This window comes from Pseudoalteromonas sp. NZS71_1 (assembly GCF_015864305.1).
GTDB classification, from domain to species: domain Bacteria; phylum Pseudomonadota; class Gammaproteobacteria; order Enterobacterales; family Alteromonadaceae; genus Pseudoalteromonas; species Pseudoalteromonas arctica.
Map to the genome: position 1 here is coordinate 1 of NZ_JADYXM010000012.1, position 57,671 is coordinate 57,671.

A 57,671-nucleotide genomic window follows, 5' to 3' on the forward strand; every position below is an offset into this window, starting at 1 on the left:
GGATTACATCAAGGTCAGAAGTAATAATCTTCACTAAAAGACCGTATATATGACAGCAAACCTGTCCCTGCTATCGTTGAATGACACCTTGCAATACTGGAGGAGACCATATATGAACTCTAGATAATAAATCTATCTCAAGTAGAGTTCAGGTTAACTAATAGATAGCCTAGTTAAACTGGGTTATCTATATCTATAAATGTCACATCAAAACCATGCTCTTGAGCAAGTAACTCACCCAGAGCTTTTACACCATAGCGCTCTGTTGCATGATGCCCTGCGGCAAAAAAATCAATGTTTTGCTCACGAGAACTATGAATTGTTTGCTCCGATGCCTCACCCGTTAAATAAGCATCAATACCTTGCTCTGCAGCTAAATCAATATACCCTTGCCCACCACCGGTGCACAGTGCAATGGTTTCAATTTTTGTTGAACGCACTAAACTTGTGAGTGGGGTTCGATTTAGCACTTTTGCAATTTTATCGGCAAAATCTTCACCACTTAATGGTGTTTTTAAACGCCCTTTCATTGCTACGCTATTTGAAGTTGGCTCTAGCCCTGTTTCAATTTCAATATCCAATAACTTTGCAAGTTGCGCGTTATTGCCAACTGCTGGATGAATATCGAGTGGTAAGTGATAGCCAAATAAATTAATATCGTGTGCTAATAACGCACCTATACGACGCTTTTTCATTCCCGTTATTGGTTGGGATTCCCCTTTCCAAAAAAACCCATGGTGAACTAAAATAGCATCTGCTTGTTGCTCAATGGCAGCATCTATTAAAGCTTGACTTGCGGTTACACCCGTCACAATTTTTTTAATTTCGTTTTTACCTTCGACCTGTAAGCCATTTGGGCAAAAATCTTTAATTAATTGAGGTTTTAAAATGTCATTTAGGAGTTGGTTAAATTCTCTACGTTGCATATAACTTACCTTACTTAGCACTGAATTTTGTGCAAATTTTGGCGTTTATAGCCTTAAAATGGAAGGAAAATCGCAAAAAATTGAAAAACTGTTTTAAAATAGGTATAAATACCTCTTCTTTATCTGTGTTCACAACGTATAGGGTCTCTGATGAGCAAACTAGACAAAACAGAAGTGTTATCTGCCTTTGAAGCAGCGTACGAAACTGCCAATGGTAAAAAACCTGAAATCACAACTAAACCTGGTTGGTACAGCATTGATGGCGGTAAAAATTTACGCCTAGCTGACGTAGCAGAGCTTACTAAAAAGTTAAACTCTGGTAAAACAACTAAAACGAAAAAACCAAAAGCAGCTGCGCCTGTTAAAGCACAGAAAAAAGCGCCATTCACTGTTGTTACCGAAAACGAAGAAGGTTACACAGCGGAAGAACTTTGGATTGTAATTTTAGCTCGTAAAGATCATGACTGTCGCTTACCGCGCGGTGTTGTTTAATCAACATTTATGATTTTTAAAAGAAACCGCGTTAAGCGGTTTTTTTATGTGCGCGATTTGCTAAAAAATATCTAAAAATTATATTAATTATCGTCTTCCAACCTTAATTGCACCATTTAATCAAAAAAATAGAGCCTTATAAGTTGAGTAAGACTAAAAAAAGCGGCTATGTAGCCGCTTTCAAAAGATCAAAATAAATTATAACTTTTCGAAGTAAAGTGGTTCGCGCTCTTTTTTACCCACTTCACTCATTGTCTCTGCATTGAATAATCGACCATTGATCATGGTGTAATCTACTTTATCCGAATCTCGAATATTTTTAAGCGGATCGCCATCTATAACCATTAAATCTGCCAGTTTGCCCACTTCAAGGGAGCCTACGTTTTTATCAAGCCCTAAATACTTAGCCGGATCGAGTGTTGAAGCACGTATAGCCTCAAGCGGTGTCATTCCGCCTTGTGCAAACATCCACATCTCCCAGTGTGCACCTAAGCCTTCACGCTGACCGTGAGCACCTAAGTTAACTAATACACCTAGGTCTTGTAGCTCAGCAGCAACGCGTGCGTTATTAAAGTGATTATAGTGATGATCGGGCGCTTTAATGCGGCGCATAGAGCGTGGTAATAATTGATTTTTTGGCACAAATTTACTTAAACGCGGGTGATTCCACACATCAGTTTTATCGTACCAGTAGTTCTCACCCCAAATGCCACCATAAGCCACTACAAGTGTTGGTGTGTAACCTACATCACTTTGCGACCATAACTGCTTTATATCGTCATATATGTGCTCTACGGGGATTGAATGCTCAATACCTGTGTGTCCATCTACAATCATACTTAAGTTATGTTGTAATAATGAGCCGCCTTCAGGGACAACCATCATTTCAAGCATCCGGCCTGCTTCAATAACTTGTTGGCGCTGCTCTCGGCGTGGCTGGTTATACGATTTAACACTAAACGCCCCTACTTTTTTAAGGCGCTCTAAATGAAATTTAGCATCGTCTAACGAGTCAATATGCGACGTATAACCTGGCATATTTGCGCCATATAAAATAGTACCCGTTGAGAAAATACGCGGGCCAACAATCATGCCTGCCTTTTGCATTTCGCTTGCGGTAAATATTTCTGAGGTATCGTTTGATGGATCGTGAATTGTAGTTACACCCAGCGCTAAACCTGCAAAGTTTTTCCAGTTTTGCTGAGGTATAATTTCGTCACTTGCTTGCGAGCCATGTGCATGAGCATCAACAATACCAGGCATAATAGTTTTACCTGTTACATCAATAACCTCAGCACCTTTAGGAATGCTTATATCGCTGGCTGTACCAATTGCTTTAATATGCTTGCCATCAGTGATAATTACACCATTTTCAATAACCTTTTCGCCGTCCATAGTTATAATTTTTGCACCAGTGAGCGCAATCATACCTTTAGGCTCTGCCATTTTTTTACTGAAACCGATATTATCGCCACTTTTCACTTTAAAGTCGGCATCTTCGGCTTTGTTAATGGCAAACATCCCCTCAAGGCTTGCATGATAAAGCTCAGGCCCTAATGTCCAATAAAGTTTGTTGCTCTTAGCACTCCAGCTAATGTTTTCACCAGCACGTACCGATAACTGCTCTATTGGAAATTGACTGTCTTTAGGCCCAATATTAATTGTTTTACCACTTTGAACAAACGGCGTTACAAATACTTTAAATCGCTCAGCAAAAGCCAGATATTGCCCATCTGGTGATACTCTAAATTCAGTCGCATGCTCTGACTCGTATAGTTTGCGAACTTTTTTACTTTCAAGCTCAACTACACTAAGCGTTGGTTTTGGCCAAGGACTCATTATAAAAACGCGATCGTTTGCATCTCCAAATTGTGGTTGATAACCACTTTTTGAAATAAGCTCACTTTTACCGCCTTTTGCGCTTACGCTATAAACCCCCGGATTAAGTGACCACTTAGGGTTTAAAATACTGCCCCCCGTGGCTTTTCGATAAACAACCGTTTTCCCATCTGGACTAAACGTAGGCTCTACGTACTTGCCAGGCTCTTTAGTTATTGTATCGCCACGACCACTGCGCACAGACACAACCCTTACAGACCCTTGTTTGTTGTCATCCCATGTGGTGTAAACTATTTTTTTACCATCGCGAGAGTACTGTGGAAATAATTCGTAATGATCAGTTTGCTTTGTTAAACGCTTAATTTTACCCGACTCTAAATCGCGTTTATAAATATGCCCAAGCGCTTCAAAAATTGCCGTTTCGCCATCGGGGCTTACTTGCACATTACGCAGCATTTTTACATCAAACTCATCAGTATCTAAGTTTTGTGTAAAGCGCACCGCTTTTTGAATTTTTTTAGTAGTTTGCACTTTAAAAGGAATGGTTTTAACGGATTTGTCTGCAACATCTAGCTTGTGAATTGTACCACCAGCCCAAAATACTAACTCTTCGTTATCGGGTGTCCATGCAATAGTTGGGTATACACCATGAATAGCCCATGTTTCTTGCATATCTCGCTCAAGCTTATCGTAAAGCTTAGTGTGCTCACCGCTAGTTAAGTCATATAAATACAAGCTAGTTTGAAAGTCATCACGCTTTATATAAGCAAGTTTTTTACCATCTGATGATGGTGTAGGCCTAATAGCACCGCCCATCGTATCGATTATGGTTTCAATTTCACCCGTTTCACGGTCGTAGCGCTTAATTTTATAAATGCCCGCTACAGAATCCTTTGAATAATGAAAGGTTTTACCGGGTGTTGCATCATGCGAAAAGTATACATAACGACCATCAGGTGAAAACATTGGCTCACCTAAATCTTTTTGATCGTTCTCGCGTTTTGTAAGCTGTACGCCCTTACCACCCGCTTTGTGATACAACCACACTTCACCTGCTCCCAATGAGCGGCTAGCTGTAAAGTGTTTACGCGCAACTAAGTAGTCGCCATCAGGACTCCATGCAGGACTATTTAGTAATCTAAAGGTTTCATCGGTAACAGCGTGTTGATTTTCACCATTTAAGTCCATTATCCAAATGTTATCGCCACCACCTTGATCGGAGGTAAACGCAATACTTTTGCCGTTAGGACTAAAGCGTGGTTGCATTTGCCATGCAATATCAGAGGTGAGCTTTGTGGCTGTACCACCACTCATTGGCATAGTATAAATATCGCCAAGTAAGTCAAACACCACGGTTTTACCATCAGGGCTAATATCTATATTCATCCATGTGCCCTGATCAACGCTAATTGCAGCGTCAACAAATTGCCCCTTAGGTGAATCTACTTGCCATTTTTGTTCGTCTTTTTCAGCGGCATTTACCTGCCCTATCGCTAATGACACCGACAGCGCCAATACTGTATGAAGCATTTTTTTCATGCGTTTCTCGCTTGTTATTGTTGCAGTAAAAACTATTTCACATGATTGCAACAAAAACAAACGCAACTTGCCAGCGTTATATGATAAAGCGCGGTTTATGTAGGTTTAATGCCAAACAATAGGGTCAAATTGATAGTAATTAACTAGCATACTGTAAATTTCAGGATCGTATCGGCGAAGCTCTGCAGGTTTTTCGAGGAAGGTTTCGGTGAGTACAGCAAAAAACTCAGCTTCGTTAGTCGCACCATAGCTGTGAATAACATGCGGCATGCTATAGGCAACATGGCTTTTTAACTGGGTGAAAGCACGGCTAAATACTCGGCCCCACTCTTTGTAATCTGCTGAGCTTTTTAAAATGGGTGTGCCCGTTGTTTTACCTGTTTCTTGATCGAGTTGATGCGCAAACTCATGAAATACCAAGTTATGTCCATCGCTTGGTAAACGATTACCCTCAAGTACATCATGCCAGCTTAAAACGAGCGTGCCGCCAGGCCATGACTCGCCTAGTCTTACCGTATTATGGTAACTCACAAGTCCTGCACTATCGCGAGTTGATTGCGGAGCATAATAAGCACTTGGATATAATAAAATTTCTTTTACATTTCTATATAACGGCCACGGTTTATTAAGTACTAATACACACGCATCGGCGGCAACAATTAACTTCATTGCAGACGTTAGCCTTAAGCCATCACAACCGACAAAGCGTTTTTCGTTTAAAAACCACGTAATATGTCGCTCTAATTTTTCTCTGTCGGCGTCGGTCATTTTTTTATAGATGGGCATGCAACGCAGTAAAATATCTTTTTGCTGCGAATTTAAAGCAAAGTCTTTATATTTACTGCGCCATAATCGGTTTTGAATTGATGGCCAACGCCAGAAAATCACCACAAAAAGAATTAAAACAACAATTAACAGTCCATTTATCATGGGGATTTCCTGAGCTAAGGTATGGTATATAAATATGTCCAGCACACGTGCTTTTCAAGCATACAAGGTTATGTATTTGAATATAAAGTAATTCACATCGCATTGCTTATAGATTACTTATAGATTACTTATAGATTACTTATAAATTATTTACTGCTTTGCACTGCCGTTACTGATGTGTTTAAAGTTAATTTTTGCAAAAGGTATCAAATGTACCCTGCAATGTGTTTATAAATTTCGCTACGTGCAAACCATCCATTAATGAATGGTGTACATCGATAGCTAAAGGCATTGTGCCTGTGTGTTTATCAAACTGACCAAATACAAATTTAGGAATGCCTAAACTCTGCCCTTCACTAAATGCATGCGAAAACGCACTAAAATTCAGCCACGGCAAAACAGATATATGAATTAAATCTGCCTGCCCTTCTGTTTGAGCAAATGCATCAGAAAATAACGGCTGTAATTTCGCTTTTTTGCTTACGTCACTTGCATGATTTGTAAACTCTTTAAACTCGCCTGTGCTGTTAAAATAACTAAAAACAAACGTATCGTTTTCAGACAACTCAACCACACTTGCGCGAACACTGTTAAGTAGCCATGGCTTACTGTCTATTATACGTAGCATTATTGAATCGTACTCATGGCACGCTTTTAAGGTGCAATATACATACGCTTGAAAAAAAGAAAATTGATTGGTTTTGCAATAGTCGTAAAGTGCTTGAGCATCTAAACGCACACACACATTAAAATAAGGCTGAGAAAAGTGTTTAAATAATTCAAAGTGTTGCTTTCTAGGCCAATTATCTAAATCGATAGGCTGCATGAGAGAAGTTGAGGGAGTCATAATTTGCCGCACAAAATTAAAAATAAAGTGTACCGCTGTTCAGTAATAATTGCATTAGGGTCTGTTGATCTTTCAAGGTTAAATCCGCAAAGATCAACACCCCTTAACTTACAGATAAACAAAGGGTGTGCACTTGCACACCCTTATATAAATTAGAACTTAGATCACAGACCGTTTTTAATGATCTCTTGCGCTAATTCGTCAGCAATTAAATGCGTTGATTTTTGCTCTTTTTCGCTACGGGCAAAGATTTCCGTTAACGTATTAAAAATACCTTCAACATGTTTATTAGACGCTGCTGCACTGTAACCTTCTGGCGCTGTTTCGTAATAAACATTAATAATACCACCAGCGTTAATTACGTAATCTGGTGCATATAAAATGCCTTTTTCACGAATAACTTCACCGTGGCGAGACTCTGCCAGCTGATTATTAGCACAGCCTGCAATAATAGTCGCTTTTAAACGCGGTATCGTTAAATCGTTAATAGTTGCACCTAATGCACAAGGTGCATAAACATCAACATCTAAGTCGTAAATTTCATCAATGCCAACCGCAGTCGCGCCAAAATCATTAACTACGCGATCAATTGCAACTTGGTTAATATCTGTTACAAACAACTCAGCGCCCGCATCGGCTAAATGCTTACATAAACCATATGCAACAGCACCTAAACCTTGAACAGCCACTTTCACACCTGCAAAATCTTGATGACCACGTTGATGCTGTAGCGCTGCTTTAATTCCTAAAAACGTACCGTATGCTGTAAATGGCGATGGGTTACCACTTTTACCTTCAAGACCCAGTACGTAATTAGTTTCTTTATTCATAATAGCTACATCAGCACATGTGATGTTTACATCTTCTGCTGAGTAATAGCTGCCATTTAATCGCTCTAACTGGCGGCCAAATGCACGGAATAATTGCTCAGATTTAATTTCTTTCGCGTTACCTATAATTACAGATTTACCACCACCAAATGGTAAGCGCGCAACTGCATTTTTATAAGTCATGCCCTTTGATAAACGTAGCACGTCGTAAACAGCATCTTCGTCGTTCGCATAATCCCACATTCTACATCCGCCAACAGCAGGACCTAGGTTGGTATTATGTACAGCAATAATTGCTTTTAAACCCGACTCTTCATCAGAACAAAAAACCACTTGTTCATGGTTATCAAATTCAACTCGATTAAACACAGCCACTTAAAATACTCCGAAATAGTTAACCCGTGAGAGGGTATGCGCGCTGGAAATTGCCGAGACTTTATCACTTCATATTCGAGTTCGCTATACTCGCAGAAGATAAAACCAATGAAAACATCAAGCTTAAATTAAATAACCGGATTAAAACTATTGTATAGATAAAAAATTCACAAAATCGTCATTTGTAAGTTTTAAAAACTATAAATAGAACAACCACACCAACTTACGTTTACGTGAACGTAACACAAATATTGCGTGTAAAGTTTAATATACAAGTGCTGCTTGCCCGCCACGTACTGCTGCCTATGGGTTTCCAGTAAAAAGTGAGCTTTCTCGCAAACTGGTCAGAGCTGTAAACTTGGTAATGACTCTATTTAAAAAAACAAAAAAGCGAGCACTAGGCTCGCTTTTTAAAAATACAAAACGTACGTTATTTTAGCTTGCTATCAAGCTCTTCTATTTTAGCTTTCCAGATTGCAGGGCCTTGTGTATGCGCATTGGCGCCTTCACTGTCTACTGCAACGGTCACTGGCATATCTTCTACTTCAAATTCATAAATAGCTTCCATACCTAAATCTTCAAAAGCAACTACGCGTGCTTTTTTAATCGCTTTAGATACTAAGTAAGCTGCGCCGCCTACAGCCATCAAATAAACAGATTTATGCTCTTTAATAGACTCAACAGTTGCAGGGCCACGTTCAGCTTTACCAATCATGCCTACAATGCCTGTTTTTTCTAGCATCATATCGGTAAATTTATCCATGCGAGTTGCCGTTGTAGGGCCAGCAGGACCAACTGCTTCATCGCGTACCGCATCAACAGGACCAACGTAATAAATAAATTTATTATCAAAGTCTACGCCTTTTGGTAAACCTTCACCTGAATTGATCATATCTTGCAGACGTTTATGCGCTGCATCACGACCTGTTAAAATAGTGCCCGAAAGTAAAACAGTTTCGCCCATTTTCCATTCTTGAACATCTTTTTTAGTCAGTGTATTTAAGTCAACACGACGTGTTCCTTCGCCCACTTCAAATGTTACTTGTGGCCAATCTTCTAGCTTAGGTGCTTTTAAATTAGCAGGGCCAGAACCGTCGAGTGTAAAATGTACATGGCGAGTTGCCGCACAGTTAGGGATCATTACTACAGGTTTTGAAGCCGCATGCGTTGGTGCTGTTTTAATTTTAACATCAACAACCGTTGTTAAACCGCCTAAGCCTTGTGCGCCAATACCTAATTTATTAGCACGGTCAAAAATTTCTAAACGTAGCTTTTCTTCAGTCGTTTCTGCGCCACGTTCCATTAGTTCATGGATATCAACCGGGTCCATTAACGACTCTTTAGCCATTACTGCCGCTTTTTCAGCCGTACCACCAATACCTATTCCTAGCATGCCTGGCGGACACCAACCAGCACCCATTGTTGGTAGTGTTTTTTCTACCCATTCAGCAACATCATCTGACGGGTTTAACATAACCATTTTACTTTTGTTTTCAGAGCCGCCACCTTTAGCCGCAACCATTACTTCTACTTTACCACCCGCTACTAAATCGATATGTACAACCGAAGGCGTATTATCTTTCGTGTTTTTACGCGTGCCAGCAGGGTCTGTAACAATAGATGCACGTAAAGGGTTATCTGGATTCAAATATGCACGACGAGTACCTTCATCAACCATTTGTTGAACGGTTAAATCTGTTTTATCCCACTTAACATCCATACCTACTTTAACAAAACAGGTAATAATACCGGTATCTTGGCAAAGTGGACGCTTGCCTTCAGCCGACATGCGTGAGTTAATTAAAATTTGTGCAATGGCGTCTTTAGCCGCTTTACTTTGTTCTTTGTTGTAAGCTTTCTCGAGAGCTTGAACAAAATCAAGTGGGTGATAGAACGAAATATATTGCAATGCATCTTCAATGCTATCAATAAAGTCTTGCTGACAAATTGTACTCATAGTGGTTCCTTAAGTTACCGTTACGCGTTGTCGCGTAATCTAAATCAAACCGGTGACGGTGGTTTGCACTGTTTTTTACAGCTTAGTGCTGCCAAAAAATTTGACTTATGATACCCTCCCAGCCCGTTTCGAGCCAGTTCTTAAAGGGGCAGTAAATGCTAAACAATAAAAAAAATTGTATTAAATTAGGCATAACACAAAACTGCATTGACGTTTTTGCGCATTTTTCACATTTGCCTTATGCAATTCTATTAGATTCTGCAAATAGTAATCATATAAACAGCCGTTTTGATATTATTGCCATTGAGCCGCAAAGTACCCTTGAAGTAAAAAATAATAAAAGCTTTTTAAATAATATAGAAAGTAGTGATAACTGCTTTGAAATTATGAATAATGAGCTTTCGCATCTTGATAAAACAAAAGCCGGTTACGATTTACCCTTTAACGGCGGCTGGCTTGGCTACTTTGGCTACGACCTAGGCCGTACAATTGAAAACATCCCCACTCGTGCTATCGAAGACATTAACCTTCCCCAAATGGCTATTGGCCTTTACTTAGATGCCCTTATTTACGACAAGCAGCAACAAAGCTGGTTTTATGTATCGCAGCCAAACACCGATCGATTAGCGCTTTATCAACAATATTTAAATACACACGTTAACTCCCAAGTTAATACACAGTCCTTTGCCCTAAATAGCGACTGGCAATCAAATATGAGCGAAACGGAATACGCTGCAAAGTTTGCCCAAATTGAGGAGTATTTAAAAAGTGGCGATTGTTACCAAATTAATTTAGCGCAGCGCTTTAACGCTCAGTTTGAAGGCTCCCCTTGGGCAGCTTATATTAAACTGCGTGAGGCAAATAAAGCGCCGTTTTCAAGCTTTATAAATCACCCTCAAGGGGCTATTTTATCAATTTCTCCTGAGCGCTTTATATCTGTAAACAATAACGTTGTAGAAACCAAGCCAATTAAAGGCACACTGCCGCGAAAAGCAGATGCACTAGAGGATCAACGCCAAGCGAAAATACTCGCAGCATCAGCTAAAGATCGCGCTGAAAATGTAATGATTGTTGATTTACTGCGTAACGACTTAGGCAAAGTGGCAAAACCTGGCAGCGTTCACGTCCCTTCCCTTTTTGCTATTGAAAGCTTTCCGGCAGTGCATCATTTAGTAAGCACGGTAACCTCAGAACTTGATGAAGGTAAAACAGCGGTCGATCAGCTAAAAGCGGCTTTTCCGGGTGGCTCAATCACCGGTGCGCCCAAAATTAGAGCGATGGAAATAATTGAAGAATTAGAGCCGCATCGCCGCAGCATTTATTGTGGCTCAATTGGTTATTTAAGTGCCTGTGGCAATATGGATACGAGTATTACGATTCGCACTTTGGTATGTCACCAACAACAAATTTACTGTTGGGCAGGTGGCGGAATCGTAGCTGATTCTAAAGTCGAATTGGAATATCAAGAAACATACGATAAAGTAAATAAAATTCTTCCTTTACTAAAACAGTAGGTCGCTTTGAATAGTGAGCACATTATGGCGCGTTTTCTGTTAAGCCCTACAGCTGCGCCAAATCAATTAAAAGACACACGTAAAAAACGCGCTAGCGCGGTTATGCTGCCAATTATTGATATAGATAACCATGCACATATTTTACTGTGTAAACGCCCTACTTATTTACACCATCACCCCGGGGAGATTTGTTTGCCCGGAGGTAAGTTTGAAGTAAGCGACATTACCCTTCGCACCACAGCCCTTCGCGAACTAAAAGAAGAGCTAAATATTGCCCAAAGCAACGTTAATGTATTAGGTCACTTACCTGAGTATTCAACCTTAACGGGTTTTAGTATTAGCCCCTATGTAGGTTTACTCAAAAAAGACACCACCTGGGAAAATGACTATAATGAAGTACAAGCGAGCTTTTTGCTCTCTGTCACTGAGTTAAATAACGAAGCTAACTGGCAACCCTTACCTTTTCAACGATTTGGGAAAACGGTTATTTTGCAAGGTTTTAAAACGCCGCATGGTTTACTTTGGGGTGCGACTGCAAGCATTATAAAAAACTTTACAAAACAACTCGCCTTACCAGTTTAAATCTTCGTTATTAGTAGTTACACAATCACAATTCCACGTTATCATGCTCGACCGTTCAAAGAGCAGCTTCGTGCTGATAAAACAAAGTAGAGACACACACATTATGATCAGTGCATTTGATATGTTTAGCATTGGTATTGGCCCTTCGTCATCACACACCGTTGGCCCAATGCGCGCATCACGCTTATTTGTTAATGACCTACAAGAACAACAATTATTAGCAAATGTTACCGATATTAAAGTAGAGCTTTATGGCTCTCTTGGTCAAACAGGTGTTGGCCATGGCTCGGGTAAAGCCGTAATTCTTGGTTTAGCCGGTTACGATCCTGAAACAATTGATGCCGATTTAGTCGACGACATTTTAGCAACCATCGAAAAAGATCAGGTTATTTATCTAAACAAAACACACAAAGCTAAGTTTCCAAAACAAGGTGCTATTGTTTTTCATCGTCGTAAAACACTGCCTAAGCATTCTAATGCAATGGAAATTATCGCCTCAAACAACGGCGAAAAAGTTTACAGCAAAGTATATTACTCTATTGGCGGTGGCTTCATTGTTACCGACGAAGAGTTTGAAAACGAAAAACAGGCAGCCCTCGATATTAGAGAAGAAAATCCAGCCCCCTTCCCATTTGGTAGCGCAAAAGAACTACTAGAGATGTGTAAAGAGTCTGGGTTTAGTGTTTCTACCTTGATGATGAAAAACGAAAAAACACTGCGCACTGAAGACGAAGTAAAAGACACATTGTTCCATATTTGGAAAGTAATGATGGCTTGTATTGACCGTGGTATGCGCACCGAAGGTATTTTACCTGGCGGCTTAAAAGTAAAACGCCGTGCGCCCAGCTTATACTTAAAACTAAATATAGAGGTCAGTAACGACCCGCTTCGTGCAATGGACTGGGTTGATTTATTTGCCCTTGCCGTAAACGAAGAAAACGCTGCAGGTGGCCGTGTAGTTACCGCACCAACTAATGGTGCTGCGGGTATTTTACCGGCTGTGCTTATGTACTATCACACATTTGTGAAAGAAGTAGACCGCGATATAGCCACGCGTTATTTATTAACCGCTGCTGCTATTGGTATTTTATATAAAAAGAATGCCTCTATATCGGGTGCCGAAGTAGGTTGCCAAGGTGAAGTCGGCGTTGCGTGCTCTATGGCTGCAGGCGCATTAACAGAAATTGTTGGTGGCAATGTTGTGCAAGTAGAAAACGCAGCAGAAATTGGTATGGAACATAATTTAGGCCTAACGTGCGACCCTGTTGGTGGCTTAGTACAAGTACCGTGTATCGAACGTAATGCAATGGGCGCTATTAAAGCAATTAACGCTTCACGTTTAGCTATACGTGGCAGTGGCGAGCAAAAGGTATCGCTTGATAAAGTGATTAAAACCATGCTTGAAACTGGTAACGATATGAAAACTAAATATAAAGAAACCGCTCGCGGTGGATTGGCTGTTAATATTATCGAATGTTAATCAGCTCGCTATAAAAAGAAAAAGCCGCCTATTTTTAAAATAGGCGGCTTTTTTATTATTCGTTTAATGTAGTGACATTATTTAACGGGTAACTCTATATCTGCAAATAACTTATCTACGTCATCTTGGTTACGTAATAAGCTTGCTCGCTCTACTCGCTCTTTAGTTAAGTGCGGTGCAAAACGTTCGATAAAATCATACATATAAGTACGCAAAAAGCTGCCCTTTCTAAAACCAATTTTGGTCGTACTAGCTTCAAATAAGTGGCTTGCATCAATACACACTAAATCGGTATCGCTTACTTGATCTATCGCCATTGAAGCAACAACACCAACTCCTAAACCCAGTCGTACGTATGTTTTTATAACATCAGCATCGGTTGCGGTAAATACAATGTGTGGTTCAAGCCCGTGTGCGCTAAACGCTTTATCTAACTCTGAGCGGCCCGTAAAACCAAATACATATGTAATGAGTGGATATTGAGCAATATCAGCAACGGTTAAACTATTTGCCTTTTTAGCCAACGGATGGTCTTTAGCGACAACAATACTGCGATTCCAATGGTAGCAAGGCAGCATAACTAAATCTGAATACAAATGCAGTGCTTCTGTTGCAATAGCAAAATCGGCATCACCGCGTGCTGCAGCATCCGATATTTGCTGTGGAGTACCTTGGTGCATATGAAGCGATACCGCAGGGTATTTTTTCATAAACCCTTGAATTACGTTAGGCAAAGCATAACGAGCTTGGGTATGTGTTGTAGCAATATTTAGCTTACCTTGATCAGGTAGCGTATGCTCATTAGCAACGGCTTTAATACCTTCTACCTTAGAGAGTATTTCACGAGAAATATTAATAATATCTTCGCCGGCACCGGTTACATGCGTTAAATGCTTACCACTGCGACCAAAAATTTGCACACCCAACTCATCTTCTAACATGCGTACTTGTTTAGAAATTCCTGGCTGCGAGGTAAATAAACTCTCAGCAGTCGCTGAAACATTTAATTTATGATTTTGTACTTCTACGATGTATCTGAGTTGTTGTAATTTCATGGCTGCAAATTTTAACGTTATTATTCATATTATTTATAAAGGCAATACCGCTTAAAACCAAGTGTTATTTACGTAAAATAGCACTTTAGGTCTTTAGGTGTGCAATTATCTGATTAGAGCTCAAGGCTAGCATAATAAATATGCTTCAGGTAGCGATGATTATTCAGCTTTAGTTTATAAGCCCTTAGGCTTACTGCAGTTTATAAAGAGCTCAACCTATCAATTTTTTGGTATATTTTTTAAGTTAATCGGCGCAAAGCTACCCTGTTAACGTATATTTAATGTAAGATTAAATAATTAGGTTATATATCCGAGAATTACACCATGATCGTTTCTATTATAATAGTGCTTATAGTTGCATTGATTGTGATTGCACTTTGGGTAAGTGCTGTACAACAACACAAAGAAAAACAAGAGGCAGAACGCCGAAAAGAGCTTACAAAACAAAAAGCTATAATAGAAGAAACAGAAGAGGCACTAATGAATAGTGCTAACATCCCCCTTTCTGAAAATCTAATTCGTACATTACAGCGCCGTATTTACGAAGCCTTAAATACAATGGTTACTAACTCGCAAACATCTAAAGCACTTAAAAGCCGCTTAAGTGAAGCAAAAACGCACTTATCTAATCCAGTTCAAGATAATAGCAGTGAAGCTTTAACGCTACCGAGTAATGACAAACAACTTGTAGGCCTAATTCAAGGCATTAAAAAATTACGCTCAATTTTACGCTCTGAACACAGCAAAGGTCGTATTGATAGCCAAGTTTTTGTTCTTGAAGATAAACGTCTCGAAAAACTACAACTGCGTATTAATATTGAAAGCCAAATAAAACGGGGCCTATCTGCCCGCTCAGCCAGTATGGTTGGTTCTGCAAGACAGTATTTTGAAAAAGCGCAGGCAACACTCAGCGCAGTTACCTACTCTGACGAATATGTAACAACAAAACGGCTAGAAGTTGAGGGTTACTTAGAGGCAATTAGTGTTGAACTGCGAGCTTCTAATGCAAGCGCACTTAAAAAGAAAACAGAAGAAGAGCAAGACGACTTAGATATACTGTTTGCTCCTAAAAAGAAATGGTAGTGCTTTTATAAAAGCATTAAAAAAGCCTGCACAAATTAAAATTTGTGCAGGCTTTTTTGTGTTTTTTATTAGCTATTAAGACAAAAATGCAAACTTGAAAACAAACAAGGCTGTTAATATCCAAACACTAATACTGACTTGATCTTGCTTACCGCACAAGACTTTAACCGCCGTATAAGATATAAAACCAAGTGCAATACCGTGCGCAATCGAAAACGTTAATGGTGTCATTAGTAATACCACAGTAACAGGAATTGCATCGGTCATATCATCCCAGTTTACAAACTTTAAATTTTGCAGCATCAGAACAGCGACATATAAAATAGCGCCTGCCGTAGCATAAGCCGGTACCATTTGTGCAAGCGGTGCAAAAAACATCATTAGTAAAAAGCAAATGCCTACAACTACAGCTGTTAAGCCAGTACGTCCGCCAACAGATACACCAGCAACCGATTCTATATACGATGTAGTCGTAGACGTACCTAGCATCGCACCTGCAATTGTTGCTGAGCTGTCAGCACTTAATGCGCGCCCTAAACGAGGCATGTTACCTTTTTCATCAGCTAAACCTGCTTTTTGAGTTACCGCAACTAATGTACCCGAAGTATCAAAAAGATCGACAAACAAGAAAGCAAAAATAACACTCATCATTGATATATCAAAAGCGGCTGCAAAATCTAGCTGCATAAAAGTAGGCATTATTGATGGTGGCATAGCCATAACACCGTGATATTCAACAAGCCCCAAACTTAAAGCAATGCCAGTCACTAATAAGATACTAATAAGCACGCCACTTTTAAAATCGCGGTATAAAAGCGCTGCAATTACAAAAAAGCTTAATATAGCCAATAACGGCCCTGGAGAAGTAATGTCGCCCAACTGTACTAATGTTGCCGGGCTTGAGACAATAATGCCTGCATTTTTAAGGGCAATTAATGCTAAAAAAGCACCTATACCCGTTGCGATTGCTCGCTTGAGCACCAGAGGTATGGCATTAATAATCCACTCTCTGACTTTAAATAAGCTTAAAAACAAAAATATACAACCCGACATAAATACAGCCCCTAACGCGGCTTGCCAGGTATAACCCATTCCTAATACGACACCATACGTAAAAAAGGCATTTAGTCCCATACCAGGCGCTAATGCTAATGGATAGTTAGCCCATAAACCCATTATAAAACAGCCTATCGCAGCTGCTATACATGTCGCTACAAATGCAGCCCCTTGATCCATCCCAGCCTCTGCGAGCATAGCCGGGTTTACAAATACAATGTATACCATAGTTATAAAGGTAGTTAGGCCAGCAACGCATTCGCGTTTAACTGTTGAATTATTTTCGCTCAGTTTAAATAAGGCTTCGAACATAATAAACTTGTGATAGTAAAAAGTGGCGAGATTTTAACATAAAAATTATCTTTTACAGGACATTTTACCTTGCTATATACTAAACTGTTAAAGTAGTTAAAATAATAAATGAACCAATATGCTTAAAACAACACCTTGTGAGCAAGACTTAGAGCAACAGCTAGATAATATTTTAGGTTTTGTTACTCAACCCGAAAATACCTCTGTGCCCGTTGATAATAAAAAAGATGAGCAAAGTACGTTAAATAAAGCCCTATATTATTTAAAAAATAATCAAGCTCCATTGGCTGCAAAATGGATGCGACTTGCTGCAATGGCGGGAAACCATAGAGCACAGTTTTATTTAGGTTTATTTTTTGTGAAAGGTGAAGGCGTGCCACAAAGTGTATTTCATGCTGTAGCTTGGTTAAGCTTAGCAAGTAGCCAAGGGTACGCCCCTGCCACTGCAGCGGTTACAGATATACGCAAACATATCGAAACTAAGCGATTTAAAGATGCTCAATGTTATGCGGCAAGTTTGTACGAACAAATCCACCAACTCCAGTTTTCTCATATGATCCCTCGCACGAGTGAAAACACATAAGCTAGCTATAGCAGAAGTACTGTATGCAGTGTAAAAAATACTGTATATGGTTACAAAGATAATCCTATACAGTATAAAACCCCAAAATGAAGACACTGCTCAAAAATTTATTTTTAGAATACCTTCTCAAAAATAATTCCATAACAATCTGATTAATAAAGAATTATAAATTCAAAAAGTAAAAACAATGATCAAAAGCTGAATAACTGTACAAATAAATAGCATAAAAGGCTTGCACGAAAGCACTGTATAAACTACTGTATATGAATACTGTATAAAAACCCAGTGAGTGAAATTATGTTACAGCCTATTACCGTAAGAACAGTTAAAAGTTACCAACAAGATGAGCAAAGCGATTGCGTGAATTTGATTCAAATTGAAGATGAAATTTCAGCGACCTTTGAGCTTTTAAAAGTATTACACCAATACAATAGCTCTAATGCGTGGACGTTACTAATTGCTCCAGATCACGTACCTAGCAAAGCTTTACTTGACTCATGCTCTATTGATACAAGTAAATTACTTGTTATTAGACAGAAGCACCTAGTAAATTTAGAGTATGTATTAAATTCTGCATTACATAACGGAAACTTTGCAGCGGTAATTACCTGGACCGATATAGTTAATAACCAACTACTTACGAATCTATCGTTCGATTTAAGTAAAACGAATACAAAACTATACTGTTTTACTAAAAAGTCTCAAACAACAGAGATATCACTCGCCCAATAAGCTTGTTAAACTAATGTTTTAGACTTTGTATTATTATTATGACTTCACTCAATACCACATTATGTTTTTGCAGCAGTGGGCACAATTATGCCGATTGCTGCGAGCCGCTTCACTTATCTGTTAAGCAAGCTGACTCTCCTGAACAACTTATGCGCTCACGATTCAGTGCTTATGTTATTAAAAATGCAGAATATGTTTATCAAACCTACGCAAAAGAAAAACAAGCTGAAAATCCGGTTAAAGAAATCAATGATTTTGCTAACAGCTGTCGATTTATAAATCTTGATGTAATTGGGTCAAGCCATGATGGCGATACCGGCACTGTAGAATTTAAAGCCCAATATTTTTATCAAAACTTATTTTGTGAGCTTCACGAAAAATCGCAGTTTATTAAAGAAAACACTCAATGGCGTTATTTAGATGGCACTATATATCCTGTTGAAGATATTAAAGTGGGCAGAAATGATGACTGCCCATGTGGTAGCAATAAAAAGTACAAAAAATGTCATAGCGTGTAATAAATAATCTTATTTAATATTTATCACCTACAAGGTGTTTTTAAGTGGCAAAGTGATTTATTAGCTAGCTAAACTTAAAAACACACTTGGTTACGACCTTGCATTTTGGACTCATACATTTTTTCATCTGCGATCTGCAAGGTGTTTTTGTTATTTACATACGGTTGTAGGGTTGCACCGCCAATACTAATAGTAACAAAGTCATATTCTGAATATCTGTGTAATATTCCTAAATCGACCACATTTTGTTTAATTTTATCAGCAACACAAATTGCACCTTCAGTGCTTGTATGCGGTAGAACAACTACAAACTCTTCGCCGCCGTAACGCGCAACAAAATCGGTTGGCCTTTGCAAACTATTAGTAATAGTTTGTGCAACAAGGTTTAAAACCGTATCGCCTTGCACATGACCATAAAGATCGTTGTATTGCTTAAAGTAGTCTATATCGATGAGTAATAGTGCATAGTCGACTTTTTCTCGTAAGGCGCTTCGTTCCATTTTAGAAAAATGCGCATCAAAATAACGACGATTGAATACCTTTGTTAAATCATCTAGAAATACTTTTTGATTGAGTAAGTCATGTTGAAGTTTCATCGTAATATGGGCGCGCACTCTTCTATATAAAGTTTCCGAGTTAGTTGGTTTCTTTATAAAATCTACAGCTCCGGCTTCCCAGCACTCTTCTTCTTGATTTTCAGATGAGGTTACAAAAATAACGGGGATATCTTGTGTTTCAGATATATTTTTTAATTTTAGACATGTTTCAATACCACTCATTCCTTCCATATTAATATCGAGTAGTATTATATCTGGCGGATTATGTTTACAAATTTCAATCGCATCCTCACCACAGCTCGTTGTTGTTACACTAAAATGCTCTGATAATATTTTTTTAATACAATTAAGCTTAATAGCTGATCGTCAACGACAAGTACCTTAGAGCTCTTTAAGCTTAATTTCAATTGGTGGTCAGAGTAATTTATAGGCATGGTACAACTGTTTTGTTTTTTTAATTAAACACACCCTATATCACTATATTTTGTTATGCAAATGTTAATAAATTAAAATTCTACTTATTAGTTACTAATAAAAATGATTTATGGTGAATCTTTAATGCATAAAAACAAAAAATGAGCCACTTGGGCTCATTTTAAAACTTCGAACACTTAATTAAATTAAGTGTTATTCGTCATCATCTAAATCTAACTGTTGACGTTGAGCAGGTCGAGCTAAAATCTCTACATAGAAAGAGGTCAAACCTTGCTTTTCAATTTCGCCAATTTGGTTACTTAATTCAGCAACATGCACAACTTGCGCATCTTCAGCTGTGTTACCAAACTTACAGTCAAATGCCCAATAGTCAGCATCTTCAGGTAGCGTTTTATTACGCTCTCTTTTCAAATATTTTTTCACTTCGTGCTTTGCAGCATCAACCATACGAGGGTATTTGATTTTCTCGTGATTTAGCGTGAATGTTTTCTTCATTACGTTCCTAATTACCTTGGTTTAATGATAATGGCATTTCATGTCATACCATTTGACGCCATTATAGCAATTGCATTTAATTTTTGGATGCTTTTTTTTCATTAAATCAATTATTAGCAAATATATAAAGCAGACCCGTTATAAAGCATATATTAACTGGTGATTATTACAATCATATATCACACCGCAATGAGCTGAAGTGGTTGATGTATTGCATCATTATTAAGGCTGTCGTAAAAAGCAGCTGCATCTATAGGGGGATTGGCTAGTTGGGTTTGTTCGCTTTTAATTCTTCTTCTGACGGCAAGCTCACAGTTATCTATTATATTAAGTGGAATATGCTTATCATCATTTCTAATCGCAAGTGGTTCAGGGCTTAAGCATTGTCTTAACTTAATACTTGTCATACCACAGCGCGCTCCTTCTTGAGATATTAATGATGCATTAAATTGTCCAACCAACATATTATATTCATCAGGAGCTAAAAGTTGCTTTGGACCTGCGCCAAATTGCTTTCTTAACGCCTCTTCTTCTATAACTAAATTATCTATTTCAGTTTTTGGTAAATGAAATTGACTAAAGTCGAGTGCGTCATGTGACAGCATCGCTAATAATAGTGCAAATTCGCCACGGCGATTTTCATGCACACTATTATTGAGTCTACTGTTTAACTGACTCTCTGTGATTAACAAATCATCTATTTGCATAGTCTTTAGCCGATTGTGGTAACTGATAGATATTTATCGGCTTTATTTCAATTTTCTTTAGCTTTTTTCTTTACTTAAATACGCAATTTGCTATTATCAGCGCCGTTGCATTGGAGGGGTTCCCGAGCGGCCAAAGGGATCAGACTGTAAATCTGACGGCTCAGCCTTCGCTGGTTCGAATCCAGCTCCCTCCACCACTTTTCTTACCGCTAAGTTAAGTGGGGCCAAATGCAATAAAATTAGTGTGGAGGGGTTCCCGAGCGGCCAAAGGGATCAGACTGTAAATCTGACGGCTCAGCCTTCGCTGGTTCGAATCCAGCTCCCTCCACCACTTCTCTACTATTCCTATATTCCTATATTCCTATATTCCTATATTCCTATATTTCTATATTCCTATATTCCTATATTCCTATATTCCTATATTCCTATATTCCTATATTCCTATATTCCTATATTCCTATATTCCTATATTCCTATATTCCTATATTCCTATATTCCTATATTCCTATATTCCTATATTCCTATATTCCTATATTCCTATATTCCTATATTCAGTAACATCAAAACACCCACTGTAAACTCATACCATTTTGTTTTAACCAATTAGATGATGTTTTGTAATCGGGGAAAAACGCCTCTACTCGCTGCCAAAAAGCTTTGCTATGATTTAAATACTTTAAGTGGGCAAGCTCATGAACAATCACATAATCTATAGCGTGGTAAGGAGCACCTATAAGATGTAAATTAAAAGTGAGTTCTCGCTTGCTATTACAACTCCCCCACTTTCGTTTATAAACACCTATTTTTAAATCATTTGGCAACTCTTCACCCATTTGAGTACAGAAATACGCTAAACGCATCTCTATGTATGCAATAAGCTGCTCTTTTAAATAAGTCTCTAATAGCTGTCGATACTTTTGATAAGTGTTTTTAACTCGAGGAGATATTGTAATAAGTAAGTGGTCATCATACGGGGTTACTTTGGAATCTTGGCCTGAGTCCAGTTTCAAATAAATAGTTTCTGAAAAAACACTGATTTTTTTAGATTCAAAGGGGTACTGCTTAGTGTCATCAATTGACGATTGTTTTTTTAATTGTTCTGCAACCCACTCTTGTTTGTCAAATAACCAAGTATCAATGTGTTTTTTTGCGACAAAATGTGGCGCATACACAGTTACCTTTTGACTATGCACTTTTATTGCGACTGTTTTGCGTCTAGTACTCTTTTTTAGTTGATATTCAAACACGACTTAAACTCTAAATATAGCATCCGTTTATATAATCCATATTACCATCAATTTTAAACTCTTAGGCATACAGTCGCACCTAACTCCTAATCCACTTTATTATAATAAGCTATAGATTGATCCGTCTGTTTTATTTGAATTGAAAGTTAAAATATTTTATTTACTTCAATAACAAAAAATAAATAAACTTGGTTAAAATTCGTCACTTTATAGCGCGATTAGAAATAACGGTTCATTTATTAGTAAATTAGATTAAACTTGTAAAATAAAGATTATATTTCGAGCCGTTATGCTATCAGCTTTCTTCATTACAGACCAAGATCCAAGCCTAATACTTAATGGGGTTTACGACCCTCTTCTAGTCTCAATGTCTGTATTAATAGCCATTTTTGCTGCTTTTTTTACTACTAAGCTCATTGATTTAGCAAAAGAGACTAAATTCCCTCGTTATCAACGTTTAGCAAATATAACCGCAGCAACTGTATTTTCTTCTGGTATTTGGAGTATGCACTTTATAGGTATGTTAGCTTTTTCGCTATGTACTAATATAAGCTACGATCCAACAATCACACTACTCTCTTTTCTTCCTGCTTTATTAGCATGTCAGTATGCGGTATCAATACTTGTAAATAGTGATGGAAACTTTAGAGTGCTCAGCATTTGCTCGATCTTACTAGGGGCTGGTATTGGTACAATGCATTACAGCGGTATGGCTGCAATGGAGCTTTCCCCAATGTTGCGCTATGACCCACTGACCTTTGGTCTTTCAATTTTAGTTGCCGTCGCTCTTTCGTTTATAGCGTTATATAGCCGCTTTAATCTTGAAAAATTTTTTCCAAAACTATCATACCTACAAAATAGAGCCATCAGCGCTATAATATTAGGCTTTGCTGTTGCTGCTATGCATTATATGGGCATGGCATCTACACGCTTTGTTGCAACATCTCCTCTTTTATATGACGACGCAAATGCTTCTGCTGGGCTCACTTTTGTAGCCATCGCGGTTGCAACTGCAACGATTGCCATTACAAGCGTAGTAGCGGTACTTAATGGCATGGTCAGATATAAAATGTTACTTGAAGAAAAGTCAGCCGACGAGTCTCGCTTAAACGCAATTTTAGGCACAGCCATTGATGGAATCGTGACAATAGATCACACCGGCATTATTTTGAGCTTTAATGAGTCAGCTAGCAAAATTTTTGGTTGGCATGAAAATGAAGTACAAAATCATAATATTAAAATGCTAATGGATGATGCTATCGCGATGCATCACGACAGCTATCTTTTACATGCTAAAAATGTTGATTTAGGTAAAGTAATTGGTGTTAACCGTGAAATTTTTGCTAAACACAAAAACGGCCACTTATTTCCAATTCGATTAGGCGTCGGTGAAGTTAATCAGCCAGGGCAAAATCCTCTATACGTAGGCTTCATAACAGACTTATCAGAGCAACGAGCTTTACAAAAAAGCCTTGAAGAAAAAGAGCAAAAGTATCGCTCTTTAATGGATAACATGCCAGGTGTGGCTTTTAGGTGTAAATTTGATGATAACTGGACCATGCTTTTTATCAGCCCGAGCATCAACGAGTTAACGGGTTATAACCCTAATGAATTTACTGAACACTGCATTGAATTTAACGATTTGATTTTAAAGTCTGATCAGCAGCCTATTGTAGATGCCGTAACAACAGCCGTAGAAGAAAAACGTCAGTATTCAATCGAATACAGGATTCGCCACAGAAACGGTAAAATATTATGGCTTTTAGATAAAGGCAGCATCGACTTTGATACCCAGGGTCAAGTAAAGTGGATTGATGGTGTTTTAGTTGATATTACAGAACGCAAAGAATATGAAGAAAAACTCGAGCAAGCTAAATTTAAAGCTGAAGAAGCAGCTCATGCAAAGCAATCTTTTATGGCTAATATGAGCCATGAAATACGTACACCTATGAATTCTATAATAGGTTTTAGTGACTTGTTAATGGATACCCCACTTGATCAAGAACAACAAAAGCATTTAGTGACCGTAAATAATGCAGCGCGTTCATTACTTAGATTATTAAATGAAATTCTCGATTCCGCAAAACTAGAGCGCGGTAAGCTCACTATTGAGCCAATACACTTTAGTTTAAAGCCAGTAATAGACAGTATTATTTCTACTTTTTGGTTAGAAGCTAAAAAGAAAGATTTAGAACTTAAACTTCATATTAAAGAATCAGTAAGTGCTACTTATTACGGTGACCCAGATCGACTCAGGCAAGTACTTACTAATTTAATTGGTAATGCTATTAAGTTTACCGAAAAAGGCTCTGTTACCGTAACTGTTGCTATAACACAAAATCAGCATCTGTTTTTTGAAGTGCAAGATACCGGTATTGGTATTGCAAAAGATCGTATTCAAGCAGTGTTTCAACCTTTCGAACAAGCCGATGGTACTACTACTCGCCGTTTTGGTGGTACAGGTCTTGGTACTACCATAAGCAAACAACTTGTAGAGCTTATGGGTGGAACAATAAACTTAGTAAGTGAACTAGGTAAAGGCACCTGCTTTTATTTTTCATTACCGCTTACTTTAGGTGACGAAACTAAAATAGATCATTTTGATGGTCTACACACACAACTGCCTGCACTTAGGGTGTTAGTAGTTGACGATATAGAGCAAAATACAGAACTACTTTCTTTACTCCTGTCACGCGATCAACATGCAGTTACCAAGGCATCTAACGGACTTGAAGCGATTAAAGTATTTGAAGAACAAGACTTTGATGTCATTTTAATGGATATACATATGCCATTGTGTGATGGCATAGAGGCAACACAAAAAATAAGAGCAATAGAAAATCAAAGACAAATTAAATACACGCCAATTATCGCGCTCACAGCCAGTGTATTACAACAAGATAAGCTTACGGCTAAAAAAGCAGGCATGAATGGCTTTGCAAATAAACCCGTCGATATAAATCAGCTAAACCAAGAAATAGCACAAGTGCTTGGTCTTGGTATCGCAAAAGAAATGGTTATATCGCAAAGCGATCCTAAAGCACAGCATATAGATTTTGAAAAAGGGTTAGCACTTTGGGGCTCTAAGTGTAAGCAGCTTACCGAAATCACTAAATTTATTAGTGATAGCAATAAGCGGTTCGAAATATTATTCAGTGATAAATTATCAAACATAAAAGATGCTGATAGTCTCATACACACTCTTAAAGGTGTTGCTGGTAATTTGGGCCTAATAACGTTAATGAAGTTATTAACCGATTTAGAGCAAAAACAAAGTGACGCTAAAATTATTAGTACTTTAGACGATATAAAAAACGAGCTACTTGTCATCTCACAATTGCTATCATCTAATACTTGCGATAAGCCAAGTATTAAGCCTGAAGATAATAGTTCTGACACGCTATCAATTGATGAAATTAAGTCACTGTGTAAGACGCTTTATCAAGATGCACAAAATGCAGAATTAAATGATGAGCTACTAGCAAAACTGCAACGCGGCATACCTTCAATCTATAAAAATGAAGTTGATGCTATAGCCGAGGCCTTTGATGAATTTGATTTTGATAAAGCACACGTAATACTAGAAACCTTACTTGAAAAACTAACAAACAATGAGTATTAATTAATGGATTTTACAACAGATAGGCCACGAGTATTAATTGTTGACGATGAGCCTGCAAATCTAAAAGTAATGCGCGAAGTGTTAGGTAATCAATATCGTATGTCGTTTGCTAAATCGGGTGATGCCGCATTGGCACTACTTGAAAAAGAACTACCAAAGCTAATTTTGCTAGACATAATGATGCCAGATATGAATGGGTTTGAAGTCTGCCAGCGGGTAAAAAACAATCCTAAAACGTCTCATATCCCCATTATTTTTGTGACAGCTTTGGGGGACGAAAATGATGAATTTAAAGGTTTTGAACTTGGTGCCGTAGATTATATTACCAAGCCAATAAGCCCTGCTATTGTAAGAGCTAGAGTTAAAACTCACTTATCGCTAGTGCAAGCTGAGCAATTAAAACAAGCACATGTAGATTTAGTACAACGTCTAGGCCGTGCTGCTGAATATAAAGATACTGACACTGGCGAACATATAGTGCGTATGAGCCAATACAGCAAAGTATTAGCATTAGCGCTAGGTATGGATGAGCAAAGTGCAGAGCTTTTACGCCAAGCCGCCCCAATGCACGATGTTGGGAAAATAGGTATCCCTGATGCTATCTTACTCAAGCCAGGAAAGTTAACTTTTGAAGAGTTTGAGCATATGAAGAAACACGCCATAATTGGTGCACAAATATTAGCAAATTCTTCATCGCCATTATTACAACTCGCTCATAAACTTGCTATTGAACACCACGAAAAATGGGATGGTTCAGGCTATCCTAACGGGATCAAAGGCGAAGAAATATCAATTGAAGGTAGAATTGTTGCCGTTGCTGACGTTTTTGATGCTCTGACTTCAAAACGCCCTTATAAAGAGGCATGGAGTGTAGAGAAAACAGTTTTACATATGCAAGAGCAAGCAGGAGCTCATTTTGATCCCGCTCTAATCGAACTATTTGTGAAAAAATTAGACGATATTCTTGCTATAAAAAATTCAAATCAAGAAAGCTAATTCTTTTTAGCGCTGTGAGAGCCAAGCTCAACATTTGGGTAGTAAGACTTTATATAACGATAGTCATGTGACGTAATTTCATGGCTATTACCGCTTTCATCTTTAAAGTACATAGAAAACGTTACACCATGATCTGCTAAAACTACTTTTATATTTAAACCCTCAAGATGATTACGCCATTGAATAAATTGATCCCCTGAGGCCAAAAATGCAATCCCTTTACTACGCCCCTCACCTTCAAAAAGTGCTAAACGAGTTGTTGAACTCGCATCTTCAAGTGTTAAAGGGCCGCGTCCGTCCTCATCCCAAAAGGCAAGCTCGGGTACTACACTAAAACCTAAAACACGCTCATACCACTTAACGGCATCAATCAAGTTATCAACATTTAAATGGCAATGATCAATCCCAGATAATTTAGGTATGCTTGTATTATTCACGTTACTCACCTATTTCTGACTTTAATTGCTCTAAAAAGTCATGCATATACCTTGTACGTCTATTCGCTTCTGCTTTAGCAGATGGCGTATTCATACTATCGGCAATATGTAATAACTTTATAAAAAAGTGATCAAGCGTGTATGTTTTATCATCAGCCTCGCGTTCAATACAAAAAGGGTCTTCTGGGTTATACAATAACCGAGAAATTGATCCGCCTACTTTCATGCATCGACTCACTCCAATAGCGCCCAATGCATCCATTCTGTCAGCATCTTGTACTATTTGCGCTTCAACAGTTTTAATTTTTATATTTGCGCTGAAACTATGAGCGGCAATGGCATGATGAATCTCATCAAAAAGTGACTCGTCATAATTAATAGATTTTAAAAATTCCAATGCTTTATCGGCTGCCATAGTAGAGGCTTTTGCACGATCAGGATGATTTTTAGCCACCGCCACACAGTCATGCATCCACGCTGCAGGTAATACAACTGACATGTTTGCCTGCTCCGCATTACATAGCTGTATTGCAACGCGCACCACTCGTTCTATATGGGTAATATCGTGAGCTACATCGGCATGCACTAAAGAAGCTATAAACTCTCTACATTGTGAATTAAGTATTTTTAAATCGGGGCTTAAAACGGCGTCAGGCACTATTAGGTTCCAAAAGCTAATGAATCGATAAATTATCCGTACTTTACCGTGCTTTATGCCCACCTTGCAAAACATTCATTGTATGTTGCCCCTTGCTTGACTAAAATACAGCGCTTATTTATTACTACTGAGAAGCCTTATGTCATCTGCCGTTTACCTACAAGCTGGTCGCGATAAATCATTAAAAAGAAAACACCCTTGGTTATTTTCAAAAGCCATCAAAAAAATTAAAGGTAAACCTGGATTAGGCGACACAGTAACGATTCACGATAGCGAAGGTAAGTTTTTAGCAACTGCTGCTTACAGCCCTCACTCACAAATTCGCGCACGTGTTTGGAGCTTTGACGAAAAAGAAGTCATCGATCAAAACTTTTTTGAACGCCGTTTACGCCGCTCATTAGAAGCACGTAGCCAAGTAATTGAAGAAGGCGGGCTCACAGGCTTTAGATTATGTGCTGCGGAGTCTGATTACTTACCAGGCGTTACAATCGATAAGTTTGATAACGTGTTAGTGTGTCAGCTACTAAGTGCGGGTGCCGAGCGTCATAAAGGCGAGATTGTTGGCGCGTTGATGTCTATTTTCCCAGGCTCTAGCATATACGAGCGCTCAGACGTAGAAGTACGCACTAAAGAAGGCTTAGAGCCAATAAAAGGCGCTCTTTGGGGTAATGAACCAACACAGCCGGTACTTATTGAGGAAAACGGTTTTAAAATTGAAGTCGATATAATTGATGGACATAAAACGGGCTTTTATTTAGACCAGCGCGATAGCCGCGCCGCACTTGAGCGTTTTTCAAAGGGTAAAACGGTACTTAACTGTTTTAGTTATACAGGTACATTTTCGTTGTACGCCCTGCGTGGTGGATGTGAGCATGTAACTAACGTAGATGTATCTCAACCCGCTTTAGATACAGCAAAACGTAATGTTGAACATAATAACTTAGATTTAAATAAAGTAAGTTTTGTTAAGCAGGACGTATTTAAGTTACTACGCCAATACCGCGACGAAGGTAGACAGTTTGATACCATCGTAATGGACCCACCAAAGTTTGCTGATAATAAAGCGCAGCTAACCGGTGCGTGTCGTGGTTACAAAGATATCAACATGATTGCCATGCAAATACTAAAACCAGGTGGAACATTACTAACGTTCTCATGCTCTGGTTTAATGGAACAAAACTTATTTCAAAAAGTAGTAGCCGATGCAGCACTTGATGCAGGTAAAGACCTACTTATAATGGAGCGATTAAACCAGGCAGCTGATCACCCAATTGCTGGCAGCTACCCTGAAGGCTTTTATTTAAAAGGCTTAATCTGTAAGGTTTTTTAATATCTACTATTGAGTTTAACTGGATTCAAGTTAGTTAAACTGAATGATTTCAAGACCTGCTGTTACCGTGCCATCATCTTCTTTGCTGGCACGTATTACTTTTGCTGTTGCATTTAAAGGCGCAATACTTGGGTGAGTCGAATCAATGTTCACCGTCAGTAATGTATTAGGTTCAAGTAATTCATCTAAATGAATTGATAAACCTGTTGCACTTAAATCCACGCACTCTGCGGCAAAACTTAAACCCGCTATTGGTTCTATCGTTGTTAAATTTGCAGGTGTATTGATCTGCATGCGTCTAAAATTTCGCTTATCATCAGTAAACATACGTTACCTCTAAAAAACCGTGTTAATTTCTTCCAACAAAGCACCCACTGAAAATGGCTTTACAACATATGCGTTACAACCAGCGTCAAACCCTGCTTGTTTTTCAGATGGAGACTCTAGGCCCGATACCATAACAACAGGAATATTTTTTGTTTCAGGTGTGTGTTTTAGCATTCGGCATGTATCATAACCATCAAGACCAGGCATACAAACATCAAGCAAAATTATATCTGGCGGACTCGCAATTGCCGATGCAAGACAGCTTTGCCCTGAATCTGCATAACTAACATCAAATTTCGACGCGAGTGCTGCTTTGAGCATTTCAAAATTAAAATACTCATCGTCTACCACTAAAAGTCGCTTTGTTTTATGTTCAATCGATGAGGACATAACTATGTCACTTCCTTTTCAAAACAAAAATAAATCCTCCTATTAAGGTACTAAGCTTAATAGAAAATGCAAGTTTTATTCTATCTCTTTTATCGCATTAAGTACTCGCTTAGCCGAAATTGGGTAAGGAGTTCCAAGCGTTTGAGCAAATAGCGACACTCTAAGCTCTTGTTGCATCCAAAAAATAGCGGTTACTTCTTGTGGAATAGGCAAGCCTTTAGGCGTTTTATTAACTACTTTTTTGTACTCTTGAGCAACTTTATCCAACTCTAATACGCATAACCTATCACGATTTGGATCCACAGGCAGCTTCTCTAAACGTTTTTGAATCGCTTTTAAATAACGAATTAAATCCGTTATTTTATCTGCGCCATGCGCGCTCACAAAACCTTTAAATATAAGTGACTCAAGCTGTGATTTTATATCGCCATGCGCGGTTATCATGGTTAAATCAACGCGCCCTTTCATTTTTTTATGCAGTGCGTGCGCAATACTTAATACTTGCTCAACTTGCGTTGCAATCGATACAACGGCATCACCGAGCTCACCTCGTATTTGTTCTTTTACTGTTTCAAATGCTTTTTCATCGCGTATATCGCCGTGTTTCACTAATAAGCTATCAACACCTGCGGCGATACAGTCATCAATTAAACCAGCTATTTTACCAAATGGGTTAAAGTACAAACCCAGCTTTGCCTTATTCGGTAAGTTTTGTTGTAAGTACTTAATTGGCGACGGCACATTTAACAATACTAAACGGCGCAAACCTTGTTGATGAGCTTGCTGCGCTTTTGCTTCACTATCAAAAAGCTCCACTGCAGCGACTGATTTTTTATCCACCAGCGCAGGGTATGCTTTTATTTCGTATTGACCTTGTTTTTTAACATATGAAGCTGGCAGCTCACCAAAGTCCCATTGTGTTAGGTCTGATTTTTCAATGCCTTTATCGGCTACTTTAGACAGTGTTTCGGTTACTTCACCTTGCAGCTCTGCTTTAAGTTTGGCTAAATCAAGTCCACGAGCAAGTAACTTATCGTGTTCATCACGTACTTCAAACTGCAATCGTAAATGCGGTGCAAGCGCGGTTAAATCCCACGCTTCTGCATCAACTCTCACACCTGTCATTCTTAATAAGCGCGTAGCTAAAGCATCAATTAAGCTACCTTGCATTGGCTCAATAGCTGCAAGTACTGCATCTGCGTAATTTGGTGCTGGCACAAAATTACGGCGAAGCGATTTAGGCAATGACTTTATAAGCCCACTTATTAGCTCATGTCTAAATGCAGGTATATGCCAGTCAAAACCACTCTCTTGTACTTGATTCAACAGTGCTACCGGTATTTGCACCGCAACACCATCAACCGCTTGTCCTGGGTCAAAATGATAAGCAAGCGGTAATATAATATTGTCTTGCTGCCATGTGTCAGGGTAGTCAAACTCAGTGATATTACTTGCACCATGCTGCATTAGCTCTTCACGGGTCATGTGTAAGTAATGTTTATTTTGTTGTTTTTGTGTTTTATACCATTTTAAAAATGCAGCGCGGTTATTAATTTCTTTGGGTATTTTTTTATCGTAAAACTCAAATAACGTTTGCTCATCAACTAAAATATCACGACGACGAGACTTATTTTCCAGTACTTGAATATCTTCTATTAGCTCACGGTTAAACGCTAAAAAGCTCTCATTTAAGCCCAGCTCTTGCTCAACTAATGCGGTGCGTACAAAAAGCTCTCGACTCACTTTAGGGTCAATATTGCTATAAACACAGCGGCGTTTATTTACAACAAGTAGGCCGTACAAAGTTTGCTGCTCAAACGCGATTACCGCACCTGGCTTTTTCTCCCAATGTGGCTCTGTATAGCTACGTTTTACTAAATGCTGCGCTAATGGTTCTACCCAGTTAATGTCTATTTTTGCATTTGTGCGGGCATATAATTTACTGGTTTCTACCAGCTCTGCCGACATAATCCATTTAGGGCTCTTTTTAAATAAACCTGAACCCGGAAAAATATGAAACTGACTATTACGTGCACCTTTGTATATTTGCTTCTCATCTTTAAAGCCAATGTGGCTCAGCATTCCACTTAGTAACGCTTTGTGAACAAGTTCGCCATCAGCCGCTTGGCTGGTTGCTTTCATACCCATTTCGTTACACACAGTACTTATTTGATAAACAATATCTTGCCACTCACGCAGGCGCATATAGGCTAGGAAATCTTTTTGACACAGCTTTCTAAACTGGCCGTTAGTCAGCTCGCTTTGCTGCTCTTCTAAGTAATTCCATAAGTTCAAAAAAGCGATAAAGTCTGAATCTGGGTCGTCAAAGCGACCGTGTTTTTCATTGGCTGCAGCACGTTTTTCTTGCGGGCGTTCGCGTGGATCTTGAATCGACAACGCCGCCACAATAACAATCACTTCACGCAATGCGCCAAGTTTGTGAGCTGTGAGCACCATTTTAGCTAAACGAGGGTCTACCGGTAATCGGCTGAGTTCTCTACCTGAAGCGGTTAAACTCGTTTTACTATCACGTTTGTCTGGTTTTACTGCTTGTAGTTCTTCTAATAACGATAAACCATCACTTATATTACGGCTATCTGGCGCTTGCACAAACGGAAATTGCGCCATATCACCAAGCCCGAGTGCCAACATTTGCAAAATAACTGAGGCAAGATTAGTACGCAGTATTTCAGGGTCGGTAAACTCTGGGCGCGATAAAAAATCATCCTCAGAGTACAAGCGAATACAAATACCCGCTTCAACACGTCCACAACGACCCATACGCTGATTAGCACTTGCTTGCGATATAGGTTCTATTGGCAGGCGCTGAACTTTTGTACGATAACTGTAGCGGCTTATACGCGCAGTACCTGGGTCTATGACATAACGAATACCCGGCACAGTTAGTGACGTTTCGGCTACGTTGGTCGATAAAATAATATGACGACGAGAATGTGGCGCAAATATACGGTTTTGCTCTGCGTTAGATAAGCGCGAGTAAAGTGGCAATACATCTGTGTGTTTTAAATTACGCTTGCTAAGTGCATCAGCGGTATCGCGTATTTCACGCTCACCGTTTAAAAATATCAGTATGTCACCAGGACCTTCCGCGCACAGTTCGTCAACAGCATCAAAAATACCTTGTAGCTGATCGCCCTCGGCTTCCATATCTTCTTTATTAATATCGGCCGTTGGGTTGTAACGCACATCAACAGGGAAAGTACGACCCGATACTTCTATAATGGGCGCATCATCAAAATGCTTTGAAAAGCGCTCAGGATCGATGGTTGCAGACGTAATTATTATTTTTAGATCAGGACGTTTTGGAAGTAGGTTTTTTAAGTAACCCAAAATAAAGTCGATGTTTAAACTACGCTCGTGCGCTTCATCTATAATTATGGTGTCGTATTGGTTTAAAAATCGATCTTGCTGAATTTCTGCCAGTAAAATACCGTCAGTCATTAGTTTAACGTACGTATTATTAGAAACCTGATCGCTAAAACGGATTTTAAAACCGACTTGCTGACCAAGTTCGCACTTCATTTCTTCAGCAATACGGTTAGCCACCGTTCGCGCTGCTAATCGGCGTGGTTGAGTATGGCCTATTAAGCCATCAACACCACGGCCAAGCTCTAAACACATTTTAGGTATTTGAGTTGTTTTACCTGAGCCCGTCTCACCTGCAATAATAACCACTTGGTTATTTGCAATGGCGTCTTTAATTGTTTCCTTTTTTTGACTTACTGGCAATTGCTCAGGGTAAGTCACTTTAGGAAGGCCCGCTAAGCGTTTATCACGTAATTCTTGGCTACGGGTTATATCAGCCGCTATTTTTTCAAGCGCGTTGGCATGCTTGTTTTCATCCGTTATTTTTTTTACGCCATGTAAGCGTTTTTTGAAAATGAATTGATCTTTTTTCAAGCACGTTTTTAGCTCGCCAAACAACTGACCTAGGTTTACCACCCGCATACCTTATAAAATTAGTTAAAGAGCCATAATTATATCAAATTAAACGGCCGGGGTTAATCCTACAAAATGCATAACACGGGGTTGTTTGTTATATAAACGCTGCGATTCACCTAAACTGCGAATAATAAATCTATCTCAAGCAGTTATTTTCAGCGCTAACTGCACTGAAAATAACTGGCTAGCAATAAATGAATTAAAATATCATTGTGGTTCAATACTTTAGTAAATCTATTAACCAGAGTTGAGGTTAATTAAATTACTTTGGCTTATTCGTCGTTAAAAATGCCCACGTAGGTCGCTTGCGTATTCGACTTACTTGCCCGATACATGCCAGAGGTATTAAACGGCAAGCTAATATTCCCCTTAGTATCAATAATAATAACGCCGCCAGTGCCACCAATTGGCTTAAGCACACCGTTTATAACTTCATCTCCAGCTTCAGCTATGGTTTTACCTTGATACTTAACACGCGCACATATATCGCTCGCTACGTTATAGCGAATAAAATATTCACCGTGCCCTGTTGCCGATACTGCGCACGATTCGTTTTCAGCAAATGTCCCAGCACCAATTACCGGCGCGTCACCTACACGGCCATAACGTTTTGCCGTCATACCACCTGTGGATGTACCTGCCGCTAAATTACCGTTTTTATCAAGCGCCACTGCGCCAACCGTGCCCATTTTGTAAGAGTTAGGCAATGCTTTGTGCGCGGCTTGGTACTCTTTACTGGTTGCTTTGGCTTTATCTAATTTTTGTTTTGCTTTTAAAAGCGCTTTGTAACGAGGCTCGGTATCAAATAAGTTATTTTCGACAAGTTCAACACCTTGCTCTTTAGCAAACTCCTCAGCGCCTTGCCCACTAAGCATTACGTGTACAGAGTTGTTCATGACCAAACGCGCTAATTTAATCGGGCTCTCAATATGCTTTACACCCGCAACTGCGCCTGCTTCACGGTTTCGACCATCCATTATGGATGCATCAAGCTCATGCCCGCCATCGTAAGTGTATACCGCTCCACGCCCTGCATTAAAATAAGGCGATTGCTCTAATACTGTAATTGCCGCAGTTACCGCATCTAAACTTTCACCGCCTTGGTGTAATACTTTATAGCCTGTCTCTACGGCCTCTGTTAATTTAGCGCGGTACTGCTTTTCTTGAGCGGGTGTAAACCGTGCTTTTTCTATTGTCCCTGCCCCACCATGAATCGCAATGGCAAAAGGAGTCTCTGCAGCGAATACGCTATTACTTAAAGCAAAAAGGCTGCTCGCAAAAATTGCTAATAAGGGTGTTTTCATAATGAGTTCTTTTATGGAAAAGTTATAAACTAATGTGAATGGTTGCGGGCTTAATTTCAACTAAAGTGAGTTTAATGGCATAAAAAAAGCGCCTTAAGGCGCTTTTTTAAATTTTACGTATTTGTAATACCAATTTTATTAAAAACATGGTCATTCTAGCGTATTAAATAGCTCACTAACTACGTTGAAAATTATTTATATAGAACAACTATGTATCATAATTTTAGCCTTGTTATTGAGCCATTTTCTTATCGCTATAATAGATCACTAATTTAATGCAATTGGTATAATTAAGCTTGTTTAGCTTTTAAACGCGCTAAACGTGCTACTTGATGAGTAGACGTTAAGAAAGAATAAATTGGTGCTAAGTAACCACGTTTACGAAGCTCTAAGAAATCAGCATCGCTTAACTCATTTAGCTTTTTCTCATCGATAAGGTAAATACCGTTGATGTCTTTTTTCTCGCCTTTAATGTCTACTGTAAGCGTTTGCGCAATTAGTAGCTCTTTATCAGCAAGGAATTTAGTGAACGCTTCTGTTACTTGAGAAAACTCAATAAAAGATACAAGCGCTTCTTTACGACGTTTTAGGTAATCTGTTTCTTCGCCGTTTTCAAATAATGCATTACCTTCGTCTTCACCAACAAGCGCACTTGCTTCGTCAATTACGATACCGTATTGATCTTGATCTGGGTGTTTAACTAAGCCCAGTGGGTAACGAGTAGATGCCATAGGTGCAAATGCTGCAGTCCATTTGCCATCTTCTACAAAAAGGTTTTCGCCTGGCTCTAAGCCAAACATAGCAACAGCTTGAAAAGTGCCGCTTTCGTTGTTTTTAACGAATGACATTGGAAACTCGTTTGCTACGCGTGCAAACTCATGTGCAACTACTGGCACTAAATGTTGAGTTTTCATGAATTCTACATTGATGCCGTTTTGAATTTTAGTGTTGGCATGTTTTTCGTTGTGTAAAGGCTGTACTTGTTGCTCCGCCATGTTACTGCTCCGTTTATTTTAATTTATATGTTTCATTGTTAATACCTTTAGGCTAATGCTTTTGAGCTAAAAAAGGAAGGGAAACTTTTATGACAACGACCATGAAAAAATAAAATTTAACTAAATCTGAACGTTGCTAAAAAACATACAGCTCAAACTCATAAATTTTGTTCAAAAACAACACACTTCGTGGTTGATTTTAATACAAACCAAAGTTATTCATTAACATTGGTTAACAGTTCAGGACTGTTTTTTTGCAGTGTTTAGGCTTAAATTTGAGCAAATAAAAAAGGCCGCTTATATAAGCGGCCTTTAAAAGTTAAATTAGCACCTAAATTAAGGCGCCCAATATACTTCAATATTTATACTTGGGTGATTAAGCACTGCGCGAAGTGGCATGTCATTAACATCGCCGCCCGCTTTTGCTTGCTTATAAACAGCGAGTTTTTCTTCACCGCTAATTAAAAGCTTAACCACTTTAGATTGCGCAATGGCATTTAACGTAAGCGTCATTCGCTCAGTAATACTACCCGTCACATCACTTTGTATCGCATTAATTGCACATACTGTTTGCTCAGTTGTTAAACCGTGCTCTAAACCTTCTGCATTTGGGAACAACGACGCTGTATGACCATCTGGGCCCATGCCTAGAATAGTTACATCGTATGGCGCTTTTAAAGCACTGTAAGCGGCTTCACACACTTCACTGCCTTGCTGCGCGGTTGCAGCATCGTTTTTCATGGTTATAAAGTTTGCAGCACTGCCAAAATTTTGTAATAACGTGCTTTTAATAAATGCTTCGTTACTTTTTTCATGGCTTGGGTCTACCCAGCGTTCATCAACCATAGCAACATCAACATGTTGCCAATCTAAATCAAGCGTTGATAAATGCTTATAAGCGGGCGCAGGAGACGAGCCACCCGACACCATTAATACAGCACGGCCATCGTTTTTAATACCATCACGTAGTGATTGCTCAAGCGTTGCAGAAAGCTCAGCTGTTAACGCGTCTTTATCGTCAAAAAATTTTTCAACTAGTGTTGCCATGCTTATACCTTATCGCCTGTGTTAAACCACACGTGGCTTTTTTCTGCCAATAATTCATCAGCATCCTCAGGACCCCAGCTACCAGCACGATAAAGCGCAGGCTTGCCTTTGTCTTGCCAACGGTCAATGATTGGATCAATCCATTTCCACGCTTGACGAACTTCATCACGGTGAATAAATAATGATGGGTTATTTGCAGCGGCATCAAGCATTAAACGCTTGTACGCATCTGAGTGAAAACCATTGCTGTAAGCTTGTGAAAGCTCAATATTCATTGTCACTGGCTCAAGTTGCATTTGAAGGTTATCAAGACGCTTAGACATAAGCGTTAGTTGAATTGTTTCCTCTGGTTGCAAACGAATAACAAGACGATTTGGCTCGATATTACCCACGTTATCTTCGTAGATATTGTGAGATACTTTTTTGTATTCAACCACAATTTCTGCACAGCGCTTAGCCATACGTTTACCCGTACGAAGGTAAAATGGAACACCCGCCCAGCGCCAGTTATCAATATGTGCACGAATAGCTACAAACGTTTCTGTTTTACTAGAACCTTCATTTAGCTCTTCTAAGTAACCCGGTACAATTTTACCGTTTAAGTCACCTGGTACGTATTGACCACGAACAATATTTTCATCAACATCACCACCTACTAGTGGGCGAAGTGCTTCTAATACTTTTAATTTTTCGTTACGAATACTGTTAGCGTTAAGCTTATTAGGCGACTCCATTGCAACTAAACAAAGTAGTTGTAATAAATGGTTTTGAACCATGTCACGAAGTGCACCGGCTTTATCGTAGAAACCAGCACGGCTTTCAAGGCCAACAGTTTCTGATAAGCTAATTTGGATGTTATCAATAGATTTAGCATCCCACATATTTTCAAACAATGAGTTTGAAAAACGTAGCGCCATTAAGTTTTGTACTGTTTCTTTACCTAAGTAATGGTCAATACGGAAAATTTGCTCTTCATTAAAAAATTCTGCAATTTTTCCATTAATTGCTTCAGCAGAATCACCGCAATAACCAATAGGCTTTTCAACAACAACGCGTGATGTAGGTGTAATTAAACCTTTAGTCGATAATATCTCACAACATGTGCCGTAAACAGCAGGCGGAAGCGATAAATAAAACACACGAGACTTAGTACTTTCGTGCTCATCTAAAATGCCTTTTAGCACATCCCAGTTGTCGTCTGCTTCTGTAACATTACTTACCACTGGCACTAAAAAAGTAGAAAACGCTTTCCAATCTTTAGCGTTAAATTCACCTTTGCTTAAAAATTCTTGTAATGCTTTATGCGCTGTTTCTATGTATTCAGCACGTTTCGATTCTTCGCGTACTGTTGGTAGGATACGTGAGCCTTCAGGTAAGTTACCTTCTTGATATGCTCTGTACATTGCAGGTAGCAATTTGCGTAACGCAAGATCACCACCGCCCCCAAAAATTATAATATCAAAAGGATTAAGCATAGTTACTCTCTACGTTGTGATACCCAGTACACTTTATAAATGCGCGGGTATGCCTATTTATTGCTAGATTAGATGGCTTTTATAGCTGTATTTAAATAAAAGCCTGCTGAATTGTTCTGTATCGATGATTTATTATTATTTTTATCATTGCGCTTATTAAATGAGCCTTAGGGGCCCTGTATCTCCTCTCACAAAAATACAGACCCTAAGCACTCCAGCGCTACCCGTTCAAAGGTACTCGGTTTACTTACTTGCGTAAGCGAATTTTTTACTGCGTACGGTTTTGTTTGTAGTACGCCATTAAGCCGTTTGTCGAACTATCATGAGCGTGTTTAACGCTTTCATCAGTGAGTTCACTCTCAATTTTAGATGCTAAACCTTTACCCAGCTCTACGCCCCATTGGTCAAACGAACATATTTCTAAAATAATTCCTTGGCAAAATATCTTATGCTCATACAGTGCAATTAAACGGCCCACTGTTTTAGCATCTACTGTATCTAATAGCATAGACGTTGTAGGACGATTGCCTTGATGAATTTTATGATTTAATAACTCATCAATCTCTGCTTGCGATTTACCCTTAGCGGTTAAATCAGCAGTAACTTGCGCTGCATCTACCCCACTCATCATCGCTTCTGTTTGTGCAAAGAAGTTTGATAATAAAATATCGTGATGCTTATCAACATTCACTTGTGGTTTAACTGATGCAATAAAATCTGCAGGTACAATTACATTACCTTGGTGTAAACACTGATAAAACGCGTGCTGACCATTAATACCCGTCATGCCCCAAATAATTGGAACTGTAGTATAAGGTACCGTTTCGCCTGCAAAGTTAACGTGTTTACCGTTACTTTCCATTTCGCCTTGCTGTAAATACGCAGGCAACATATGCAGTGCTTGGTCGTACGGTAATATAGCTTGCGCTGTGTAGCCTAAAAAGCTCGTATTCCATACACTAAGCAATGCCATAATTAATGGTATATTTTGCTCAAACGGCGCAGATTTAAAGTGCTCGTCTATTTCAAACGCACCTTCTAAAATTGCTTCAAAGGCGTCGTAGCCTAAATATAAAGCAATTGGTAAGCCTATCGCACTCCAAAGTGAAAAGCGACCGCCAACCCAATCCCACATAGTGAATACGTTTTCGTCGCTGATACCAAAAGTTGCCGTTTTTTCTAAATTTGTACTTACTGCAACAAAGTGCTTTGCAATTGTACTTTCATCTTTTGTTGTTTGTAAAAACCAGTCAACCGCTGTTTTAGCATTTGTCATGGTTTCTGACGTAGTAAATGTTTTTGACGAAATAACAAATAATGTTGTTTCAGGGTCAATGGCTTTTAATATAGACGAAATTTGTACACCGTCAGCATTAGATACGTAATGAACATTTAACGTATCATCAGCAAGTGCTTTTAATGCCTCGGTTGCCATTTGTGGGCCAAGGTTAGAACCACCTACGCCAATACTTACCACATCTTTTACCGCTTTACCGGTATAGCCTAACCATTTACCACTACGCACTTTTTCTACAAACACTTTAATTTTAGCTAATTCGTTGTCTACGGCTTGTGTTACGTTTTCGCCATCCACTATTAATGGAGTGTGAGCACGATTACGAAGTGCCGTATGTAGTACTGAGCGATCCTCGGTGATATTGATTTTTTCACCGCTAAACATTTTATCGCGCCACGATGCAATATCGCATTCTTTAGCAAGCGACATTAAGTTTGCAAAAACATCGTTATCAATAAGTTGCTTAGAATAGTCGAATAATACGCCAGGTACTTGAGTCGAAAACTGAGAAAAGCGCCTGTCATCTTGTGCAAATAACGTTTTTAGATGTGTTTGTTTCATCTTAGCTGCACTTAGTTCTAGTGCTTGCCAACTTGCTAGTTGCGTTCGGTTAGACATGGAAATATCCTCTAGTTTTTTCAATCAATTGATTTAAAAATGTTTTTTATAAAAGCAAAACTCTTAACACTGCTTATTTACACTAAAATAAAGCGCCGATAGTATAACTAAAAATGCAAAAAAAGTGCTGTTTTTATAATTTTAGATGCCGATGATAACGCAATTTTTAGCTTTTGACACCGGTATCATAAAAATTTTATAAATTAATTTACCCTCAATTTTAAAGGCAACGGCATAGCTTAATCAATCAAAATGAAATATTCATGAATTTTCATAAGTACTACTAATTACTTTTTATACTCATTAACTAATTACTGTGCATGTTTACATTGCGTGCAATAAACCTTAAAAACAAAAAAATCGGCCCTAAAGCCGATTTTGTATAAATTACAATCTTTGTTTAATTACTAAGCGCTAACCCGCCACTTAGGTTATAAACCGTTTTGTATCCTAGTTGCATTAAATTAGTTGCAGCAATTTTTGAGCGGTTACCACTACGGCATAATAAAATGTACTTGTTATTTTTGTTTAATTGCCCTTCAAATACCGCATTTGCCATTCTGCTAAGTGGTATATTTAATGTTTTTTCATCTAGCGTATTAAATAACTGAGCAACATTATTTGCTCCATGCTCATACGGCTCCCGAGTATCTATTAAATATGTATCGCTGGTGTTTAACATTACTTTAGCGTCATCAAAATTTAATTGCTGTGTATCAACCTCAGGTAACGCATTTACATAACCACACAATTGCGTGTTATCTACTTGTTTTGTAGCGTCGTACTGCTGTTTTTGTATTGCAAATTCATCAACTGAAATACTGCCGCTCACTAACGCATCAAGTAATGGCGTTTGGTTTTGCTGTACAGCCCAGTTCATGGCAAAACATTGTTGGTAGTCGTGCCCTGAGCAAATAATGCTGGTGCTATTAAGTTGCTCGCTCATTGCTAAAATAGAGCGTGCCATTGCTTTTGCATCCCCACCTATAAGCGATGTATTGCCAAGCCCTGCAGGCAGTATTAAATCACCACAAAAACAGTAACGCGTTTCGCCATTACTGTTTTTTAATAAATAACTTACACTGTCTTTGCTGTGCCCAGGTGTAACTACTTTTTCAAGTACGTCGTTTGCCAAGTTAATACTTGCTGTATTTAGCGGCCAACCTAGCAAATCAACTTCACCTTTTACAACTCTTAATGCAAGAACGCTGGTTAGTAAATTAGTCGCTGACTCTCGCTCTTGATGCAGATGAGTATTAAGCACCGCTGATATAGTTAAGTTTTGTGTATTAGCTATTTTTTCAAAGCGCGGAATAAGCTCAATAATAGGGTCAATTATTACAGCGTGTTTATCATCGCTTACATGAAGCCAACTACATGCTCCTTGGTGCCTAAACTGAGTAAGGCCCAGTGCGCATACTTCTTGTTGTGGTGTGGTGCTGTCAGATACGATTAAACAGTTTGCCTGGAGTATTGCTTTTAGAGCGCGAATACGCACACAAGCATCATCAATATCGTGTTGTGTTGCAGCAGGTCCAAACGATAGCCTAATCGCGTTTTCGCTTTGCCACTTACTTGCACCCATTGCATCTAAAACAAAACTTGTTGATGCGCCTGTACTACAAGCCGAGCCTCCACTCACGCGAATGCCTGCAGCGTCAAATAAATCAATCACTTCTTTGCTCGTTAAATCGTTAACAGCAAAGTTAAGTGTGGTAGGCACGCTATAAGCAAAATCATGATTGAATGTAATATCGCCAAAGGTGTCTTTTATCGCGCTTTGTAACTGGCTTCGATAAGAGTTAAGTATGCTAATTGGTTTAAATGTATCGTCTGATTTATCAAGCAACATACTAAATAGCTTATTTAACCCTGCAATACCGGGTAGATTTTCGGTGCCTGAGCGCATTCCACTTTCTTGACCGCCACCCGCTATAAAAGGTGTGTACGCACTGCCACTACGAATATATAAAAAGCCAATACCTTTAGGTGCATAAAGCTTATGCCCCGAAAAAGGTGCGTAGTCTATTGTTGTATCACTCAGCGCGAGCGCTTGTTTACCGAGCGCCTGCACGCAATCCACCATCCACGATACATTTTTATTACGGCTACGAATTACCTGCTCAATAGCAGGTAAATCTTGATATACACCGGTTTCGTTATTAACGGCCATGGTGCAAATCATCAAAGCGTTATCTATATGTTTAGCTATAAAATCTAAATCTAAAATACCGTTACTATCAACCGGAATAGCAAGCACCTCAGCATTAACGTCAAGTACGCTATTCCAGTGTTTAAGTGTATTTGGCACCGCTTTATGCTCAGTAGCACCATATAACAATACGGGGTTTTTAATCGGGTGTTTTTTAGCATCAATTAACGTAGAAACCACCGCAGTTTGAATGCCTTCTGTTGCGCCAGAGGTAAATAAAATATCGCCATTACTTGCGCCAATAACCGTGTGTGCTTTTTGACGTGTTTGTTCTAATAAATGCTTGGCTTGAATACCTGTAATGTGCGGGCTTGAAGGATTACCAAAACATATTTGCATGGTATGAGAAACAACATCAGCAATACAAGGCAACACAGGGGTCGTTGCGTTTGCATCAAGGTAAACTTGTTTTACTGGCTCATCGTGCAATAAAAACTCAGACATTAAAAAACGCACCTTATTACTAAAAAATATATCTTATTACCAATAGTACATAAATTTACAGGTAATGAGTAATAATCAATTAGCACTAGAGGTGCGTTTACTATTCTTTTTTAGACTAAAAGTCTGTTTACTTAATTATTCACTGACCTCTTTACTTATCTCTTCATGCGTTGACGACCAAGCTGTTATTAGCGCTTTTACTAATGAAGCCAACGGGATGGCAAAAAATACGCCCCAAAATCCCCACAAGCCACCAAAAAATAATACCGCGACAATTATAAACACCGGATTTAAATCAACCGCCTCAGAAAATAATAGTGGCACAAGCACGTTGCCATCAAGCGCCTGAATAATTCCGTAAATAATTAAAATGGTCCAAAACTGTGTTTCTAATCCAAACTGAAACAGCGCAACTGCCGCTACAGGAATAGTGACGAGTGCCGCGCCAATAAATGGAATTAATACCGACAAGCCAACAAGCACACCAAGTAATGCGGCGTAGCGTAAATCTAAAACAGTAAATGCAATAAAAGACACACCACCAACAATTAAAATTTCAAACACTTTACCGCGAATGTAATTCATAATTTGTTGATTCATTTCGTGCCACACTTGCAAAATTAAGCGTCGTTGCTGCGGGATCAGTTTAGCAATGCTCCCCGTTAGCTCCAGCTTATCTTTAAGCATAAAAAACACCAGTAGCGGCACAAGCACTAAATATATAAGCCACGCAACAACATCTTTTAATGACGTAAGTGAAAACGACAATACAGTTTGACCAAACTCAATGATTTTAGCTTCTACCGTTGCAACAATAGCTTGTACTTGTTCTATGTTAATTAAACTTGGGTATTGTTCAGGTAAAGCCATTAAATAAGACTTCCCTTGCTCTAACATATGCGGGGTTTCTTGCACTAAGTTACTGGTTTGCTTCCAAAGCACTGGGCCAATAACCAAAATAAGGGTGAGCATAATGCTAATAAATATCAACATTACAATAATCGTTGCAGTAAAACGTTTTAAGCCAACGCGCTCTAAATGAACAACCGGCCAATCAAGTAAATAAGCAATAACCAATGCTACAAGCACAGGAACAATTAACGAGCCAAAAAAGTAAAGTAAGGCCACTGAGGCTAATAATAAAAATAATAAGGTAGACGAGTGAGGATCCGAGAACTTCCTTTCGTACCATGTTTTTACGTATTCAAACATGTAATGGCTCCACTAATAACAACCCACGTTGTTTATCAAAATTGTAACTATAAGCATTTTTTTGCAAAAAACGTTCAATATCGTTCGCACTTTCACCTTTATTAAGACTAAAAGTGATACGTTGTTTTGAAGATTGCGCACTTCGTAGCGCAAGTTTAAACTGCACAAATTGCTGAGGGCATTTAAACTCTTTTAAATCGCGCTCTACCATAACTACTTTATCCGTATAGTAAATGAATAATAAGTCGCATATTTACGGTCAATATACTTATATACCCAAACCGTTGTAACTTTTTGTTAAAACAATACCTGCAATAGTTTATCCTTATAACATAACTAGCAGTAAGGATAAGTTAATGCCTGGCACGCATAATAAAGCGCAACTACCCAGTAATCCAACACTCAAAGAGATTAATTGGTTTAAAAAGCAAATTAATTGGGGCGAACTACCTCCTTTTTATCACCTTGTTGCCTCATCAATAAGCGAATCAGAAGGGATTTTAGATCATGGATTCGATAATGCAGTTAAACAACTTATAGATAAACGCAATTGGAACTTAGATTTATTAGAAGGCCATGAAGACAGCCTTGGTGTAATACACACTAAACATAAGCCACGTATTGCGCTGCACCAAGTTTTTACCGACAGAGGCTTTGAGCTATGGGCACAGCCTTATGCTAAAGATGTTATTGTTGACCAATACATAAAAAATAATCGCTTTATGGAGTTTAGAGTGTGGGATCCACATTCAATGAAAAACCTGATCAGAATAAGTCAGTTACATAAGTTTATTGGCTTTTATTTTGAACGGGGCGACAAAGCAGATAAAGCCATTATTTTACATGCACATAAAGTAGTACATAAAATTATTACTTTTTTGCAGCGAGAATTGAACGTTGTAAAGCTTGATGGAGTCACAATAAAAGAACTATACCAATTGTGCGAAAAAGACAGCCGTGCAAGCAGTGACGAAATAGACATAGCCAAAATTGCAATTGGCGAACAAATTAACAAGGAATAAAATGCAGCTAAAATCAGCATTTATCACTTTATGCAGTGCCGCGCTTACGTTTAGCTTATTAGTAAGCGAACCTTTGAAAGCGCAAACCAATTTTACTCTTCCTGATTTAGGGACATCTGCATTACAAGCACTGCCACTTGAAAAAGAACAAGCTATTGGCGAAGTAATGATGATGCAAATACGAGGTTCATCGCCAGTTATAAACGACCCTGTGCTAGATGAATACCTCACGACTATTGGCCGTAAACTTGTTGCTAATGCTAACGATGTACGTTTTCCGTTTTCGTTTTTTTGGATAAATAACTCAGAAATAAATGCATTTGCATTTTATGGCGGGCATGTAGGTGTACACACCGGGTTAATAGCTCAAGCCGATAACGAGAGCCAGTTTGCTTCGGTACTTGGTCACGAAATTGCTCACGTAACACAGCGCCACTTAGCACGTAGAATACAGCAGCAACAAGATAACAGCGCGCTGACCATTGCCGGTATGATTGCAGGTATATTAGCAACCGTTGTTGCACCCGACGCGGGTATTGCCATTATATCTGCCAGCCAAACACAATCTGCTTTTAGTCAGTTAACGCATAGCCGCTCAGCTGAGCAAGAAGCTGACCGCATAGGCATGCAAACACTTAATAATGCAGGATTTGATCCCCGTGCATCGAGTGAGTTTTTAACTAAACTTGCCGCGCAAATTCGCTATAAATACAAGCCACCAGCATTTTTGCTAACTCACCCATTACCAGAGAGCCGTGTATCAGATGTACGTTTGCGTGCAGAGCAATTTCCTGTGCGCCTTATGAATGCGAGCCTTGAGTTTAATTTAGCAAAAAGTCGAGTGCTTGCCCGCTATGACAACAAACCAGAAAACGCAGAAGATCTATTTAGAAAACTACTGCGCGAAAACACCTACAACAACACTGCATTAAAGTACGGCTTAGCCATAAGCTTGCTTGATCAAAAAAAGCTTGATGAAGCAGCACCAATATTAGACGAGCTTTTAAAAAACGATCCTAAAAACCTATTTTATATAGATACCCATACCGATTTACTTATTGCACAAAAAAAGGCAGATGAAGCCGTTAAGTTTTTAGCCGACTTAAATCAGTATCGCCCTAATAATCAGGTAATTACACTTAACTATGCCAACTCAGCACTTGAAGCTGAGCAATATGAGCTTGCTGAAAATATTTTAAAGAGTTTTTTACTCGAAAAGCCAGATCATAACTTAGGCAAACAACTCCTTGCAGACGCGTATAAAAAACAAGATAAATTAGCCTCTTATCACGAAGCTAACGCCGATGTATTAGCACAATATGGTGCTTATTTAAAAGCCGCAGACGAAGTACAAAAAGCACTAAACTTTGTAGAGCCTACTCAACTTGTAAAGCAACAACGTTTAAAAGCACTACTTACCCAGTATCGACTTTTACAAAAAGAGCTTGCAAGACTTTAAGTCTGCAAGCGGTTACCCTAAAATAGACGCAATTCACACTTTGGAATCATTTTATGTCTGTTACTATTTACCACAACCCTCGTTGTTCTAAATCACGCGAAACGCTAGCGCTACTGCAAAGTAAAGCAATAGAGCCAAGTGTTGTAGAGTATTTAAAAACGCCTCTTACACACGAGCAAATTTCAACGCTTGTAATCCAACTTGGTTTTTCATCCGTACGTGAATTAATGCGCACAAAAGAAGATGACTACAAAGCACTTAATTTAAAAGATGAAAGCAGTGAATCAGCATTAATAGATGCCATGGTACAAAATCCAAAACTAATTGAACGCCCTATTGTAGTGAATAACAATAAAGCAGCGATTGGTCGTCCACCAGAAAACGTACTAAGCGTTTTATAATGAGTGCAACCATAGTGGTGCTTTATCACTCAAGCCATGGCTCAGTTGAAGCAATGGCTCACGAAATAGCAGAGTCGATAGAGCAACAAGGTGCTACAGCACTGCTTCGCACCTTTGTGGCTAAAAATGCGCACGACATTGTGATCACCAAAGATGATTTAATAAATTGCGATGGTTTAGCATTTGGTACACCAACCCGATTTGGCATGATGGCCTCTCAAGCTAAAAGCTTTTGGGAAACCACCAGCGACTTGTGGTTAAAAGGTCAGTTAATAGATAAGCCAGCGTGTGTGTTTTCGTCATCAAGCAGTATGCATGGTGGTAATGAAGCAACCTTACTTAACTTATCTCTGCCACTATTACACCACGGTATGATGCTACTGGGCGTGCCGTACGATGTACCCGAACTACTTGCAACACAAACAGGTGGAACACCATACGGTGCAACACACGTTGCTGGCAGCGCTAATAGTGCACAACTAAGCAAAGACGAAATTAAAATATGCCAAAGCGTTGGTAAACGCCTTACTCACATTGCGAGAAAACTTAAATGAATACAGCTGACAACCCAGCTAAAAAGCCGATTACAGTAAAGTTTCAGCGTGCCGCACTATTTGGCTACGTAGGTTTACTTGTTCTTATTCCACTGTGGATGTATTTTGTGCCACCTCTAAATGGTAATGCGAGTTTAGTGTCTTTATTTTTGCCTATTATTCCGTTACTACTGCCGCTAAGAGGCATAATTAAAGATAATACATACACTTATGCGTGGGCTAACTTTGTTGTAATGTTGTATTTTATTCACGGACTTACCATGCTGTGGGCCGCTCCTGATGAATTAATTTGGGTATTGCTAGAGCTTGTGTTTGCCTCTTCAATGTTTATTGGCTGTACTTACTACGCAAGACACCGCGGACAAGAACAAGGTTTAAAAATCCGAAAGCTTAAAGAAGAACTAGCTGAAGAAAAAGCAGCAAATGAGAACGGTAAATAAGGCTTAACCATAAACGGTTATAAATACAAAAAACGCGCTTAAATTGCTTTAAGCGCGTTTTTTATTAGCTGTTTAAAAGTGACTAAACCAAATCACTTAAGGCAGCTAGCACCACAATGCTCGCCAACCCTATTTGAGCAATTAAGCTAATAAACGAAAAGCCTCTAAGCACAAATAAGCCCCAAGGGTGTTTAATATGTGGATATAACGCACAGCGTTTTAAAGTGGTCGCAAAGAAAAAACAAATCACTGCCGCCATAGTTAAACTCAGCGTCAGCTCACTTTTAATAGAGAGTGTTTCATCAAAAAAGAAGAACAACTGCAAAGGCAGCAATATAGTGACAATAGCGTGCAGCACATGTACTTTTTTAATTCGATCAAACTGCCCTTCTGGCGAAAGCTCTTTAATACCAAAGTCACGCTCTAAGCATTTAACTAAGTTATTAGCTTTAATACTAACCGCCAAACGGTAACAACTTAAACCTTCTTTATTGCGCGCTCTAAAGTTATAGCCCGCTTTAATAAGCAGCACCATTAACGATTCATTTTTAGCAAATACAGCGTAATGAAGTGCTGTGTTACCTAAATTATCAACCGCTTTTTTGTCTTGCTTTGCAAGTAGCGTTTCAACCACATTTACAAAGCCTTTTTCGGCGGCCCACATAAAAGCTGTTTTATTGTTTTCATCAGCAAGAACACCTGTAGCCCCTTGCTCAATAAAGCGCATTGCCATTGTTTGCTTGGCTGTTTTTTTACGCAGGTGCGTTAATAATGCTTTTTCTAGCAGTACAACAGAGTCAACATCAGGAGAAACCTGTGTAAGCAACGTAAAATAGTCTTTACCCGCTGCCACTTTTTCGCTGGCAAGTTCAGAAAGAGTATCTAAATCAGCAATAGACTCTGGAATAAACGCACTTAAGCGCTCTCTAAAATCAACTTCTTTCCAAAGGGCTAATGTATCTTTTGCCGAAAGTTTACTTTTATTATTTAGCGCATGCTCAATTAACGTGAAATAGCGTTTACTAAAAAACAAATCGACTAAAGACAGTGGCGTATCTATGGTATTTTGTGCAGCCACACTTGCGTATTTTTCAAGGCGCTGGCATAGCATAAGCACTAAGCTTTCAGGGGTGTATTCATTATCGTAGTAATGGCTTTTAACCGCACTAATATACGCTTGTGCGTCTTCGTCATATTCAGAGATATGTTGAAAGTAACATTCTTCAAATGGTTCTAGCGGGGTTAGCCATGCCAAATAATAAATAGGCGGTAACACGGTGGTGCATACACCATCGTCTTCATTTGTAGAACGACAAGCAGGCCAAGCTTCCAAAGCATCTAAAATAAAGGCACCGTTTTGTTCTACCAGTCCTTTAATAAGTAATGGGTATTCCTTTGGCCAAATCAGTACATTTTCCATTAAAACAACACAACTCCAGTGTGGCTTGGGGGTGGTAAGTTATATCAGTTTTTAGCTGACACCACGCTTAATCAAAGTGTCGATATTCTAGCACACCTTTGTTTTGCTGCTAGCGCAAAATTACGCAATAACAACAATCCTTTACTTACAAATATAAAAACGGCCAAGTACATAAGTAATTGGCCGTTTTTGAGGTTGGAGTTGGGCTTAATCAGAGCCAGACAAATAGTCTATTTACTTTTTAACTCGCTAATAACTTGATCTAAACCCACTTCAGAAATACGTTGAATAATCTCTTTTTGCTTAGCACTTAATAGTGAAATGCCTTCGGCAACAATATCGTATACTTTCCACTCATCATTTTTACCTAAACGAAGCTTAAAACTTAAGTCGATTGTAGGCGCATTTGGCTCAATAATTTGTGTATTAACTGTTGCGTACTCAGAGTCACTTTTTGCGTTATTACGCTCAAATACTACTTTTTGACCTGTGTACTTCATTAGTGCACCAGCGTATGTGCCTGTTAAGTAATGCTCTATTGCATCTATAAATTGAACTGCCTGCTCGCGCTCAATGCCTTTAATGTGTTTACCTAATAATTTAAACGACACAAACTTAACATCAATATGTGGCATTAAACGTTTTTCAACAATGGCAGCCATCGCGTCTTTGCTTGCTGTGCCTTTTGAATTTACTTGGCCAATGTCTGCAAATAGCTTATCGGCTACTGATTCAAGTAACTGGTCTGGCGATTGCTGAGTTTGTGCAAATAACGAACTACTAAAAAAAGCAGTGGCTAAAACGAATAGTTTAAAGAGTTTCATAATTGTATATGTCTGTGTGATTAAGATGGCTGTAATTTACGCGAACTATACGCAATAAAAAAGGCACAAATAAGCAACTTATTAATGCCCAAATCGCACCAATAAAATAACTAAAATAAATTCAAGCAGTTAGAAACCTCCATTAACAGGCCATATACAACCGGCATTTTGTCCTCATTGTAATTGTTAATAGGTCGCCCTTATCATTTAGTTATCAACTTAAATCAAACAAACATTTGGCACCTATGAAAACGTCACTTAAAACACTTATTATCTCTTTTGCATTAGTAGTTTCACTTTTTGGCAAACTTGCTTTTGCTCAATCGAACCATGGTTATGCTGTTGATTTTCTCAAAGGCGAAGGTAACGTAAACGGCGTTAAGCTTGCGTATCAGTATCATGCACCTAGTATGCAAAACCTTATTGGCGATGCTCGCTTTTACTTTGAAACCAGCGTAAACATGTGGGAATACCGCCACGGCGATGAAACACAATCAAACCTAGTACTTGCTATGTCACCTGTGCTGCAATTTCCTGCCTTTAGTTTTAACAACACCCCATTTTATGTAGAAGCAGGAATTGGTGTATCACTGATTGATGAGACGCAGTTTGCCGGTAAAAACATAAGCACTCACTACCAGTTTGAAGACCGTATAGGGCTCGTTGCCGACTTTGGCCACACTAACGTTGCCCTTAGAGTTATTCACTACTCAAACGCAGGCTTTAAAGAGCCAAACCCAGGGCTTAACTTTTTAACACTTTCGGTAGCTAGACGCTTTTAACGTTATTGATTGTGTTTAAAGTTATTGATTGTGTTTAAAGTTATTGATTATGTTTTGAGTAATTTAATTGCTGTTATAGCGTAAAACGGTCACACTTAAACGTACTAAATATTAAGTGATACTGCGATGCAAACTTGGCATATTATAATTATTGTCGCCGTTGTTTTTGCTATTGTCATTGGTAATATTGCGCTGATTAGACTCTCTGCAAAAACGGAGTTTAAAAAGCCCAACGCCAATATTAAAAATACAACAGACACAAAAAAGCCCTGATTAATCAGGGCTTTTTTAACAATACCGATTCGCTTAATTATATTTTCGTTAATTTAGCCTACTAACCAATGCGCCATTAGCGCAATAACAGGTAAAGTAATTAGCGTTCGCAAAATAAATATAATAAACAACTCTAAAATATTTACCGGTATTTTACTGCCAAGTAAAAGTGCGCCCACCTCAGACATATAAATAAGCTGAGTTACACTCATTGCGGCAATAATAAAGCGCGTTACATCACTTTCAATTGTACCTGCTGCTAATATTGACGGAATAAACATATCAGCAAAACCAACCATAATAGTTTGCGACGCTGCTGCCGCTTCGGGTACTTGTAATAACTCTAAAAATGGCACAAACGGCATACCTAAATACTGAAATATAGGCGTATGCTCAGCAATAATCAGTGCAAATGTACCTACTGCCATAACCACAGGCAATACACCAAACACCATATCAAGCGCGTTATGTAAGCCCTCTTTTATAGTACCTTTAACACCCGTTGAGTTATCTGCTTTAGCTAATGCAACATCTAAAGAATGACCAAATAAAGTTTTATGACCCGGAATTGTTTCAGCGTCTCTATCTGGCTCGGTGCCATCAATCAATAAATCTTTTTTAAAACGCAGTGGCGGTAATCGCGGCACAATAATTGCGGCAACAATACCGGCTAAACATACCGTTGCGTAAAACGGTGCAAATAGGTATTCAAGTTTAACTTGCCCAAGCACCACTAAACTAAACGTAATTGAAACCGCTGAAAACGTAGTACCAATAATAGCTGCTTCGCGTTGTGTATAGTGCTTTTGATCGTACTGCCTTGCAGTCATCAAAATACCTACACTACCATCACCTAACCACGATGCAGTACAGTCAACCGCACTTCTACCAGGCACACCAAATACAGGGCGCATTACTTTAGTCATTAACGTACCAGCAAGCTCTAGTAGACCAAAGTTAATTAATAGCGGCAGTAATAAGCCCGCTAAAATAAATACCGAAAACAACACTGGCAATAAGTCATTTAATACCAACGCGCCAGTATTGGCCGAGGTAATCATCTCGCTACCTAGGCTTAAGTACGTCATTAAACCAAACGCCATTCCAAATAAGCGCACCACCAGCCATGTCCAGCTCACGTCAAATAAATGCTTTAACAAAGGTGAGTTACATATAGCGGCGGGTTTAAACACTTTAGTAATTACAGAAATAACCCCTGTAATACAAATAATGAGAGTAATAATTGCTTGAGCAGAGCCAAGCATCATTGCTTGAACCGCTTTTGCCATAACGGCAATAGGAATGGTCATTCCTTGCGAGGTACTAATGGGTGTCATAAATAAAAACACACCAATTAACGAAGGAACCAAAAAAGTAAACCAAGTGCGCCACGTATAGTGTGAACGATGAGGTAGCTGAGACATATTTATTAACCTATAAAAACCACAAAAAGAGCATAGCGCTCTTTTTGTGGTAAAACTTATTATTATTTAAATTTTAATGCCGCGCTGAATGAGTGCTGCTTCTAATGCTTGTTGTAAACCATTCATAGTACCTGGCTCAAGCGTTTCGCCTTTGTCATCCATCCACGTTAAGCTAGTACCGCCTTCTTTAGTTTTACTTACTAAAATTTGGTATTGGCCTTCATCAATAGGTAGTTGAGCTACGTCATCACCCCAAATTGAATCCCAAACGCTTGTTTCCGGTTTAGTATAATCAGCAGTAATTAAGCCCGTATCTGGGTTAATTTCAACAATAGTGAACGACAAGCGCTCTAAAAAGCCAGAGAAACGATCAAACACAGCTTCGTAAGATTGCTCAGTTACAAGTGCTGCATTACCTTTGTTATCAAAGCCCATTTCAAGAGAAATAATACCTTGGCGTTTACGCATATCAACTTCAAGTTGACGGTAACGGTAATCAAACTCGCTCACTACTTGGTTAAGCGCACGTACTTCTAACTGCTGCTTTAACAAATCAGTAAGTGTATGGTCGCCTTTAAAGTCTATCAGCTCTACACGTAAAGACGCAGTACGCTGATGTGACTTTTCTTCAATAGTGAATCTAAACTTTTCTAAGTCATCGTTAACTTCATCGCCCCACCACCAAAAGCTTTCTTCTGTTTTGATGATTGAGTACCAATCAGTTTCAATGATACCAAGTAGCTTATCTTCTTTAGTTGTGCCCGCGTTATTATCAGCAAGTACCGATTGAATCGTATCCCAAAGAAATTCATCTAAATCAGCAATGCCATCGTTTTTATCAAAATAAATACGCGCTTGTTTATCTGTCTCTTCTACCCAACTGCCTTTAGCAATTGTTAATACTTGTGCCGGTGGGCGGTAATTTGTAGCTTCAGGATTATTGTCGTATTGACCTACATCCATTTTATAAACTGGGTCTTGAGCTGGTTGAGATAACGACGTTGGTGCTTTTACAGGCTCATGCGTACGATAGTTACGTTCGTCATGTGCCTTATTAATAAATACACTACACCCTGATAAACTTACCAATACACTTACTGCAAGTGCTTTTGGGATCCAATACTGCACAGATATTTCTCCTTAGCATACCCTTTAATTGTTTTAACAAATATATGAGTGGGTAATGCCGATTTGGTTCAGTGTAAAATCAATATTAACTTTACATTTATTATTTGGCTGCCTAAATGCAATAAAGTTCAGCACTTCTACTTAGCAATAAAACTAAGCGCAAATAAGCAAATTTTAGCTATGGTACTTTCCCGTGCCAGTAAAAACAAGAAACACCGCACTTTAAAAGCGCTTAATTAGCGTGTGCTGTAGTTTAGAGCCCTTTTTGTGTTAAACTTCGCCGCCGTGCAACTTCTCGTGTGTATTTTTGGTGTTGCCAACTCGGTTGATATAATCCAAGTAACAAGGTATTTGAACTCATGACTGCATTTTCAAATCATCAAATTGTTTTAACAGCGATTGGCGAAGACAGACCCGGTATTGTAAGTGAACTAACCCAACTGGTTAGTGACTGCCACTGCAACATTATTGACAGCCGTATTGCTATTTTAGGCTGCGAATTTACCTTCATAATGCTACTCAGCGGCGACATGTCGGCAATAAGCCGCATAGAGCACGTACTGCCTACTAAAGCCATGGAACTTGGCCTGCTAACCATGATGAAGCGTACAGCGAGTCATACTCCTAGTGAGTTTTGTGCAGGTTACACCCTAGAATACACTGGCATAGACACCCCTGGCACATTGAGCAAAGTAACGCGCTTTTTTGCCGATAACAACATCAGCATTTGTTCATTAAAGTCAGACACATTCGATGAAAAAGTCGACATGAAAATGCGTTGTGAAATCGAATTTAATATTCCAGTTGATGTAGATATAGATCAATTTAAAATTAGTTTTGAGAGCCTTTCTCACACACTAAACGTAGATTATATTTTTAAACGAATTCGTTAAGGATGCTAAACATGAACACAATTAGTCCATTACAAGCTGGCGATACTGCACCTGCTTTTAGCCTACAAAACCAAAACGACGAAACAGTAACATTAAGCGAGCTGTTAAAAGAGCAACAAGTGCTTGTGTACTTTTACCCTAAAGCGTCAACGCCGGGTTGTACTGTACAAGCCGAAAACCTACGCGATGAGCAAGCACAACTTGCTAAATTTAATACCCGCGTTGTAGGTATTAGCCCAGATCCAATTAAGCGCCTTAAAAACTTTGAAACTAAAAAAGAGCTTAATTTCGATTTATTAGCCGATGAAGACCACGCCATTGCAGAAGCATTTGGGGTATGGGGTTACAAAAAGTTTATGGGTAAAGAGTACGATGGTATTCACCGCCTAACATTTTTAGTAGGCCAAGACGGTAAAATAAAACACCTATTTGATAAGTTTAAAACCAAAGATCACCATCAAGTGGTTTTGGATTATCTTGCGGCAGAGTAATCTCGCAGCAGAATAAGCTAGCGGCACAGTAAGTTAGCTACCAGCTATTAGACAAATACAGAAAAGCGTTGCTCAAGGGCAACGCTTTTTTTATGCTGGTTATTAAATATTTAGGTTAAGTGAAAGCATGATTGAGGGATAAGTAGATAGTCAATAATTTTGATGACTGGAGTCGAGATTTGATCCCGACGAATCCGTATACTTTAAAATAACCCTCATCAAGCGATTCTAACTTAATGTTAAATTAATCATAAATAACTTTATGCTGCCAATTTGGTATCCCTGATGATTCATTTTCACTAACAACCAAAGGAAATGAAAATGAAAATAAATAAAATTATTGTTTTAGGAAGGTGCCCTAATTGGGTCTTACAAAAAGCGACAACATTGATTAACACTGCTGGCGCTAAACATAAAATAAGTAAAAAGTTAGCTGGTATGAAAAACCATTATTCAATAAAGATTAGCACTAATTATCGGGTTTTATGGACTGATTCAGGAGATTTCTTTGTTGGTAAACATAACTATTACGACAGAAAAATTAAAAATATCAAAAGAAAAGGAACTTGCTAATGGATGCTCATAAACTAGCACTTACGGACGTAGTCAAGAGTCTGGGCTTTAATAATGCAACTGCTGTATCAAATAAAGTACGAGATATTTTAAAAGCTAAAGAAGGGTTTAAAGATAAGTTTATAATTGACGAAAGATCTGATTTTGAAAGTGAAAATAGACGAACAGAAAAAACTTATGTTTCTCCTAAAGCAAAGGTGCTAATCGACAATTTAGCTATTTTATTACAGTATTCAGGCTTGTTTGGTAGAGGTACTGCAACAACTTTTCCTGCATATCGAGAACTTTTAAAAGGAATTGATGACAAGTTTTTTAAATCAAATGTCATTAAGCATACTCAAACCATTAAACAGAATATTGAACTATCCAAAAGTAGTTTAAAAGAATTACCTATTTTTTCTAATGCTGTATTAAACAAAAAAGTCGTAGATATTACTAAAGATAGTCTTCGTGAGTTAATGCAAATACATAGTAATAATAGTGAAGTATTGGATTTAACTAATACTTTTAAATTGAGTGCTTGGAATGAATTACTTGAGTATCAAAATGAACTTGAAAACAATGAGCAGGACTCAACACTTTATCAAAAAATAGGAGAGAAATTCTTTGAGTTAGGAGATCACGAACAAGCTTCAACAGCACTGATTACATCAACAGAACTTGATCCAAAAAATGGTACCGCTTGGGCAATAATATCACTTATATTTCATTCAAGACTGAGGGAAAATAAGCACTCTCATTATCAAGCTCTTGCAAAAAATGATTTTTCAGAGGCAATTGAACACCCAATAACGTCTGAAGAGCACTGGGTAAACGAGCGTATAGAAGATACCTATAATGATATTATTGAGCTAAACAGCCAGTTTGTTACTTCCGCAATTAATGCTTTATCTTTTTGGCCTGTATGGGAATATTCAAAGACTGAAAAAAAGCCAAATTATTTTTATAATTTGAATCAATCACACGATACGAATGTTGAAGTTGAACGAAGATACTTCTTTATCAAATTAATAAATGAAATCAGCTTTAATCAATTTGGGCGGCATAAAAGTGAAGTGATTGATATCGTACGTTCATTCCAAGGGTGGAACCCAGAATTATATCCTCAAACTAATTTAATTCACGACATTAATAATAATGATAAATCTAATTTAATGAGAATATTAAGTTGGATTTCGGATGCCGATATTAAAAACGCTTTAAATTCTTACTTTGCTAATATTTTAAATAATTCATACAGAGCACATGATGATTTAGCACTATTGAAAGATGGGGCTGTACAAAGCCTTTATAGAAAGCATATAGGGAAAAATGAATATAAAAAAACCTTAAGTTCATTATTGAAACTAGACATAAAAAATCAAGAAATAGATATTTTTAACAAGTTATCAAGCCCACACTTTTTCGAAGTACATTCCGAGCTTACAGCGGTCAAAAAGAAATTCGATGTTGAAAGTAGGTTTGGGAATACCCCTCCGACTTGTTATTTAGAAGATATTAAATTGACTGATAAAGAGGTGCAATTAGCGCTGTCGAAAGCGTTAATAAATAGTGATGGTTGGCATGACT

The 57,671-nt window shown here is 38.6% G+C and carries 51 protein-coding genes and 2 tRNA genes (1 of these 53 running past the window's edge); 24 read left to right on the forward strand and 29 right to left on the reverse strand.

The annotated features are described in order from the left end of the window. Positions 1–173 precede the first annotated feature (173 nt). Positions 174–926 (reverse strand): Nif3-like dinuclear metal center hexameric protein, encoded by a 753-nt coding sequence (locus I6F43_RS15495; protein ID WP_010555099.1) that lies wholly within the window; start codon positions 924–926, stop codon positions 174–176. A 150-nt stretch (positions 927–1,076) separates the two neighbouring features. Here I6F43_RS15495 and I6F43_RS15500 point away from each other — a divergent pair, with 150 nt between their 5' ends. Continuing rightward, complete coding sequence (locus tag I6F43_RS15500; RefSeq protein ID WP_002961684.1) at positions 1,077–1,418, forward strand: hypothetical protein; 342 nt, start codon at positions 1,077–1,079, stop codon at positions 1,416–1,418. 198 nt (positions 1,419–1,616) lie between these two features. Here the strand turns inward: I6F43_RS15500 and I6F43_RS15505 are convergent, their stop codons facing one another. The 5 genes from I6F43_RS15505 to I6F43_RS15525 all read right to left on the reverse strand — a co-directional run bounded on the left by I6F43_RS15505 (position 1,617) and on the right by I6F43_RS15525 (position 9,735). Then, positions 1,617–4,796, reverse strand: coding sequence for an amidohydrolase family protein (locus tag I6F43_RS15505; RefSeq protein WP_197103074.1), 3,180 nt, complete (start codon positions 4,794–4,796; stop codon positions 1,617–1,619). Between the two features lie 105 nt (positions 4,797–4,901). Then, complete coding sequence (locus I6F43_RS15510; protein ID WP_002961680.1) at positions 4,902–5,726, reverse strand: M90 family metallopeptidase; 825 nt, start codon at positions 5,724–5,726, stop codon at positions 4,902–4,904. 187 nt (positions 5,727–5,913) lie between these two features. Beyond that, complete coding sequence (locus I6F43_RS15515; protein WP_197103136.1) at positions 5,914–6,552, reverse strand: CatA-like O-acetyltransferase; 639 nt, start codon at positions 6,550–6,552, stop codon at positions 5,914–5,916. A 185-nt stretch (positions 6,553–6,737) separates the two neighbouring features. Next, entirely contained in the window at positions 6,738–7,778 is a 1,041-nt protein-coding gene (locus I6F43_RS15520; RefSeq protein ID WP_024598321.1) for a Leu/Phe/Val dehydrogenase, read from the reverse strand. Positions 7,779–8,208: 430 nt separating this feature from the next. Beyond that, on the reverse strand, positions 8,209–9,735 hold the full coding sequence (locus I6F43_RS15525) for a fumarate hydratase (protein ID WP_197103076.1): 1,527 nt from the start codon (positions 9,733–9,735) through the stop codon (positions 8,209–8,211). 155 nt (positions 9,736–9,890) lie between these two features. Between I6F43_RS15525 and pabB the strand changes: the two genes are divergently transcribed. The 3 genes from pabB (at position 9,891) to I6F43_RS15540 (ending at position 13,311) form a co-directional block, all read left to right on the forward strand. Then, positions 9,891–11,249, forward strand: a complete 1,359-nt coding sequence (pabB, locus tag I6F43_RS15530; RefSeq protein ID WP_197103078.1) for an aminodeoxychorismate synthase component I — start codon at positions 9,891–9,893, stop codon at positions 11,247–11,249. Between the two features lie 6 nt (positions 11,250–11,255). After that, entirely contained in the window at positions 11,256–11,831 is a 576-nt protein-coding gene (locus I6F43_RS15535) for an NUDIX hydrolase (RefSeq protein WP_033026841.1), read from the forward strand. 103 nt (positions 11,832–11,934) lie between these two features. Continuing rightward, positions 11,935–13,311: an L-serine ammonia-lyase gene (locus I6F43_RS15540; protein WP_010555091.1), complete on the forward strand. Its 1,377-nt coding sequence runs from the start codon at positions 11,935–11,937 to the stop codon at positions 13,309–13,311. Positions 13,312–13,388: 77 nt separating this feature from the next. Here I6F43_RS15540 and cysB read toward each other — a convergent pair whose 3' ends face one another. Beyond that, positions 13,389–14,366: an HTH-type transcriptional regulator CysB gene (gene cysB, locus I6F43_RS15545; RefSeq protein ID WP_002961670.1), complete on the reverse strand. Its 978-nt coding sequence runs from the start codon at positions 14,364–14,366 to the stop codon at positions 13,389–13,391. Between the two features lie 324 nt (positions 14,367–14,690). Here cysB and I6F43_RS15550 point away from each other — a divergent pair, with 324 nt between their 5' ends. Next, positions 14,691–15,449 carry a hypothetical protein gene (locus I6F43_RS15550; protein ID WP_007583833.1) on the forward strand — a complete coding sequence of 253 codons (759 nt, stop codon included), beginning with the start codon at positions 14,691–14,693 and terminating at the stop codon, positions 15,447–15,449. A 75-nt stretch (positions 15,450–15,524) separates the two neighbouring features. Here the strand turns inward: I6F43_RS15550 and I6F43_RS15555 are convergent, their stop codons facing one another. Continuing rightward, positions 15,525–16,817: an NCS2 family permease gene (locus tag I6F43_RS15555; RefSeq protein WP_010555089.1), complete on the reverse strand. Its 1,293-nt coding sequence runs from the start codon at positions 16,815–16,817 to the stop codon at positions 15,525–15,527. Positions 16,818–16,935: 118 nt separating this feature from the next. On the opposite strand from I6F43_RS15555, the gene I6F43_RS15560 reads away from it, so the two are divergent. The 3 genes from I6F43_RS15560 (at position 16,936) to I6F43_RS15570 (ending at position 18,650) form a co-directional block, all read left to right on the forward strand. Then, positions 16,936–17,400, forward strand: coding sequence for a tetratricopeptide repeat protein (locus I6F43_RS15560; protein ID WP_007583707.1), 465 nt, complete (start codon positions 16,936–16,938; stop codon positions 17,398–17,400). 297 nt (positions 17,401–17,697) lie between these two features. Further along, complete coding sequence (locus I6F43_RS15565) at positions 17,698–18,132, forward strand: SulA-like leucine-rich domain-containing protein (protein ID WP_007583705.1); 435 nt, start codon at positions 17,698–17,700, stop codon at positions 18,130–18,132. Between the two features lie 38 nt (positions 18,133–18,170). Continuing rightward, positions 18,171–18,650 carry a YchJ family protein gene (locus I6F43_RS15570; RefSeq protein WP_010555087.1) on the forward strand — a complete coding sequence of 160 codons (480 nt, stop codon included), beginning with the start codon at positions 18,171–18,173 and terminating at the stop codon, positions 18,648–18,650. Between the two features lie 74 nt (positions 18,651–18,724). On the opposite strand, the gene I6F43_RS20280 is transcribed toward I6F43_RS15570, so the two are convergent. The 3 genes from I6F43_RS20280 to I6F43_RS15585 form a co-directional block, all read right to left on the reverse strand. Continuing rightward, positions 18,725–19,564, reverse strand: a complete 840-nt coding sequence (locus I6F43_RS20280) for a GGDEF domain-containing response regulator (RefSeq protein ID WP_331460616.1) — start codon at positions 19,562–19,564, stop codon at positions 18,725–18,727. Between the two features lie 270 nt (positions 19,565–19,834). Then, the gene (locus I6F43_RS15580; RefSeq protein WP_002961433.1) at positions 19,835–20,137 is read right to left on the reverse strand and encodes a DUF6172 family protein; all 303 of its coding nucleotides are present in this window, start codon (positions 20,135–20,137) and stop codon (positions 19,835–19,837) included. A gap of 179 nt (positions 20,138–20,316) precedes the next feature. After that, entirely contained in the window at positions 20,317–20,844 is a 528-nt protein-coding gene (locus tag I6F43_RS15585) for a VC2046/SO_2500 family protein (RefSeq protein ID WP_007583698.1), read from the reverse strand. A gap of 112 nt (positions 20,845–20,956) precedes the next feature. Between I6F43_RS15585 and I6F43_RS15590 the strand changes: the two genes are divergently transcribed. Together I6F43_RS15590 and I6F43_RS15595 are read left to right on the forward strand one after the other, a co-directional pair. Next, positions 20,957–21,041: transfer RNA gene (locus I6F43_RS15590), tRNA-Tyr, on the forward strand. A 49-nt stretch (positions 21,042–21,090) separates the two neighbouring features. After that, positions 21,091–21,175, forward strand: a tRNA-Tyr gene (locus tag I6F43_RS15595). A 229-nt stretch (positions 21,176–21,404) separates the two neighbouring features. On the opposite strand, the gene I6F43_RS15600 is transcribed toward I6F43_RS15595, so the two are convergent. Next, a complete protein-coding gene (locus tag I6F43_RS15600) occupies positions 21,405–22,091 on the reverse strand; it encodes a M48 family metallopeptidase (protein ID WP_331460615.1) in 687 nt (228 codons plus the stop codon). Between the two features lie 289 nt (positions 22,092–22,380). Between I6F43_RS15600 and I6F43_RS15605 the strand changes: the two genes are divergently transcribed. Both I6F43_RS15605 and I6F43_RS15610 read left to right on the forward strand, forming a co-directional pair. After that, the gene (locus tag I6F43_RS15605; RefSeq protein WP_197103080.1) at positions 22,381–25,713 is read left to right on the forward strand and encodes an MHYT domain-containing protein; all 3,333 of its coding nucleotides are present in this window, start codon (positions 22,381–22,383) and stop codon (positions 25,711–25,713) included. Between the two features lie 3 nt (positions 25,714–25,716). Further along, a complete protein-coding gene (locus tag I6F43_RS15610) occupies positions 25,717–26,709 on the forward strand; it encodes a response regulator (RefSeq protein ID WP_101163310.1) in 993 nt (330 codons plus the stop codon). On the opposite strand, the gene I6F43_RS15615 is transcribed toward I6F43_RS15610, so the two are convergent. Both I6F43_RS15615 and I6F43_RS15620 read right to left on the reverse strand, forming a co-directional pair. After that, positions 26,706–27,146, reverse strand: a complete 441-nt coding sequence (locus I6F43_RS15615) for a VOC family protein (protein WP_197103082.1) — start codon at positions 27,144–27,146, stop codon at positions 26,706–26,708. The genes I6F43_RS15610 and I6F43_RS15615 overlap by 4 nt on opposite strands. 1 nt (position 27,147) lies before the next feature. Beyond that, on the reverse strand, positions 27,148–27,879 hold the full coding sequence (locus tag I6F43_RS15620; protein ID WP_211185177.1) for an HD domain-containing protein: 732 nt from the start codon (positions 27,877–27,879) through the stop codon (positions 27,148–27,150). Positions 27,880–27,943: 64 nt separating this feature from the next. Between I6F43_RS15620 and I6F43_RS15625 the strand changes: the two genes are divergently transcribed. Further along, a complete protein-coding gene (locus I6F43_RS15625; protein WP_007581068.1) occupies positions 27,944–29,134 on the forward strand; it encodes a class I SAM-dependent methyltransferase in 1,191 nt (396 codons plus the stop codon). A gap of 30 nt (positions 29,135–29,164) precedes the next feature. Here the strand turns inward: I6F43_RS15625 and I6F43_RS15630 are convergent, their stop codons facing one another. From I6F43_RS15630 to I6F43_RS15680, 11 genes are all read right to left on the reverse strand, one after another. Beyond that, positions 29,165–29,461, reverse strand: coding sequence for a PilZ domain-containing protein (locus I6F43_RS15630; RefSeq protein ID WP_007581065.1), 297 nt, complete (start codon positions 29,459–29,461; stop codon positions 29,165–29,167). A 9-nt stretch (positions 29,462–29,470) separates the two neighbouring features. Further along, positions 29,471–29,851 (reverse strand): response regulator, encoded by a 381-nt coding sequence (locus I6F43_RS15635; protein ID WP_007581064.1) that lies wholly within the window; start codon positions 29,849–29,851, stop codon positions 29,471–29,473. Between the two features lie 75 nt (positions 29,852–29,926). After that, the gene (hrpA, locus tag I6F43_RS15640) at positions 29,927–33,814 is read right to left on the reverse strand and encodes an ATP-dependent RNA helicase HrpA (protein WP_197103084.1); all 3,888 of its coding nucleotides are present in this window, start codon (positions 33,812–33,814) and stop codon (positions 29,927–29,929) included. A 272-nt stretch (positions 33,815–34,086) separates the two neighbouring features. Beyond that, positions 34,087–35,118, reverse strand: coding sequence for an isoaspartyl peptidase/L-asparaginase family protein (locus tag I6F43_RS15645; protein WP_121954328.1), 1,032 nt, complete (start codon positions 35,116–35,118; stop codon positions 34,087–34,089). A gap of 290 nt (positions 35,119–35,408) precedes the next feature. Continuing rightward, on the reverse strand, positions 35,409–36,113 hold the full coding sequence (locus I6F43_RS15650; RefSeq protein WP_002961447.1) for a SapC family protein: 705 nt from the start codon (positions 36,111–36,113) through the stop codon (positions 35,409–35,411). Positions 36,114–36,449: 336 nt separating this feature from the next. Further along, positions 36,450–37,160: a 6-phosphogluconolactonase gene (gene pgl, locus I6F43_RS15655; protein WP_007581060.1), complete on the reverse strand. Its 711-nt coding sequence runs from the start codon at positions 37,158–37,160 to the stop codon at positions 36,450–36,452. 2 nt (positions 37,161–37,162) lie between these two features. Then, positions 37,163–38,635, reverse strand: coding sequence for a glucose-6-phosphate dehydrogenase (zwf, locus tag I6F43_RS15660; RefSeq protein ID WP_101163306.1), 1,473 nt, complete (start codon positions 38,633–38,635; stop codon positions 37,163–37,165). Positions 38,636–38,903: 268 nt separating this feature from the next. Further along, on the reverse strand, positions 38,904–40,550 hold the full coding sequence (gene pgi / locus I6F43_RS15665; protein WP_197103086.1) for a glucose-6-phosphate isomerase: 1,647 nt from the start codon (positions 40,548–40,550) through the stop codon (positions 38,904–38,906). Positions 40,551–40,950: 400 nt separating this feature from the next. Then, complete coding sequence (locus I6F43_RS15670; protein WP_197103088.1) at positions 40,951–43,206, reverse strand: aminotransferase class V-fold PLP-dependent enzyme; 2,256 nt, start codon at positions 43,204–43,206, stop codon at positions 40,951–40,953. Between the two features lie 135 nt (positions 43,207–43,341). Then, the gene (locus tag I6F43_RS15675) at positions 43,342–44,418 is read right to left on the reverse strand and encodes an AI-2E family transporter (RefSeq protein WP_169060373.1); all 1,077 of its coding nucleotides are present in this window, start codon (positions 44,416–44,418) and stop codon (positions 43,342–43,344) included. Further along, positions 44,411–44,629, reverse strand: coding sequence for a sulfurtransferase TusA family protein (locus tag I6F43_RS15680; protein WP_002961455.1), 219 nt, complete (start codon positions 44,627–44,629; stop codon positions 44,411–44,413). Before I6F43_RS15680 ends, I6F43_RS15675 begins: the two co-directional genes overlap by 8 nt. Before the next feature lie 145 nt (positions 44,630–44,774). On the opposite strand from I6F43_RS15680, the gene I6F43_RS15685 reads away from it, so the two are divergent. The 5 genes from I6F43_RS15685 to I6F43_RS15705 are packed head-to-tail and all read left to right on the forward strand — an operon-like array spanning position 44,775 to position 48,294. Continuing rightward, complete coding sequence (locus I6F43_RS15685; protein WP_007581045.1) at positions 44,775–45,440, forward strand: hypothetical protein; 666 nt, start codon at positions 44,775–44,777, stop codon at positions 45,438–45,440. Between the two features lies 1 nt (position 45,441). Further along, complete coding sequence (locus tag I6F43_RS15690) at positions 45,442–46,899, forward strand: M48 family metalloprotease (protein ID WP_007581042.1); 1,458 nt, start codon at positions 45,442–45,444, stop codon at positions 46,897–46,899. Between the two features lie 53 nt (positions 46,900–46,952). Continuing rightward, positions 46,953–47,300 (forward strand): arsenate reductase (glutaredoxin), encoded by a 348-nt coding sequence (arsC, locus tag I6F43_RS15695; RefSeq protein WP_007581040.1) that lies wholly within the window; start codon positions 46,953–46,955, stop codon positions 47,298–47,300. After that, positions 47,300–47,854 carry an NAD(P)H:quinone oxidoreductase gene (gene wrbA, locus I6F43_RS15700; RefSeq protein WP_007581039.1) on the forward strand — a complete coding sequence of 185 codons (555 nt, stop codon included), beginning with the start codon at positions 47,300–47,302 and terminating at the stop codon, positions 47,852–47,854. Before arsC ends, wrbA begins: the two co-directional genes overlap by 1 nt. Then, positions 47,851–48,294, forward strand: coding sequence for a DUF2069 domain-containing protein (locus tag I6F43_RS15705; protein ID WP_197103090.1), 444 nt, complete (start codon positions 47,851–47,853; stop codon positions 48,292–48,294). The genes wrbA and I6F43_RS15705 overlap by 4 nt, the downstream gene beginning before the upstream one ends. 82 nt (positions 48,295–48,376) lie before the next feature. Here I6F43_RS15705 and I6F43_RS15710 read toward each other — a convergent pair whose 3' ends face one another. Both I6F43_RS15710 and I6F43_RS15715 read right to left on the reverse strand, forming a co-directional pair. Next, on the reverse strand, positions 48,377–49,714 hold the full coding sequence (locus I6F43_RS15710) for an ankyrin repeat domain-containing protein (protein ID WP_010555074.1): 1,338 nt from the start codon (positions 49,712–49,714) through the stop codon (positions 48,377–48,379). 230 nt (positions 49,715–49,944) lie between these two features. Further along, positions 49,945–50,538: an MlaC/ttg2D family ABC transporter substrate-binding protein gene (locus tag I6F43_RS15715; RefSeq protein ID WP_197103092.1), complete on the reverse strand. Its 594-nt coding sequence runs from the start codon at positions 50,536–50,538 to the stop codon at positions 49,945–49,947. A gap of 245 nt (positions 50,539–50,783) precedes the next feature. Between I6F43_RS15715 and I6F43_RS15720 the strand changes: the two genes are divergently transcribed. Together I6F43_RS15720 and I6F43_RS15725 are read left to right on the forward strand one after the other, a co-directional pair. Then, positions 50,784–51,320, forward strand: coding sequence for an acyloxyacyl hydrolase (locus tag I6F43_RS15720; protein WP_002963116.1), 537 nt, complete (start codon positions 50,784–50,786; stop codon positions 51,318–51,320). 126 nt (positions 51,321–51,446) lie between these two features. Beyond that, entirely contained in the window at positions 51,447–51,593 is a 147-nt protein-coding gene (locus I6F43_RS15725) for a DUF2897 family protein (RefSeq protein ID WP_197103094.1), read from the forward strand. Positions 51,594–51,646: 53 nt separating this feature from the next. On the opposite strand, the gene I6F43_RS15730 is transcribed toward I6F43_RS15725, so the two are convergent. Both I6F43_RS15730 and bamC read right to left on the reverse strand, forming a co-directional pair. Further along, entirely contained in the window at positions 51,647–53,017 is a 1,371-nt protein-coding gene (locus tag I6F43_RS15730; protein WP_007583911.1) for a YjiH family protein, read from the reverse strand. Positions 53,018–53,083: 66 nt separating this feature from the next. Beyond that, positions 53,084–54,145: an outer membrane protein assembly factor BamC gene (gene bamC / locus I6F43_RS15735; protein WP_002963120.1), complete on the reverse strand. Its 1,062-nt coding sequence runs from the start codon at positions 54,143–54,145 to the stop codon at positions 53,084–53,086. A 359-nt stretch (positions 54,146–54,504) separates the two neighbouring features. Between bamC and I6F43_RS15740 the strand changes: the two genes are divergently transcribed. From I6F43_RS15740 to I6F43_RS15755, 4 genes are all read left to right on the forward strand, one after another. Further along, positions 54,505–55,038, forward strand: a complete 534-nt coding sequence (locus I6F43_RS15740) for a glycine cleavage system protein R (protein WP_002963123.1) — start codon at positions 54,505–54,507, stop codon at positions 55,036–55,038. Between the two features lie 11 nt (positions 55,039–55,049). Continuing rightward, on the forward strand, positions 55,050–55,529 hold the full coding sequence (gene bcp / locus I6F43_RS15745; protein WP_002963124.1) for a thioredoxin-dependent thiol peroxidase: 480 nt from the start codon (positions 55,050–55,052) through the stop codon (positions 55,527–55,529). 321 nt (positions 55,530–55,850) lie between these two features. Continuing rightward, on the forward strand, positions 55,851–56,102 hold the full coding sequence (locus tag I6F43_RS15750; protein WP_197103096.1) for a ParE family toxin-like protein: 252 nt from the start codon (positions 55,851–55,853) through the stop codon (positions 56,100–56,102). After that, a protein-coding gene (locus tag I6F43_RS15755) for a tetratricopeptide repeat protein (RefSeq protein WP_197103098.1) crosses the window boundary here: on the forward strand, positions 56,102–57,671 show its 5' portion. 341 nt of this gene lie beyond the right edge of the window; only the first 1,570 of its 1,911 coding nucleotides appear in the window; its start codon is at positions 56,102–56,104; its stop codon lies beyond the right edge, outside the window. Before I6F43_RS15750 ends, I6F43_RS15755 begins: the two co-directional genes overlap by 1 nt.

Excerpts from the sequence above, each read along its gene's own strand:
- I6F43_RS15510 (WP_002961680.1), bottom strand. The coding sequence starts at position 5,726 with ATGATAAATGGACTGTTAATTGTTGTTTTAATTCTTTTTGTGGTGATT.
- I6F43_RS15605 (WP_197103080.1), top strand. The coding sequence starts at position 22,381 with ATGCTATCAGCTTTCTTCATTACAGACCAAGATCCAAGCCTAATACTT.
- cysB (WP_002961670.1), bottom strand. The coding sequence starts at position 14,366 with ATGAAATTACAACAACTCAGATACATCGTAGAAGTACAAAATCATAAA.
- I6F43_RS15620 (WP_211185177.1), bottom strand. The coding sequence starts at position 27,879 with ATGTTTTGCAAGGTGGGCATAAAGCACGGTAAAGTACGGATAATTTAT.
- I6F43_RS15625 (WP_007581068.1), top strand. The coding sequence starts at position 27,944 with ATGTCATCTGCCGTTTACCTACAAGCTGGTCGCGATAAATCATTAAAA.
- I6F43_RS15635 (WP_007581064.1), bottom strand. The coding sequence starts at position 29,851 with ATGTCCTCATCGATTGAACATAAAACAAAGCGACTTTTAGTGGTAGAC.
- I6F43_RS15730 (WP_007583911.1), bottom strand. The coding sequence starts at position 53,017 with ATGTCTCAGCTACCTCATCGTTCACACTATACGTGGCGCACTTGGTTT.
- I6F43_RS15610 (WP_101163310.1), top strand. The coding sequence starts at position 25,717 with ATGGATTTTACAACAGATAGGCCACGAGTATTAATTGTTGACGATGAG.
- I6F43_RS15670 (WP_197103088.1), bottom strand. The coding sequence starts at position 43,206 with ATGTCTGAGTTTTTATTGCACGATGAGCCAGTAAAACAAGTTTACCTT.
- I6F43_RS15565 (WP_007583705.1), top strand. The coding sequence starts at position 17,698 with ATGTTACAGCCTATTACCGTAAGAACAGTTAAAAGTTACCAACAAGAT.
- I6F43_RS15540 (WP_010555091.1), top strand. The coding sequence starts at position 11,935 with ATGATCAGTGCATTTGATATGTTTAGCATTGGTATTGGCCCTTCGTCA.
- I6F43_RS15505 (WP_197103074.1), bottom strand. The coding sequence starts at position 4,796 with ATGAAAAAAATGCTTCATACAGTATTGGCGCTGTCGGTGTCATTAGCG.
- I6F43_RS15740 (WP_002963123.1), top strand. The coding sequence starts at position 54,505 with ATGACTGCATTTTCAAATCATCAAATTGTTTTAACAGCGATTGGCGAA.
- I6F43_RS15675 (WP_169060373.1), bottom strand. The coding sequence starts at position 44,418 with ATGTTTGAATACGTAAAAACATGGTACGAAAGGAAGTTCTCGGATCCT.
- I6F43_RS15750 (WP_197103096.1), top strand. The coding sequence starts at position 55,851 with ATGAAAATAAATAAAATTATTGTTTTAGGAAGGTGCCCTAATTGGGTC.
- pgi (WP_197103086.1), bottom strand. The coding sequence starts at position 40,550 with ATGTCTAACCGAACGCAACTAGCAAGTTGGCAAGCACTAGAACTAAGT.
- wrbA (WP_007581039.1), top strand. The coding sequence starts at position 47,300 with ATGAGTGCAACCATAGTGGTGCTTTATCACTCAAGCCATGGCTCAGTT.
- I6F43_RS15630 (WP_007581065.1), bottom strand. The coding sequence starts at position 29,461 with ATGTTTACTGATGATAAGCGAAATTTTAGACGCATGCAGATCAATACA.
- I6F43_RS15585 (WP_007583698.1), bottom strand. The coding sequence starts at position 20,844 with ATGCAAATAGATGATTTGTTAATCACAGAGAGTCAGTTAAACAGTAGA.
- I6F43_RS15570 (WP_010555087.1), top strand. The coding sequence starts at position 18,171 with ATGACTTCACTCAATACCACATTATGTTTTTGCAGCAGTGGGCACAAT.
- I6F43_RS15550 (WP_007583833.1), top strand. The coding sequence starts at position 14,691 with ATGATCGTTTCTATTATAATAGTGCTTATAGTTGCATTGATTGTGATT.
- zwf (WP_101163306.1), bottom strand. The coding sequence starts at position 38,635 with ATGCTTAATCCTTTTGATATTATAATTTTTGGGGGCGGTGGTGATCTT.
- arsC (WP_007581040.1), top strand. The coding sequence starts at position 46,953 with ATGTCTGTTACTATTTACCACAACCCTCGTTGTTCTAAATCACGCGAA.
- I6F43_RS15705 (WP_197103090.1), top strand. The coding sequence starts at position 47,851 with ATGAATACAGCTGACAACCCAGCTAAAAAGCCGATTACAGTAAAGTTT.
- I6F43_RS15715 (WP_197103092.1), bottom strand. The coding sequence starts at position 50,538 with ATGAAACTCTTTAAACTATTCGTTTTAGCCACTGCTTTTTTTAGTAGT.
- I6F43_RS15690 (WP_007581042.1), top strand. The coding sequence starts at position 45,442 with ATGCAGCTAAAATCAGCATTTATCACTTTATGCAGTGCCGCGCTTACG.
- I6F43_RS15525 (WP_197103076.1), bottom strand. The coding sequence starts at position 9,735 with ATGAGTACAATTTGTCAGCAAGACTTTATTGATAGCATTGAAGATGCA.
- I6F43_RS15495 (WP_010555099.1), bottom strand. The coding sequence starts at position 926 with ATGCAACGTAGAGAATTTAACCAACTCCTAAATGACATTTTAAAACCT.
- bcp (WP_002963124.1), top strand. The coding sequence starts at position 55,050 with ATGAACACAATTAGTCCATTACAAGCTGGCGATACTGCACCTGCTTTT.
- I6F43_RS15515 (WP_197103136.1), bottom strand. The coding sequence starts at position 6,552 with ATGCAGCCTATCGATTTAGATAATTGGCCTAGAAAGCAACACTTTGAA.
- I6F43_RS15650 (WP_002961447.1), bottom strand. The coding sequence starts at position 36,113 with ATGGCGGAGCAACAAGTACAGCCTTTACACAACGAAAAACATGCCAAC.
- I6F43_RS15555 (WP_010555089.1), bottom strand. The coding sequence starts at position 16,817 with ATGTTCGAAGCCTTATTTAAACTGAGCGAAAATAATTCAACAGTTAAA.
- I6F43_RS15645 (WP_121954328.1), bottom strand. The coding sequence starts at position 35,118 with ATGAAAACACCCTTATTAGCAATTTTTGCGAGCAGCCTTTTTGCTTTA.
- I6F43_RS15720 (WP_002963116.1), top strand. The coding sequence starts at position 50,784 with ATGAAAACGTCACTTAAAACACTTATTATCTCTTTTGCATTAGTAGTT.
- I6F43_RS15710 (WP_010555074.1), bottom strand. The coding sequence starts at position 49,714 with ATGGAAAATGTACTGATTTGGCCAAAGGAATACCCATTACTTATTAAA.
- pgl (WP_007581060.1), bottom strand. The coding sequence starts at position 37,160 with ATGGCAACACTAGTTGAAAAATTTTTTGACGATAAAGACGCGTTAACA.
- I6F43_RS15725 (WP_197103094.1), top strand. The coding sequence starts at position 51,447 with ATGCAAACTTGGCATATTATAATTATTGTCGCCGTTGTTTTTGCTATT.
- I6F43_RS15560 (WP_007583707.1), top strand. The coding sequence starts at position 16,936 with ATGCTTAAAACAACACCTTGTGAGCAAGACTTAGAGCAACAGCTAGAT.
- I6F43_RS15685 (WP_007581045.1), top strand. The coding sequence starts at position 44,775 with ATGCCTGGCACGCATAATAAAGCGCAACTACCCAGTAATCCAACACTC.
- I6F43_RS15500 (WP_002961684.1), top strand. The coding sequence starts at position 1,077 with ATGAGCAAACTAGACAAAACAGAAGTGTTATCTGCCTTTGAAGCAGCG.
- I6F43_RS15580 (WP_002961433.1), bottom strand. The coding sequence starts at position 20,137 with ATGAAGAAAACATTCACGCTAAATCACGAGAAAATCAAATACCCTCGT.
- pabB (WP_197103078.1), top strand. The coding sequence starts at position 9,891 with ATGCTAAACAATAAAAAAAATTGTATTAAATTAGGCATAACACAAAAC.
- I6F43_RS15680 (WP_002961455.1), bottom strand. The coding sequence starts at position 44,629 with ATGGTAGAGCGCGATTTAAAAGAGTTTAAATGCCCTCAGCAATTTGTG.